We start from the raw sequence: 55,945 nt of genomic DNA, 5'->3' as shown, positions 1-55,945 counted from the left end.
GGCGTCAACGATGTCGACGCGAGCGTGGCCTCGGCCACCGCCGCCGGCGCGCAGCTGCAGGTGCCGGCCTTCGACATCCCCGACGTCGGCCGCATCGCCATGCTGGCCGACCCGCAGGGTGCGCCCTTCTACCTGATGCGTGGCGCCAGCGACGCCGAGAGCACCGCCTGCGCCCCCGACCGCCCCGGCCACGGCGCCTGGCACGAGCTGCACGCCAGCGACGGCCCGGCCGCGACCGCCTTCTACACCAGCCAGTTCGGCTGGGGCCTGGGCACGGCGATGGACATGGGCCCGGACGGCGTGTACCAGCTCATCACGGTGGGCGGCCAGGACCTCGCCGGCGTGATGACCGTCACCGGCGGTGGCCGGCCGGCCTGGCTGATCTACTTCCGCGTCGACGGCATCGACCGCGCCGCCGAACGCATCGTCGCGGCCGGCGGCCAGGTCGTGGTGGGGCCGATGGAGGTGCCCGGCGGCGGCTGGATCGTCAACGGCATCGATCCGGAGGGGGCGATGTTCGGGTTGACGGGGACGCGGTGAAACGAAAAAGGCCGCCCTTGCGGCGGCCCTGTCGTCGGGGGGATGGACGGTTCAGACGTTGAACAGGAAGTTCATCACGTCGCCATCCTTGACGATGTACTCCTTGCCCTCGGCCCGCATCTTCCCGGCGTCCTTCGCGCCCTGCTCGCCCTTGAAGGCGATGAAGTCCTCGTAGGCGATGGTCTGGGCGCGGATGAAGCCGCGTTCGAAGTCGGTGTGGATCACGCCGGCCGCGTTCGGGGCGGTGTCGCCGATGTGGATGGTCCAGGCGCGCACTTCCTTCACGCCGGCGGTGAAGTAGGTCTGCAGGCCCAGCAGCTTGAAGGCGGCGCGGATCAGGCGGTTCAGGCCGGGCTCGTCCTGGCCCATCTCGGCGAGGAACATCGTGCGGTCCTCGTCGTCCATCTCGGACAGCTCGGACTCGGTCTTGGCGCAGATCGCCACCACCGGCGCGTTCTGGGCGGCGGCGTAGGCCTTCAGGCGGTCGAGCAGCGGGTTGTTCTCGAAGCCGGTCTCGGACACGTTGCCGACGAACATCGCCGGCTTGGCGGTGATCAGGCACAGCGGCTTGACGATGGCCTGCTCCTCCTTGCTGAACTCGATCGAGCGCACCGGGCGGGCCTCGTCCAGCGCGGCCTGGCACTTCTCCAGCACCTTCACCAGCGCGGCGGCTTCCTTGTCGTTGCCCGAGCGGGCGGCCTTGTTGTAGCGGTGCAGGCTCTTCTCGACCGTGCCGAGGTCGGCCAGGCACAGCTCGGTCTGGATGACCTCGATGTCAGCGATCGGGTCGACCTTGCCGGCGACGTGGATGACGTTGTCGTCCTCGAAGCAGCGCACCACGTTGACGATCGCGTCGGTCTCGCGGATGTGGCTCAGGAACTGGTTGCCCAGGCCTTCGCCCTTGCTCGCACCGGCCACCAGGCCGGCGATGTCGACGAACTCGACGATGGCCGGGACGATGCGCTCGGGCGAGATGATCTCGGCGAGCTTGCCCAGGCGCGGATCGGGCACCTCGACCACGCCGACGTTGGGCTCGATGGTGCAGAACGGGTAGTTCTCGGCGGCGATGCCGGCCTTGGTCAGCGCATTGAAGAGGGTGGACTTGCCCACGTTGGGCAGGCCCACGATGCCGCACTTGAGGCTCATGTCGGGATCTCGGGGTGTTCGGGTCGGCGTCGCCCGAGCGGGCGACGGAGAAACGCGGATTGTAGGTTTGCGACCTTCCCGGCGAGCGCCCGGACCGACACTGCGGGCCATGAAGTCCCCTGCCCCCCGCACCCTGGCCACCCGCTCGGCCTCCCGCTCGGCCACCCCCTTGGCCACCACCTTGGCCACCGTCCTGTTCATCACCCTGCACCTGCTCGCGCCCTTGCTCGCGCCGTCATCGGCCCGCGCCTGGGGCCATGCCGGCCATGAGCTGATCGCCGACCTGGCGCAGGCCCGCCTGAGCCCGGCCGCCGACGCCGAGGCGCGTCGCCTGCTGGCCCTGGACGACGCGACCCGGCTGGCCGAGGTCGCGAGCTGGGCCGACGCCTTCCGCACGCCGATGACCGCGCGCTGGCACTTCGTCAACCTGCCGCCCGAGACCTGCGAGTACAAGCCCGCCGAGCACTGCCTGAAGGGCCAGTGCGCGATCGAGGCGGTCAACCGCCAGCTCGCGGTGCTGGCGCTTGACCCGGACGACACCGAACGCCTGCAGGCGCTGCGCTACATCGTCCACCTGGTCGCCGACCTGCACCAGCCGCTGCATGCCGGCCGCGCCGACGACCGCGGCGGCAACGGCTACGCGATCAGCTGGCGCCAGGTCGACCACAGCACCAACCTGCACGCGCTGTGGGACAGCGTCCTGATCGAGGCCCGTCCCGGCGGCCTGCCAGCGCTGCGCCGCGACGTGCAGGCCCGCCATGCGGCACCGGCCGCCGGCTCGTCACCGACCGACTGGGCCGAGGCTTCCTGCCGCATCGCCCGCGCCGACGGCTACTACCCCGCCGCGCACAAGATCGACGCCCGCTACGCCCAGCGCTGGGACGCCGCGCTGGTCGGCCAGATCGACCTGGCCGCCTGGCACCTGGCGGAGGTGCTGGACGACGTGCTGACCGACCCGCAGCGGCGCCTGCCGGCCGAGCGCAAGCGGCGCCGGGGCGAACGCGCCGGGCCGGCCGACTGACGCCTCAGAACCGCACCGTGCCGCGCACCGCCTGCCCCACCCGCAGCATGCGGCCGATGCCCTCGACGATCACCGCGTTCATGCCGAAGGTGATGGCGCCGTCCAGGCGCGGGTCGGCGCGGTAGTTGGCGAGGGTCGGGCCGGGCTCGTCGCCGCGCAGGCCGGTGGCGGGGTCGACGTCGGGCATGGGGCAGCGCGGGCAGGGCTTGACCAGGCGCAGCACGACCGGGCCGTCGTCGGTGGGGATGTGCAGCTCGTCGAGGTGGTCCTCGGCATGCGCGTCCAGGCCGTCCAGCACGAGGTTGGGACGGAAGCGCGCCATCGCCACCGCCGGCTTGCCCTGCCCGGCCAGGCGGCGGTTCAGCTCGGCCAGCGAGCCGGTGGAGAGGACGAGGATCGGGTAGCCGTCGGCAAAGCCGTTGAGCGCCTCGATGTCGCCGGTGCGCTGGCGGTTGGACGGCCGGTGCATGGCCGGATGGGTCACGACCAGCCGGGCCGGCTCGCCGAGGAAGTCGCTGCACCAGCGGTCGGCGGCCGGGTCGACCGGCAGGGCGTCGAAGGCGTCGTTCCAGACCCGCACCGGTACGCCGCGCGCCAGCGGCGGATCGACCGGCACCGAGAGCGGCGGCAGGCCGGGCGCGGCCAGGTGCAGACGACCGGCCTCGACCACCGCCCGCAGCAGCGCCATGCGGGGGTGCTCACGCTGGCTGAAGAACTCGCCGGACGGGTCGACCAGCATCCAGCGGCGGTCGTTCTCGAAGCCGGTGGGCGACAGCCGGACCGCGTCGAAGGACAGCGCCGCGCCGGACTTCAGCGGGTGGACGTGCAGGCCGGCGATGCGGGCGGCGCTGCTGCCGTCGTCGGTGGCGCGGGCAAGGTCTGCGTCTGGAAGGTCGTTCTGCATGGGCGGAGAGGTCCGGTGGCGGGAGGCTGATCCACCTCAACGGCGGACCGGGAGGCGATTGTGGCCAGCCGGTCGCCGGGGCGTCCGCGCAGGGGGGGCTCCCTACAATCCGCCGCCATGAACAGCGCTGCTTCCCGCCCCCTCGACGTGTGCATCCGTGGCCAGGGCGCGGTCGGTTCCTGCCTCGCCCTGGCGCTGAGCCGCCAGGGCTGGCAGGTTGGCCTGGCGGGGCTGGACGCGGCGGCCGCGCCGCGACGCGGGCCGGACGTGCGGGCCTATGCGCTGAACGCCGCCTCCGCTGCGCTGCTGCGCGAGCTGCGGGTCTGGGACGCCCTGCCGGCCGATGCCATCACGCCCGTCGACGCGATGGACGTGCGCGGCGACGACGGCGGCCAGCTCGGCTTCAGCGCCTGGACCCAGGCGGTCGACGCGCTGGCCTGGATCGTCGATGCCGCCGCGCTGGACGAGGCGCTGGCCCAGGCGCTGCATTTCGCGCCGCATGTGCAGCGGCTCAAGCCGGATGACCCGCGCATGCAGGCCCGGCCGGCGGGTGCGGCGACGGACCTGGCCCGGCCGCTGCTGGCGGTCTGCGAGGGCCGTGACTCGGCCACCCGCGAGGCGCTCGGCGCCGACTGGCACCGGCACGGCTACGGCCACCAGGCGATCGCCGCGCGGCTGGTCGCGGACAGGCCGCACCAGGGCGTCGCGCGGCAGTGGTTCCGCAGCCCGGACATCCTCGCCTTGCTGCCCTTCGACCGGCCCGCGCCGGGCCACGCCTACGCGCTGGTCTGGTCGCTGCCCGATGCCCAGGTGGCCGAGCTGCAGGCGCTCGATGACGCCGCCTTCGAGGCCGCCCTGAATGCGGCCAGCGGTGGCGCGGCCAGCGGCGGCGCGGCCGGCACGCTGCGGCTGGCCGGCCCGCGCGTCGCCTGGCCGCTGATGCTGGCGCAGGCGCAGCGCTGGTGCGGCCCCGGCTGGGTGCTGCTGGGCGATGCCGCCCACGCGGTCCACCCGCTGGCCGGCCAGGGCCTCAACCTGGGCCTGGGCGACGTGCGCGCACTGGTCGACGTGCTGGTCGCCGCCCGGGCCGACACGCCCTGGCGCGCGGCCGGCGACGAGCGCACGCTGCGCCGCTACGTGCGCCGCCGCCAGACGCCGACCCACGCGATGGGCACGCTGACCGACGGCCTGCTGCACCTGTTCGCGGCCCAGGACGCGCCGCTGCGCAGCCTGCGCAACGTCGGCATGTCGGCGGTCGACCGGCTCGGCCCGGTCAAGCGCTGGCTGACCGCGCGGGCGCTGGACGCCTGAACGAGACCGGCGGACCGCGCCGCCTGTCACATCCCGGAAGGCGCAGGGGTGGAACCTCACCCTTACCATCGGAACCAAACCGATTTCTCACCAGGACATGTCCATGAAGCTGCGCGCACTTGCCGCCCTCGCCCTGTCGTTCTGCGCCCTGCTGGGCGGTGTGGCGCGCGCCGACGAGGCCGTCATCCGCAAGAACCTCGCGGAACGCTACCCGACCCTGCCGACCATCGACGAGGTCCGGCCGGCGCCGGTGCCGGGCCTGTTCGAGATCCGCCTGGGCACCGATGTGGTCTACACCGACGCCAAGGGCGCCTACCTGATCCAGGGCGAGATCATCGAGACCGCGTCCCGCCGCAACCTGACCGAGGAGCGCATCGCCAAGCTGACCGCGATCGACTTCGCCAGCCTGCCGCTGAAGGACGCGATCGTCTGGAAGAACGGCAAGGGCACGCGCAAGATCGTCGTCTTCGCCGACCCGAACTGCGGCTACTGCAAGAAGCTTGAGAAGGACCTCGTCAACGTCAAGGACGTGACGGTCTACACCTTCGTGATCCCCATCCTCGGCGGCGACTCGCCGGACAAGTCCCGCGACCTCTGGTGCGCCAAGGACAACACCGCCGCCTGGCGCGCCTGGATGGTCGACGGCGTGCGCGCCCCGAAGTCCATGGGTGCCGGCTGCGACACCGCCGCGATCGACCGCAACAGCGCGCTGGCGCGCAAGTTCAAGGTCAACGGCACGCCGGCCATCGTCTTCGAGGACGGCACCCGCGCACCGGGCGCGATCCCGGCGGCCGAGGTCGAGCGCCGCATCCAGGTGGCGTCCAAGTCCTGATCGGACCCGGCCCCGAACGACAACGCCCCGCAGTGCGGGGCGTTTTTCATGGCGGCTGCGGCCGTCGTTCAGAAGTGGGTGAACTTCGGCGGGCGCTTTTCAAGGAAGGCGCCCATGCCTTCCTTCTGGTCGGCGCTGGAGAACAGCGCGTGGAACAGCCGGCGCTCGAACAGCAGGCCCTCGGACAGCGGCGATTCGTAGGCCCGGTTGACGCTCTCCTTGACCGCCATCAGCGCCAGCGTCGAGTAGCCCGACAGCGTCTGGCCGATCTTGTCGGCCTCGGCATGCAGCTCGGCGGCGGGCACCACGCGGGCTACCAGGCCGGCGCGCTCGGCCTCGGCCGCGTCCATCATGCGGCCGGTCAGCGCCAGGTCCATCGCCTTGCTCTTGCCGACCGCGCGCGGCAGGCGCTGGGTGCCACCGGCACCGGGGATGACGCCGAGCTTGACCTCGGGCTGGCCGAACCTGGCCGTGTCGGCCGCGATGATCAGGTCGCAGGCCATGGCCACCTCGCAGCCACCGCCCAGCGCGAAGCCGGCCACTGCCGCGATCACCGGCTTGCGGACCTGGCGCAGGGTGTCCCAGTTGCGCGAGATCAGGCCCTTGCGGTAGGCGTTCGGGAAGTCGAAGGGATGCATCAGCGCGATGTCCGCGCCGGCCGCGAAGGCCTTCTCGCTGCCGGTGATGACGATGCAGGCGATGCGATCGTCGGCATCGAAGGCCAGCAGCGCCGCGCCGAGCTCGTCCATCAGCGGATCGTTCAGCGCATTGAGCGCCTTCGGCCGGTTCAGCGTGATCCAGCCATAGCTCATCTCGCCGGCGCCGGGACGGGTCTCGACGAGGATGTTCTCGTAGGTCGGGGTGCTCATGGGGGACGGTTCTCCTGGGGGTCGCAGGTGGGGTCGGACGTGAAGCGAACGACTATAGCGAGCGGGTCCGACACGAGGCTGTCGCCCTGGCGTACCCGCCGGCCGAGGGGCCAGCAGGCCAGCGCCGGGCCGCCCCAAGCGGCCTGCACATCCCCTCGGGGGATCGGACCGCGTACCCGCCGGCCGAGGGGCCAGCAGGCCAGCGCCGGGCCGCCCCAAGCGGCCTGCGCATCCCCGTGGGGGATCGGACGGCGTACCCGCCGGCCGAGGGGCCAACATCAACTGCCTTGCTCGGGCGCCCGTTCGAGGCGAAGGTCGACCCATGTCTGAGCGTCCTGCTCGATGCGGATGCGCACCGGCAGCATCTGCAGCGTCGGGGCGTACCACATCTGGGCGGTCAGGTTGCCGCCCTCGGCGCGGCGGCGCGGCTTGACGTGCAGGGTCTCCAGCGGGCCGACCGGCGTCTGCTCGACGACCTTCTCGGCCACCTCGTAGACCCAGGCGTCAACCCGGTTTGGCAGCGCCAGCGGAAAGGCCATCGCCTGGCCGGTGCGGGCCAGGTCGGGCCGGGTGCGCAGCAGGTAGATGATCTGGATGAACTGGCTGGCGGTGTCCTGCACGTCGCCCTGGTAGGGCACCGAATCACCGCGCGCCAGCCGGATGCCGCCCGGCTCGAAGGCCATCGTGACCTGGCGGTCGCGGCCGATGATCTGCTGGGTCAGCTGCTCGTAGCGCTGCGGCGCGAGGCCCTCGGGCGTGATGCGGCCCTCGCTGCTCATGCGCCGGGTCATCAGCGGCGCGAAGGCCGGACCGATCGAGACCGACAGATGGACCTGGTAGCGCTGCGCATCGAGCCGCAGCCATTCGACCTCGGCATGGCCGTTGACCTCGCCGCGGTACCAGCCGGTCAGGCGGTAGCTCAGGCGGGTCGAGACCGGCCAGACGAACTCGGGCAGGCCGGGGCGGACGGGTGTGGCGGCAGCTTGTGCAGCAGACGCGGCCGCTTGCGCCGCCGACGCCGCATCGGCCGCCGCTTGCGCATCGGCCACGGCCAGCGCGGCACGCTCGGCCTCCTGGCGGGCCTGTTCGGCAGCCTGTTCGGCAGCCTGTTCGGTGGCCCGATCGGCGGCCAGCTCGGCGGCGGGATCGGCGGCGTCGGATGCGGCCGGTTCCGGCGGCCGGGGTGCAGCAGCGGCCTGGGCCAGGCGCGGCGTCGGTGCGGGCTTCGGGCGGACCGCCTGGACCTCGACCGGCGCGGTCGGCGCCAGCACGCGGTCGAAGCGGACCTCGGCGCGCCGGATCTCCGGCACGCGCAGGTCGATGGCCTGCATCGAGTCGCGCACCGCCTCGATCAGCCAGACGTGACCGAGCAGCGCCAGCAGCGCCGCGCCGACCAGCGCTGGCGTGAGACGGGGGACCTTCATCCGCCGCTCGGCGCCGCCCAGGCCGAGCGGCGCCGCAGCGTCACCGGCGTCGCCTTGTCCTGCGGCGCCAGCGTCACCGCGCCGGCCGGGCGCGAGGCCGGCAGGCTCAGCGTCAGCACGCGGCGGTCGCGCGCCACCAGCAGCGTCTGGGGCTGGTCCAGACCGCCGTAGAGCAGCAGGTCGTCTAGCCGGGCCAGGCGCCAGCCATTGAGCGCCAGCAGCTCGTCGCCGGCGGCCAGGCCGGCCCGTTCGGCCGCGCTGCCGCGCTGCACCGCCTGGACCTTCAGGCTGCCGTCGGCCACCCGCGCCCCCAGGCGCTGCGCCACCGTCGGCGGTTCATGCCGCCAGACGTAGCCCAGCACGTCCGACAGCAGGCTGGCCACCGGCAACTCGTCGGTGCTGCGCACCAGCGTCTCCAGCTCACGCGCCCAGGCCTGCGGATCGCGCCGGCGGCCGACCGCCTGCAGCGCCTCGGCGATGTCGTCGTGCGTGACCGGGCCCTCGTGGCCAGCCGCCGCGCCGCTGCGCTGCCAGAGCCGGCGCATGACCTCGTCGAGCGAGCCGCGGCCTTCGCCGCGCAGGCGCAGGTCCAGCGTCAGCGCCACCAGCGCGCCCTTGGTGTAGTAGCTGACGGTCGCGTTGGCGGTGTTCTCGTCGGGACGGTAGTACTTCAGCCAGGCGTCGAAGCTGGCCTGGGCGACGCTCTGCACCTGACGGCCCGGCGTGGCCAGCACCTGGTTGATGGTCTTGGCCAGCAGCTTGAGGTAGCGGCCCTGGTCGATCAGGCCGGCCCGCAGCAGGAACAGGTCGTCGTAGTAGCTGGTGAAGCCCTCGAAGAACCACAGCAGCTCGGTGTGGTTCTCGCGGCCCAGGTCGTAGGGGATGAACTCGGCCGGCTTCAGGCGCTTGACGTTCCAGGTGTGGAAGTACTCGTGGCTGATCAGGCCCAGCAGCGTCGCGTAGCCCTCGGTCAGCTCGCCGGCGGCCTGGCCGCGCCGCGGCAGGTCGCGCCGGCCGGCGATCAGCGCGGTGCTGTTGCGGTGCTCCAGGCCGCCGTAGCCGTCGTCGACCACGGCCAGCTGGAAGACATAGCGCTCGAAGGGCGGCGGCTGGTCGCCATGCCAGAAGCGGATCTGGGCCTCGCAGATGCGCTGCGTGTCGGCCAGCAGCCGGCTGCCGTCGAAGCCTGGCGCGGCCCCGGCGACGACGAACTCGTGCGGCACGCCGCAGGCCTCGAAGCGGCCGAGCCAGAACGGTCCCAGCTCGAAGGGATGGTCGACCAGGGCGTCGTAGCCCGGCGCGACATAGCCCTTCTTCGGCGTGCCGGTCAGCCCGGTCGAGACCTGCCAGCCCTCGGGCAGCGGGCCGAGCGTGACGGCATGCTCGACGTCCTCGCGGCCCTCGGCGCGCAGGAACAGGCTGGTGCCGTTGAAGAAGCCGCGCTGGCTGTCCAGCCAGGCGGTGCGCACCGAGGCGTCGAAGGCGTAGACCTGCCAGCTGACCGTCAGCGCGGCGCGGCCGCTGCAGTCGACCTCCCAGCTGCACTTGTCGATCTGGCGCATCGGCCGGGCCTCGCGGCCCTGGCGGGCTTCCAGGCCGCTGAGATGGCGCGAGAACTCGCGCACCAGGTAGCTGCCCGGAATCCACACCGGCAGGCTCAGGCGCTGGCGCGGCGCGGGCTGCGCCAGCGTCAGCGTGACGCGGTAGTGGTGGGCATGCAGATCGGCCAGTTCGACGTGGTAGCGGACCATGACGGATGCCCGGAGGCGGTTCGAGGAAGGGCGCCTCGCGGCGGGATCAGTAGCTGGCCGCGCCCAGGAAGCAGCTCAGCGCGGCCACCATCGTGAGGCGAAAGCGCAGCGTCATCCAGCCGCCCAGGCCATGCGACGGGTAGGTGCGGCGGTCGACCAGGTAGCAGGCGATCAGCGACAGCCCCGCGATGATCAGCCCGGCATGGGCCGGCAGCAGCATCGCGAACCAGGCCGCCAGCGACGGCGAGACGCCCCAGGCATAGGGCACCGGCGAGGGCACGGTCGAGCGCATGCCCAGGCCCCAGTGGATGCCACCCAGGAAGGAGACGATCACGGCGGCGTAGGCCATCAGGCCGTGGAAGACGAAGTCCAGCACCGCGCCCTCGTGGAGGTCGGCCGGGATCAGCATCGTCAGCAGCGCGCCGAGCACGAAGGGCGCCAGGCCGGCATAGCCCAGCCGCAGCGCGACCGGGTTGGGGGTGGAGGTGAGGCTGGGCGTGAGGACGGAGGAGGAGGTGGACGAGGACACGGTCAGGAAAGCTCAGGAAGGCGCGAGGGTGCGACGTGTCGAATTGTCACCGGCTCGCGCGGTCCTGCCCGTGACGACGGGCTTGCCGGCTGCCCAGCCGGTCACGGCACCAGCCACTGCGGCTCGCGCCCATGCTCGAAACGGGCCCGCCGATGGCCCTGCGCATGCAGCTCCAGCCAGTCGATCGCGCGGACCCTGGCGGTCAGCACCGCGAAGGACTCGCGCACCCGCTCCGGCGCCAGCGGCACGGCCGGCGCCTCCAGCGGCGAGCCGGGCGCGAGCGGCGAGAGGTAGTCGTGCGCAGCCGGCCGGTGGCGGATGCGGGCCCAGCGCGCGGTGACGTCCAGGCCGTCGGTGGCGATCTCGATCGTGCAGGCCAGCCGGACCTGCCAGCCCAGCGGCTCGCTCCAGCACAAGATCTGGCCGCGCGGATCGGCCCGCAGCTGGGCCACCTTGGGCGAGCGCGCATCGGCGTAGAAGACCAGCTCGCGCCGGTCAGCCTGCAGGTCGCGCAGCACGATGCTGCGGACCTCCGGGCCGTCCTCGCCGACCGTGGCGAAGGCCGCCCGGCGCCACGGATGGGCCGGCCGGTCGGCCGACGCGCGGCTGTGAACGGCCAGATCCAGCTCGGTCCAGATCAAGGACTCGAGGGTCGACAGCGTCGTGTGCCGCGGCAGGGTCGCCGCGGGCACGGAAGTCACGGGGTTCGGGGCGTCGTTCATGCGGGCACTCCAGGGTCCGGACCGTAAACCCGGGCGAGTGTCGGCGGACTCGGGATCAACCATCAACCGGCCGGCCGCCGCGGCCCTGGCTTGCGCCGCGTCAAGCGCGTGGCATCGGGCCGGCGGCATCGGGCCGGCGGCATCGCGCCCGGTCGCGTCCCGTCGCGTCAGGGCTTGCTGGCGATCGTGCCGACCACGCCCTCGACGAGGTAGTCCATCTGCGCCAGCATGGCGTCCTTCATCGTGCCGCTGGCCTGGCGGACCTTGCCGGCCTGGTCGACGATGCGGCCCGCGAACGGATGCAGCTTGCCCATCGCGATCGCCCGTTCGCGGTCGCGCACCTGGAAGGCCACGTCGGCCGGCACCTTTTTGTTGAACGGCGCGAGCTTGATGACGCCCTCGCGCAGCCCGCCCAGGTAGGGCTGCGGCTTCCAGCGGCCGGCCTGCACGTCGGCGGCGACCTTGGCATAGCGCTCGCCCCAGACATGCGTGACGCTGGTCAGCTGCACGCTCGGCGCGATGTGGCTCATGTCGCTCTGGTAGCCCAGCAGCATCACGCCCTTTTCCTCGGCCAGCTGCGGGATCGCGGTCGAGCCGCTGTGGTGGGTCAGCGTGTCGGCGCCCTGCGAGACCAGCGCCTGCGCGGCCTCGCGCTCGCGCGCCGGGTCGAACCAGGTGTTGAGCCAGCTGACCCGCACCTGCGCCTTCGGGTTGGCCGCGCGCATGCCCAGCGTGTAGGCGTTGATGCCCTGCACGACCTCCGGGATCGGGAAGCCGGCCACGTAGCCGCTGATGCCGCTGCGGCTCATCTTCCCGGCCAGGTAGCCGGCGAGGTAGCGGCCCTCGTAGAAGCGGGCGTTGTAGGTGTTGACGTTCGCGGCGGTCTTGTAGCCGCCCATGTGCTCGAACTTGACCTGCGGGTACTCCTGCGCGACGCGCAGCGCCGGCTCCAGGTAGCCGAAGCTGGTGGCGAAGATCAGCTGGTAGCCCTGCCCGGCCAGGTCGCGCATGACGCGCTCGGCATCCGGGCCCTCGGCGACGTTCTCGACGAAGGTCGTCTGCACGGCGGCACCGAGGCGGCGCTCCAGGTCCAGCCGGCCCATGTTGTGCTGGTAGGTCCAGCCGGCGTTGCCGACCGGGCTGACGTAGACGAAGGCGACCTTGAGCGGTGGGCCTTCGGCGGCCGCTGCCGGTGTCGGCAGGACCAGGGTGGCCGCGCCGAACAGCGCGAGACAGACGAACGCACGGCGTTCGCCCGGGAGGTTTTTGTACATGGTGTTCCTCGACATGGCCCGGTGATGACGGCCGCCGGCGTGGGCGCGCGGACGGCGGGAAGGACAAAAACGACGAGCCGCCGGGGCACGACGGCACCAGCGGCTCGGGGCCGGCATTGTCGCAGAGGCCGTGTCGCGCACGTGACCCCGACCACGCCGTCCGCGGGATGCCCTGGGTCGGCTGCACCGGGGCCGCCGGTATGCTCGCCGCCATGTCGTCCGACCTGCCCCCGAACCGTCTGCACATCACCGGCCTGGTGCTGGCCGGTGGCCAGGGCCGGCGCATGGGTGGGCTCGACAAGGGCCTGCAGACGCGCGACGGCCGTCCACTGGCCCGCCACGCCGCCGAGCGGCTGGCGCCCCAGGTCGGCGCGCTGGCCGTCAACGCCAACCGCCACCTCGACGCCTACGCCGCCTGGGGCTGGCCGGTCTGGCCCGACGAGCTGCCCGAGGGCGTGCCGCCGCACCCCGGTCCTCTCGCCGGCTGGCTGACCGGCCTGCGCCGCTGCACCACGCCCTGGCTGCTGACGGTGCCCTGCGACACGCCGGCCTTCCCGCTCGACCTGGCCGAACGCCTGGCCGCCGCGCTGCAGGCCGACGACGCCGAGCTGGCCGTCGCCGCCACGCCCGACCCGGCCGCCGCCGACGACGCGCTGTACCACCAGCCGGTCTTCTGCCTGGCCCGCCGCGAGCTGGCCGGACCCCTGGCGCAGGCGCTGGCCGGCGGTGAACGCCGCGTCATGCGCTGGGCCGCCAGCCGCCGCCTGGCCATCGTCCGTTTCGACGACGTGGCCGCCTTCGACAACCTCAACACGCTGGCTGACCTGCATGGTCCCGACTGAACTCGACGACTCCCCCCGATCGCCCCAGGAAGACGCCGCCCGCCAGGTCGCGGCCCAGGCCGTCACGCATGCGGCGACGATGCCCGACCACTGGCCGCGCGCCAGCATCCTGGTGGTCGACGACGAACCCGGCATGCGCCACTTCCTGGAGAAGGCGCTGGCCCCACGGGTGCGCGAGGTCATGGGCGCCGGCTCGGCCGAGGAGGCCGAGGCCCTGCTGCGCAGCCACCGCTACGACCTGGTGCTGCTGGACATCGCGCTGCCCGGCCGCAACGGCATCGACCTGCTCAAGGACATGCGCGCCCAGGGCATCACCGCCGAGGTGGTCCTGATCACCGCCTTCGCCGACCTCGACACCGCCATCGAGGCGCTGCGGGCCGGTGCCGGCGACATGCTGCTCAAGCCCTTCCGCCTGACCCAGGTGCTGGGCGCCGTGCGGCACGGCCTGGAGCGGGCCCAGCTGCGGCGCGAGAACTGGGTGCTGCGCCGCAACCTGAGCCAGCGCACGCCGCCGGCCGACGGGCTGGTCGGCCAGTCCATCGTCATCAAGGGCCTGCAGGCCGCGCTGCGGCGGGTCGCGACGGTCGACTCGACGGTGCTGCTGACCGGCGAGTCCGGCACCGGCAAGGAACTCGCCGCGCTGGCCCTGCACCGGCTGAGCGCGCACGCGGCCGCGCCCTTCGTGCCGGTCAACTGCGCCACCACCGCGCCGGCCCAGCTGGAGGCCGAGCTGTTCGGCCACGGCGGCCAGGGCCCCGGCCGCGAGGGCCTGTTCGTGATGGCGCACGGCGGCACGCTCTTCCTCGACGAGATCGGCGAGCTGCCGGCCTCGCTGCAGGCCACGCTGCTGCGCGTGCTGGAGGACCGCCGCGTGCGCGCGCCCGACAGCGAGCGCAGCGTGCCGGTCGACGTGCGCATCGTCGCGGCCACCAACCGGCCGCTCGGTGACGACGTGCGCGAAGGCCGCTTCCGTGCCGACCTCTACTACCGCCTGCAGGTGGTCGAGCTGCGCCTGCCGCCGCTGCGCGCGCACAAGGAGGACATCCCCGACCTGGTCGCCCATTTCATCGACACGCTCGCGCCGCGCCTGGGCGTCGCGCCGATCGAGGTCACGGCCGACGAGATGCGCTACCTGCAGCAGTACGACTGGCCCGGCAACGTGCGCGAGCTGCGCAACCTGATTGAGCGCTCGCTGATCGTCGGTGCGCTCAACGTGAGCGCGCTCTACCAGAGCCTGCCGCGGCCGGTGATGCGTGCGCCGGCCGCGCCCAGCACGCCCGCGACGTCCACCGGCGCGACCCGCGACGACGCCCCGCTGGACCTGCACACGCTGGAGAAGCGCCACATCCTGGCGGTGCTGGAATCGGTCGGCGGCGACAAGACCGAGGCAGCGCAGCGCCTGGGCATCTCGCGGCGCACGCTGGAGCGACGGGTGGCCGAATGGTCGGCCGACGGCTCGCTGCCGCCAGCCTCCGGCGAGCCGCGCTGACCCGCGCGCGCCGGCGATGCTGACCCGCTGGAAGGTCGCGCTGCGGCGCTCGATCCGCACCAAGCTGCTCGCGCTGGTGCTGCTGCCGCTGGCCGGCGTGCTGCCGCTGCTGGGCGTGCTGCTGCTGGTCTGGGGCGACGTCGCCTTCGACCGGATGCTGATCACCAAGATCCGCGCCGACCTGGCGGTCGCGCAAGGCTACTTCGAGCGTGTGCAGGCCGAGCTGTCGGCCAGCGCCGGCGCGGTCGCCGGCTCGCATGCGCTGCACCTGGCGCTGGCCGATCCGGGCCGCGAGCGGCTGGTCGCGCTGCTGCAGGAGGTGCGCGACGTGCAGGCGCTGGACTTCGTCAACCTGCGCGATGCCGAGGGCCGGCTGCTGCTGACCGACCAGGGCAGCAGCCAGGAGACCGAGCCGGCCGACAGCCGCGCCCGGCCGGGCCGCTCGCCGGCCGATGCGGCGGCGCACAGCCGCATCGAGGTGCTCGACGCGGCCGCCTTCGCGGTGCTGGCGCCGCGCCTGCGCGACCGCGTCGGCGTGGACGTGCTGCCCACCCGCGATGCCGCACCCGGCTCCACCCGCCGGGTCGAGCGCGCGATGGTCATGCTGGCCAGCCACCCGGTGCGCGCGCCGGACGGCCGGCTGCTGGGCCATGTCCAGGCCGGCCGGCTGCTCAACCGCAACCTGGCGCTGATCGACCACATCAACGCCATCGTCTACCCGGAAGGCTCGCTGCCCTTCGGCAGCCGCGGCACCACCACGCTGTTCCTCGACGACGTGCGCGTGGGCACCAACGTGCGGCTGTTCGGACCGGCACAGGACGAACGCGCCATCGGCACGCGGGTCTCGCAGGCGGTTCACGACGCCGTGCTGGTGCGCGGCTCGACCTGGCTGGACCGCGCCTTCGTCGTCAACGACTGGTACGTGTCGGCCTACCAGCCGATCACCGATGGCGCCGGGCGGCGCGTGGGCATGCTCTACGTCGGCTACCTGGAGCGGCCCTTCATCTGGCTCAAGTACGGCATGCTGGCCGGCATCGGCGTGATCTTCTTCGCCGTGATGGTGGTGGCGGCCTTCGTCTCGCTGCGCTGGGCCGGCACGATCTTCCGGCCGGTCGAGCAGATGGAGGCCACGTTGCAGCGCATCGAGTCCGGCGCGGCCGAGGCCCGCGTCGGCGCGCTCGACAGCACCGACGAGCTGGGCCGGCTGGCCCGCCACCTGGACGCGCTGCTGGACCTGATCGCCGACAAGACCCGCGCGCTCGAGGGCCTGAACGCCGAGCTGGACGCCAAGGTGGCCCAGCGCACGGCGGCGCTCGAAGCCAGCAACCGCGAACTCGCGGCGACCCAGACGCAGCTGCTGCGCAGCGAGAAGCTCGCCGCCGTCGGCCAGCTCACCGCCAGCATCGCCCACGAGGTCAACAACCCGATCGCGGTGATCCAGGGCAACCTGGACCTGCTGCGCAGCCAGCTGCCGGCCGAGGTGGCGCGGGCCTCGGACGAGGAGCTGCGCCTGATCGACGCCCAGATCGAGCGCATGCGCCTGATCGTCACCCAGCTGCTGCAGTTCGCCCGGCCGGCCGAATACGCCGGCTACGTCACCCCACTGGACACGGCGGCGGTGGTCGAGGACTGCCTCGTGCTGACCGGCCACCTGGCCGGCCGCACCCGCATCGCCGTCGAACGCGACCTGCGCGCGGCCGGCCGTCCGGCGCTGAACCGCAACGAGCTGCAGCAGGTGCTGATCAACCTGATCGTCAACGCCATCCACGCCATGCCCGAGGGCGGCACGCTGACCCTGTCCAGCCGCGACCTGCGCCAGCCCGACAGCCACGGCACGCCGGTGGACTGGGTCACGCTGTCGGTGGCCGACACCGGCGGCGGCCTGGATGCCGAGCTGATGGACCAGCTCTTCCAGCCCTTCGTGACCCGCAAGAAGGACGGCACCGGCCTGGGCCTGTGGATCAGCCGCAGCCTGGTCGAGCGCTACGGCGGCGACCTGCGCGCCGCCCACCGCGACGACGCCCGCAGCGGCGCGGTGTTCACGGTGTGGTTGAGGGTGGAGGCCTGAACCGGCCGCACCCTGCCGCTCAGTCCGCCAGCGCCAGCACCGCCTGGTCGACCTCGGCACGCCAGGCGGCCTTGCGGGTCGCATCGGCGAAGGCGGCCTCGAAGCTGTTGGCGGCAAGCTGCCAGGCCTCGCGGGCGCCCAGTTGCGGCAAGGCGGCGAAGGTTTCGAGCCAGTTCTGGTTCATGTAGCCGCCGAAGTAGGCCGGGTCGTCGCTGTTGATCGTCGCGCACAGGCCGGCCTCCAGCAGCGCCGGCAGCTTGTGCTCGGCCATCGTGCGGTAGACGCAGAGCTTGACGTTGGACAGCGGGCAGACCGTCAGCGGCATGCGCTCGGCGGCCAGGCGGGCGACCAGCGACGGGTCCTCGACGCAGCGCACGCCATGGTCGATGCGCTCGGTCTGGAGCAGGTCCAGTGCCTCGACGATGTAGGCCGGCGGGCCTTCCTCGCCGGCATGGGCGACGACGTGCAGGCCCAGTTCGCGGCAGCGCGCGAAGACCCGCTCGAACTTGCTCGGCGGGTGGCCGCGCTCGCTGCTGTCCAGGCCGACGCCGATGAAATGCGCCCGGTGCGGCAGCGCGGCTTCCAGGGTCTCGAAGGCGGCTTCCTCGCTCAGGTGGCGCAGGAAACACAGGATCAGGTCGCCGTCGACGCCCAGCTCGGCGCGGGCCTTCGTCAGCGCGCCGCTCAGGCCGGCGATCACGGTGCCGATGGGCACGCCGCGCTCGGTGTGGGTCTGGGGGTCGAAGAAGATCTCGGAGCGCCTGACGCCGTCGGCCGCCGCGCGTTGCAGGTAGGCCCAGGCCATGTCGTGGAAGTCGGCCTCGTGCAGCAGCACGCTGGCACCGGCGTAGTAGATGTCCAGGAAGCTCTGCAGGTCGGTGAAGGCGTAGGCCGCGCGCAGCGCCTCGACGTCCGGATACGGCAGCGTCACGCCGTTGCGTCGGGCCAGCGCAAAGATCAGCTCGGGCTCCAGCGAGCCCTCGATGTGGATGTGCAGCTCGGCCTTGGGGATGCGGCGCAGCAGCTCCGGCAGGCGCTCGCGCGGCAGGCGGTCCAGCGCGGCGGCGACGGCGGCGTCCGGATGCGGTCGGGTGTGGATGTCGGGCATCGGCAAGGCTCCTGCGGGCTTGTTCTGTGGTGGTTCAACGTCGGCAGACCGAGCACGTACTGTGCCCGAAGCCGGCCGCCCGGCGCCGGTGGTGAGCCCGCTGGCGGCGGAGGGTCAGCCGGCCGTCGGTCCACGCACAGCCCCTGTCCGAGACGGGTGACACGGTCGTGACGACGCCACGCTTTCGGGAGCATGGACAATGGCCGACCTTGAACACGAACTGAACGGAACGGAGGACTGCGCCATGGCCCAACTTCAGGATGAAGGTGCCAGGACCGACCTGCTGAACCGCCTGAAGCGGGCCGAAGGCCAGCTGCGCGGCATCCAGCGGATGATCGAGTCGGGTGAGTCCTGCATGGACATCGCCAGCCAGATGGCGGCGGTGCGCAAGGCGCTGGACAGCGCCTATGTCCGCATGACGGTGTGCTTCATGCAGCAGGAGCTGACCCAGCGCCTGGGCATGACCGAGCAGCAGACACCGGTGCTCGAAGGCATGCTCGACGACATGCAGACCCTGCTCGCCAAGGTCCGCTGAGCGCCCTGGCCGCGCGGTCTCAGCGCGGCGCGGCCGGCAGCAGCCGGTCCGACACGGGCAGCTGCACCTGCGGGTCCATCTCGGTGGCGACCTGGTTGCAGACCGCCCGGCACAGCGTGGCGACGCGCTCGCTCTGCAGCCGGTAGTAGATCTGGGTGCTGTCGCGGCGCTTGCCGAGCACGCCGGCGCGGTAGAGCGTCGACAGGTGCTGCGACATGTTGGGCTGGGTGGTGTCGATGTCCTCCAGCAGCTGGGACACGTTCTTCTCGCCGTGGCACAGCGAGCTGATGATCTTCAGCCGGATCGGCGTGGACAGCAGCGAGAACAGCTCGGCCACGGAGTCGAAGACGGCATCGCTTTCGTCGCGGGGGCTGTCAGCCATGAGGAAGGCCTTGGAGTGGGACATCGGTGCATCATTTTATGCATCTGGACTGATGCATCCCCAGCGCCCGGCTCACTTGAAGCGGTAGTGATCGCGCTGCAGCACCGCCGCGATCGCCGTGACCTCCTCGGGGAAGAAACCCAGGTTCAGCTCGGTGTTGCAGTACTCGACCATGCCGCGCAAGGCGCCTGGCGTCGAGATGCGGCCCTTCGGGTTGTACATGTCGCTGCCATCGCCCCCGACCTGCCGGGCATGGCAGGCATCGCACTGGCTCTCGCGGATGAGCTTCTCGCCCAGGGCCAGGTCGGCATCGCGGTAGATGTCGATGCCCTGCGCCAGCAAGGGTTGTGCGCCCGCGAACAGGCCGACCGAGCCGGCCACGAGTGCGGCGGCGGCCAGGCTGCGGGTGATGCGGCACGGGGTGCGGGACGGGGTGCGGGACGGGGTGCGGGACGGGGTGCAGCTCAAGGGCATGGACAGGCTCCGGCAAGGACTGCGGACTTTGCCGCTGCGCCCCCCGGCCGGCAAGCCACGCCCGCCACCGGGCCGACAAAAAAACGGCAGGACGCCGCCTCGGACGTCCTGCCGTGCCAACGAGATGACGCCGGGCCGATCGCTCGGGCCTCAGGCGCCTCTCCGCAGTGCCCTGCGGCCGGCCTGTTCGCACAGGCCGGCCCAGCTCACTGCCCCCGAAAACATCGCGCCGCCCTGCGCCAGGTCGGCACAGCAGGCCCAGGCCCGCGCCCGGCTGTCCGGTGTGGCCGGGAAGAACACGCTCGGCGTCAGCAGCACCGCCAGCCCGGCGGCATCGGCCGCCTGCAGGCCGACCTCGCTGTCCTCCAGCGCCAGCGCCTCGTGCCGCGGGTCGGCACCCAGGCCCAGCTGCGCCAACGCCAGCCGGTGCGCCTGCGGGTCGGGCTTCTTGCGCTCGACGTCCTCGCCGCAGACGCAGGCCGTGAAGGTGTCGCGCCAGTCGGGCCCGAGCATGCGGGCCAGCAGCGCATCGACGTTGGCGCGGCTGGTGGTCGTCACGATCGCCTGGCGCGCGCCGGCCGCGCGGGCCTCGGCGATCAGGCGCAGCACGCCCGGACGCGGCTGGACCAGGCCGGCATCGACCTGTTCGGCATAGCGCAGGTTCTTGATGCGGTGCAGCTCGCGCGCCAGCGCCTCGCGGCCGGCCGGATCGGCCGGGGCGTCGGCTCGGTCGGCCATGTCGCGCAACAGCCGCTCGCGCCCGCCGGTCACACGCAGCAGGCCGGCATAGCGGGCCTCGTCCCAGCGCCAGGGCAGCCCGAGCGCCGCGAAGGCGAGGTTGAAGGCGACGAGGTGGCCGTCACGCTCGGTCTCGGCCAGCGTGCCGTCGACGTCCCACAGCAAGGCGCGCAGCCCGCGCATCGCCGGACGGCCTCAGCGGTAGCGCGCGACCATGCGGTCGAGCGGGACCGGCCGGATGCGCTCGGCCTGGCCTTCGCAGCCGAAGGCCCTGAAGCGGGCCTCGCAGATGCCGCGCGCGGCCTGCGTGGCCGCCTGCAGCGCCTTGCGCGGGTCGAACTCGGCGGGCTGCTGCGCGAAGGTCTGGCGCATCGCGCCGGTCATGGCCAGGCGGATGTCGGTGTCGATGTTGACCTTGCGCACGCCGCTGCGGATGCCGCGCACGATCTCCTCGACCGGAACGCCGTAGGTCTCGCCGATGTCGCCGCCGTACTGGCGGATCAGCGCCAGCCATTCCTGCGGCACGCTCGACGAGCCGTGCATCACGAGGTGGGTGTCGGGCACCGCCGCATGGATGGCCGCGATGCGGTCGATCGCCAGGATGTCGCCGGTCGGCTGGCGGGTGAACTTGTAGGCGCCGTGGCTGGTGCCGATGGCGATGGCCAGCGCGTCGACGCCGGTGCGGGCGACGAAGTCGCGCGCCTCGGTCGGGTCGGTCAGCATCTGGTCGTGGCTGAGCTTGCCCGCGGCGCCGACGCCGTCCTCCTCGCCGGCCGCGCCGGTCTCCAGCGAGCCCAGGCAACCGAGCTCACCCTCGACCGACACGCCCACCGCATGGGCGATGCGGCAGACGTCGGCCGTGACCTGCACGTTGTCGTCGTAGCTCGCCGGCGTCTTGGCGTCCTCGCGCAGCGAGCCGTCCATCATCACGCTGGAGAAGCCCGAGCGGATCGCCTGCACGCACACCGCCGGCGACGCGCCGTGGTCCTGGTGCAGCACGACGGGGATGTCCGGATGGGTCTCGATCGCGGCCAGCACGAGGTGGCGCAGGTAGGCCTCGCCGGCGTACTTCCGCGCCCCTGCCGAGGCCTGCAGGATCACCGGGCTGCGGGTGGCCTGCGCGGCTTGCATGATCGAGTGGATCTGCTCCATGTTGTTGACGTTGAAGGCGGGCACGCCGTAGCCGTGTTCGGCGGCGTGGTCGAGCAGTTGTCGCAGCGAGATCAGGGCCATGTCGGCGCTCCGTGGTTCAGCAGAAGAAGCAGTTCGGGCAGAGGAAGGGACCGCCAGGCTCAGGCCGCCAGCCGGTGGCCGCGCAGCGCCAGCACGTGGGCGGCGACCGCGCCGAGGTCGTCGAACAGCCGGCCCGGCGCGGCCGCCTCGATCGGCTCGCCGCCGTTGTAGCCATGCGGCACGGCCCAGTCGGCCGCACCGGCGTTGCGGGCGGCCTGCAGGTCGGTGCGCGAGTCGCCGACGTGGGCGAGCCGGTGCGGCGCGACGCCCAGCCGCGCCGCCGCGCTGCGCAGCACGCTCGGATGCGGCTTGCGCTGCGGCAGCGTGTCGCCGGCGATGACCAGGTCGAGGTGCTCGATCAGCCCGGTCGCCTCCAGCAGCATGCGGGCATGGCGGCCGTCCTTGTTGGTGACGCAGCCGGTGGGCACGCCGGCCGCGCGCAGCGCCTGCAAGGTGCTGGCCGCACCGGGATAGGCCCGTGCGCTGGCGCCCACGCGCAGCGCGTAGTGGCGCTCCAGGCTGGCCAGCGCGGCATCGGGTTGCAGCCGTTCGGCCAGGCTGGGCCGGGCCAGCAGCAGCTGCGCCATCAGCCGCAGCATCAGCGCGCGCAGGCCGTCGCCGATCAGCGCGGTGATCTCGGCCTGCGGCCGGGCCTCGACGTCGAACTCGGCCAGCGTCGCGTTGACCGCCGCGGCGATCTCGCCGGCGGTGTCGACCAGCGTGCCGTCGAGGTCGAAGGTGACGGCATCGGGCATCCATTCTGGCTGGGACATGGCAAGGACTCCTCGTGTGGATCGGCCATCCGGCGCATTCAGGGCGGTTCCAGGCGGCGTCAGGCGGCTTCAGGCCGCGTCAGGCAGCCGCCGTCAGCCAGGCCTGCACCCGCGTGACCAGCGCCTCGACGGTCAGGCCGAAGTGCGCATAGACGGACGGGCCGGGGCCGGACTCGCCGAAGTGGTCCACGCCGAGCGCGTCGACGCAGCCGTACTGGCGCCAGAAGCGCGAGATGCCGGCCTCGACGCCGAAGCGCGGCAGCCGTTCATCGCCCAGCACGGCCTGCTGCCAGCGCGCGTCCTGGCGGTCGAACACGCTGCTGGACGGCATGGAGACCACCCGCACCGGCAGGCCCAGCGCATCGAGCTGCTGCTGTGCGCTCATCGCCAGGCCCAGCTCGGAGCCGCTGGCGATCAGCACGGCGCGGGCGTCGTCGCGGTCGCTCAGCACGTAGGCACCGCGGTGCGCCTCGGCCACCTGCTCGGGCGTGCGGGCCTGGGCCGGCAGGTTCTGGCGGCTCAGCAGCAGCGCACTCGGGCGGTCGCGCTGGCTCAGCGCGTGAGCCCAGGCGACGGCCGTCTCGGTCGCGTCGCCGGGCCGCCAGACGTCCAGGTGCGGGATCAGCCGCAGCGAGGCCGCATGCTCGACCGGCTGGTGGGTCGGGCCGTCCTCGCCCAGCCCGATCGAGTCGTGCGTGAAGACGTGGATGACCTGCTGCTTCATCAGCGCGGCCATGCGGATGGCATTGCGGCTGTAGTCGCTGAAGGTCAGGAAGGTGCCGCCATAGGGGATGAAGCCACCGTGCAGCGCCAGGCCGTTCATCGCGGCGGCCATGCCGAACTCGCGCACGCCGTAGTGGACGTGGCGACCGTCGAAGCTGCCGCCCTTGACCGCGCCCGAGCCGGGGAAGTCGGTCAGGTTGGAGCCGGTCAGGTCGGCGCTGCCGCCGATCAGCTCGGGCAGGGCCGGGCCCAGCGCGGCCAGCACCTGCTGCGAGGCCTTGCGGCTGGCGACCGTCTCGCCGTGGCGCGCGAAGTGGGTCAGGGTCTTGAAGACGACGTCCTCGAAGTCGATCGGGCGGCGGCCGGACAGGCGGCGCTCGAACTCGTCGGCCAGCGCCGGATGGGCCGTGCGGTAGGCCGCCAGCCGCGCGGTCCAGTCGCGCTGCAGCGCGGCGCCGCGCTCGCGCAGGTCCCAGGCGCGGCGCACGGTCTCGGGGATCTCGAAGGGCGCATGCGGCCAGCCGATCGCCGCGCGGGTGGCGGCGATCTCCTCGGCACCGAGCGGCTCGCCGTGGGCCTTGGCGGTGCCGGCACGCGTGGGCGAACCCTGGCCGATGCGGGTCTTGCAGACGATCAGCGTCGGCCGCTCGGCGCTGCGGCGGGCCTGCGCGATGGCCGCATCCAGCGCCGCCACATCATGACCATCGACCGTGCCGATGACGTTCCAGCCGCAGGCCTTGAAGCGCAGCGCGGTGTCGTCGGCGAACCAGCCCTGCACGGGGCCGTCGATCGAGATGCCGTTGTCGTCGTAGAGCGCGACCAGCTTGTTCAGGCCCCAGACGCCGGCCAGCGAGATGGCCTCCTGGCTGATGCCCTCCATCAGGCAGCCGTCGCCCAGGAAGACGTAGGTGCGGTGGTCGACGATGTCGTGGCCGGGCCGGTTGAAGGCCTGCGCGAGCAGCTTCTCGGCCAGCGCCATGCCGACCGCGTTGGCCAGGCCCTGGCCGAGCGGGCCGGTCGTGGTCTCGACGCCCGGTGTCAGGCCGACCTCCGGATGGCCGGGCGTGCGGCTGTGCAGCTGGCGGAAGGCCTTCAGGTCGTCGATCGTCAGCGCATGGCCGCTCAGGTGCAGCAGCGCGTAGAGCAGCATCGACGCATGGCCGTTGGACAGCACGAAGCGGTCGCGGTCCGGCCAGCCCGGATCGGCCGGGTTGACGCGCAGGTGCCGGCCCCACAGCGCGACGGCCATCTCGGCCATGCCCATCGGCGCACCGGGGTGGCCGGAGTTGGCCTTCTGGACGGCATCCATGGCCAGCGCACGCAGCGCGTTGGCCATGTCGGTGGTGAGGTTCAGTGGGGCGTTCATGCGTGCAGGTTCCAGATCGACGGACGTGATGGAGCCGGCGCACGGGGAGCACCGCGCGCATCGGCAAGACGAGAGGGAAGGATTCGGCGGGGGGGGTGGCTGCGCTACCCCGCAGCCGGGGGCTCTTGCGGACGAGCGCCGGGCCGCCCCAAGCCGTCCGCACCCCCTCGGGGGGTGGCTGCGGTACCCCGCAGCCGGGGGCTTCACTCATTCACTCGATCAAGCGCCGCTTGCGCTCCATCATTCGCCAGATGAAGGGCGTGAAGATCAGCTGCATGGCCAGCTCCATCTTGCCGCCCGGCACCACGACGGTGTTGGCGCGCGACATGAAGCTGTCGTTGATCATGTTGAGCAGGTAGGGGAAGTCGATGCCCTTGGGGTTGGCGAAGCGGATCACGCAGATGCTCTCGTCCGGCGACGGGATGTCGCGGGCGATGAAGGGGTTGCTGGTGTCGACGCAGGGCACGCGCTGGAAGTTCACGTGGGTGTGGGCGAACTGCGGGCAGATGTAGTTCACGTAGTCGGGCATGCGGCGCAGGATGGTGTCGGTCACCGCCTCGGTGCTGTAGCCGCGCTGCTTCTTGTCGCGCCAGAGCTTCTGGATCCACTCCAGGTTGATCACCGGCACCACGCCGATCAGCAGGTCCGGGTGGCGGGCGATGTCGACCTCGGGCGTCACGACCGCGCCGTGCAGGCCCTCGTAGAACAGCAGGTCGGTGCCACGCGGGAGTTCCTCCCAGGGCGTGAAGGTGCCGGGGTTCTGCTGGTAGGGCGCGGCTTCCTCGGCATCGTGCAGGTACTTGCGGCGCATGCCGGTGCCGGTCTCGCCGTAGGCGCGGAACAGCTGCTCCAGCTCGGCGAAGAGGTTGTTCTCCGGCCCGAAGTGGCTGAAGTTGCGGTTGCCATCGCGCTCGGCCTCGGCCTGGCGCTTCTTCATCTCGAGCCGGTCGTAGCGGTGGAAGCTGTCGCCCTCGATGACGGCGGCGGTGACCTTCTCGCGGCGGAAGATGTTCTCGAAGGTCCGTGTCACGGACGTCGTGCCGGCACCGGACGAGCCGGTGATGGCGATGATGGGATGGCGTTCGGACATGCTGGACTCCGTGGATCTGAAACGTGACTTGCCTGGCGGGTCTTCTCAAGCGGCCGCCGCGGGACTGGCTCCGCCAGACCGCCAGCGGCGCCCCCCTGGGGGGGTTCAATTCCTGAAGAGCGAGCGCTCGGCGAACAGCGGCGTGTTGAAGTCGTTCTTGACCGGCTCGTGGTGGTAGCGCTCGATGCGCTCGACCTCGTGGCGCGAGCCGAAGACCAGGCCGATGCGCTGGTGCAGCCCCGTGGGCTTGACGCCCAGCACCGGCTGGCGGCCGGTCGAGGCACGGCCGCCGGCCTGTTCCATGATGAAGCCGATCGGGTTGGCCTCGTAGAGCAGGCGCAGCCGGCCGGGCTTGCTCGGGTCCTTGGTGTCGCGCGGGTACATGAAGACGCCGCCGCGCATCAGGATGCGGTGGGCCTCGGCCACCATGCTGGCGATCCAGCGCATGTTGAAGTCCTTGCCGCGCGGGCCCGTCGCGCCGGCCAGGCATTCGTCGACGTAGCGCTTGACCGGCGGCTCCCAGAAGCGGCTGTTGGACGCGTTGATCGCGAACTCGCGCGTGTCCGGCGGCACCTGGATGTCCGGGTGCGTCAGCACGAACTCGCCGAGGTTGGGGTGCAGCGTGAAGCCGGCCACGCCGTTGCCCACGCTCAGCACCAGCATGGTGGTCGGACCGTAGATCGCGTAGCCGGCGGCGACCTGGGCCGCGCCGGGCTGCAGGAAGTCGGCCTCGACCACGTCGCGGCCGGACTCGATGACGTCCTCCGGCGCGCGCAGGATCGAGAACACGCTGCCGACCGACACGTTGACGTCGATGTTGCTGGAGCCATCCAGCGGGTCGAACACCAGCAGGTACTTGCCACGCGGGTACGGGGCGGGGATCTGCGCGGGCGCCTCCATCTCCTCGGAGGCCATGCCGGCGAGGTGGCCGGCCCACTCGTTCATGCGCACGAAGACGTCGTTGCTGAGCACGTCGAGCTTCTTCTGCACCTCGCCCTGCACGTTGACCGCGCCGCCCTGCACCGCATCCACGCCGGGATCGCCCATCACGCCCCCCAGCTCGCCGAAGGCCACCGCCCGCGCGATCGACTTGCAGGCCAGCGCCACCTCCAGCAGCAGCGCGTTGAGGTCGCCGCTGGCGGACGGGAAGCGGCGGCGCTGCTCGATCAGGTACTGCGTCAGCGTCGAACGGTTGGACAGGCTCATGGCGGGTCTCCTCGGGGTCGTTGTTGTCGTGGGGTCGGGGTGCCGTCGCAGGGGCCGTCGTTCAGGCCGGGGCCTCGAACACGCGGCTGGCGCGGATGTCGCTCACCTCCAGCGTGCACAGGTCGGCCTCGTCGAGCACCCGGTCGCGCTGGGCGAACAGGCGGCTGGCCTGGCGCAGCCGGGCCCGGTCCAGCGCGTTGCGCACGCTGCGGGCATTGGCGAAGTGCGGCTGCGCGGTGCGCCGCTGCAGGTACTGGTCGAAGGCCTCGCGGGCGCCCTCGCCCCAGCGGTAGTGCTGCGCTTCCAGCATGTGGCCGCTGATGCGCAGCAGCTCGTCGACGCTGTAGTCGGGGAAGTCCAGGTGATGCGCGATGCGCGAGCTCAGGCCCGGGTTGGACTGGAAGAAGGTGTCCATGCGGTCCTTGTAGCCGGCGAGGATCACGACCAGGTCGTCGCGCTGGTTCTCCATCACCTGCAGCAGGATCTCGATGGCCTCCTGGCCGTAGTCGCGCTCGTTCTCCGGCCGGTAGAGGTAGTACGCCTCGTCGATGAAGAGCACGCCGCCCATCGCCTTCTTCAGCACTTCCTTGGTCTTCGGTGCCGTGTGGCCGATGTACTGGCCGACCAGGTCGTCGCGCGTCACCGCGACCAGGTGGCCCTTGCGGCAGTGGCCCAGGCGCTGGAGGATCTCCGCCATGCGCATCGCCACGGTCGTCTTGCCCGTGCCCGGGTTGCCGGTGAAGCACATGTGCAGCGAAATGTTGGCCCCCATGCCCCCCGAGGGGGAAGGGCCGCCTTGGGAGCGGCCCTGCGGCGTCCCGGGCGCCTGCGAGGTCAGCCCCAGGTTGCGACGCAGCCGGTCGATCACCAGCAGCGCGGCGATGTCGCGGATGCGCTGCTTGACCGGCGCGAGGCCGACCAGGTCGCGGTCAAGCAGGTCCATGACCTCCTCGACCTGGCTGTGCGCCAGCACCTCGGCAACGCTGCGGGCACAGGCCAGAGGGTCGGCATCCGCCGCGACGACGGGCGTCGGCGCAGGTGCCTCGGCCTGCGGTGCGCGCTGGCCGGGGATCGCGTAGAGGGGCGTGTTCATCGACATCTCCGGGCGAGGCCCGCCTCGTCAGTACCGCTGGGCTTCGGGGCGATCCGTGGCATAGCTGTGCACGGTGTAGCGGATCGAGCGGCCGCCGATCTCCTGGCGCACCAGGCCGAAGCCGGCCTCGGCCGGTGGCCGGTTGACGATGAAGCTCATCGTGATCGACTCGATGCCGCGGGTCGAGTCGAAGGCCATCAGGCGGATGTAGTGCTTCGGGAACGTGGACCGGCACTGCTGCAGTTCGAGCATCACGCCGGCGGCGTCCTGCAGGTCGAACATCGGCATGCCGAACATCTCCCAGTAGGTGTTGCGCGGGTGCGGGTCGTCGGTGTACTCGACGCTCCAGGCATAGCCCTTGTCGAGGCCGTACTGGATCTGCATCGCGATCTCGTCGTCGGTCAGGTCGGGCAGGAAGGAAAACTGGCCCTGCGTGAGCCGGCCGGTCGGATTCGTCATCATGATGAAAGTCCTCGAATGCGGTTGAGCGAACACGGCACGCACGGATCCGGCTTTGCCGGTCCTTGCGTGAGCCCCCTCGGGGGGTGGCGCAGACGCGTGAGCGTCAAGCCTGGGGGCTCGCGGTCACCGCGTAGTCGCTGGTGTCGGTGCTGGCGTAGTTGAAGCTGATCTCGCCCCAGGTATCGAGCGCCTGCTTCAGCGGGGTGCAGAACTGCGCTGCCTTGCGCAGGATCTCGGGGCCTTCGACCTTGATGTCGCGGCCCTCGTTGCGGGCCTTGACCATGCATTCCAGCGCGACGCGGTTGGCGACCGCGCCGGCCTGGATGCCGGCCGGGTGGCCGATCGTGCCGCCGCCGAACTGCAGGATGACGTCGTCGCCGAACAGGTCGATCAGCTGGTGCATCTGGCCGGCGTGGATGCCGCCGGAGGCCACCGGCATGACCTTCTTCATGTCGCACCAGTCCTGGTCGAAGAACAGGCCGCGCGGCAGGTCCTGCCTCGTGTACGAGTCGCGGCAGACGTTGTAGTAGCCCTGCACCGTCATCGGATCGCCTTCGAGCTTGCCGACCGCCGTGCCGGTGTGCAGGTGGTCGACGCCGGCCAGGCGCAGCCACTTGGCCATGACGCGGAAGGACACGCCGTGGTTCTTCTGCCGCGTGTAGGTGCCGTGGCCGGCGCGGTGCATGTGCACGATCATGTCGTGCTTGCGGGCCCAGTTGGCGATCGACTGGATGGCGCTCCAGCCAATGATCAGGTCGACCATGATGACCACCGAGCCCAGCTCCTTGGCGAACTCGGCGCGCTCGTAGATGTCTTCCATCGTCGCGCCGGTCACGTTCAGGTAGCTGCCCTTGACCTCGCCGGTTGCGGCGCTGGCCTTGTTGACGCCGTCCATCACGTAGAGGAAGCGATCACGCCAGTGCATGAAGGGCTGCGAGTTGATGTTCTCGTCGTCCTTCATGAAGTCGAGGCCGCCCTTCAGGCCCTCGTAGATCACGCGGCCGTAGTTGCGGCCGGACAGGCCGAGCTTGGGCTTGGTGGTCGCACCCAGCAGCGGCCGGCCGAACTTGTCGAGCCGCTCGCGCTCGACCACCAGACCGGTCGGTGGGCCCTTGAAGGTCTTGACCAGCGCCACCGGCATGCGGATGTCCTCCAGCCGGGCGGCCTTCAGCGGCTTGAAGCTGAAGACGTTGCCGATCAGGCTGGCGGTGATGTTGGCGATCGAGCCTTCCTCGAACAGGATGATGTCGTAGGCGACCCAGGCGAAGAACTCGCCCGGCCGGCCCGGCACCGGCTCGACCTTGTAGGCCTTGGCGCGGTAGCTGTCGCAGGCGGTCAGGCGGTCGGTCCAGACCACCGTCCAGGTCGCGGTGGACGACTCGCCGGCCACGGCGGCGGCAGCCTCGACCGGGTCGACGCCGTCCTGCGGCGTGATGCGGAACAGGCACAGCGTGTCGGTGTCCTTGGGCACGTAGTCGGCATCCCAGTAGCCCATCTGGCGGTACTTGAGGACGCCGGCGCTGTAGCGCTTCTTGGCATCGGTGATGACGCCGGTGTCGACTGCAGTGTTCACGGTGAAGGTCTCCTGGTCTGGGGTGTCCGGGGCCTTGTGCCGGGCTGTTGGACAGCTGTTCGACAAGGCGTGACCGCAGGTTAGGGATGCGCGACACTTCAGTAAATTCGCGTTTTGTTTGCCGTCAGCTAAGGAAAAGTTTGCTCAATATCTCGATCCGCCAGCTGCGTGCCTTCGTCGCCGTGACCCGGCTGGGCAGCTTCGCCCGCGCCGCCGACGAGTTGCACGTCACCCCGCCCGCCGTCACCCAGCAGATCCGCGAGATGGAGACCATGCTGGGCCTGCCGGTGTTCGACCGCCAGGGCCGCAAGGTCGTGCTGACGACGGCCGGCGAGTACTTCCTGGTCTACGCCCGCCGCCTGCTCGCCGTGCTCAAGGAGGCCGACGACGCCATGGCCCGGCTGCGCCGGCTGGAGGACGGACTGCTGACGGTGGGCATGGTCAGCACCGCCAAGTACTTCGTGCCGCGCCTGCTGGCCGACTTCCGGCTGGAGCATCCCGGCGTCGACCTGCACCTGCAGGTCACGCCCCGGCGCGACATGCTGGTCACGCTGCTGGAGAACGGCGAGTGCGACCTCGCCATCATGGGCCGGCCGCCGCGCGAGCTGGCGACGCGGGCCGAGCCCTTCGCGGCCCATCCGCACGTCTTCGTGGCGCCGCCGGGGCATCCGATCCTGCGCGTGGGCCACCCGCCAGCCTCGGCGCTGGCGAGCCATGCGCTGATCGCGCGCGAGGCCGCCTCGGGCACCCGGGCGCTGATGGACCGCTACTTCACCGCCCAGCGGGTCGAGCCGCGCATCGCCATGGAGATGCCCAGCAACGAGACCATCAAGCAGGCGGTGATGGCCGGCATGGGCCTGAGCTTCCTGTCGCTGCACACGCTGCACCTGGAGTTGCAGGCCGGCCTGCTGGAGATCGTCGCGGCGGTCGACACGCCCATCATCCGGACCTGGAACGTGGTGCACCTGCAGAGCAAGGTGCTGTCACCGGCGGCCGAGGCCTTCCGCTACTTCATGATCGAACACGCCGAGAACCACCTGGCCGAGCACGACCGGCGCTGGCTGGAGGCGCTCAAGTCGCCACCGGCAGCGGCGGCGGCGGCCTGACCGGGGTCGGCGCGTCGACAGCTCAGCGCGTGGGCGCCTCAGCGCCCGAGCTCGCGCACCACCCGCAGGCCGGTGGCCGCTTCGTTGCCGACGTACTCGCCGCCACGGAAGGCCGAGCGCAGGTCGCTGGCGCGGTCGTACCAGCTGCCGCCGCGCAGGACGTGGCGGTCGGGCTCGGCGCAGCCGGTCAGCCAGGCCCGCGTGTCCTTCGGGGCACCGCGGTAGTCCTCGTGCCAGCAGTCGGCGGTCCACTCCAGCACGTTGCCATGCATGTCGTGCAGGCCCCAGGCATTGGCCGGCAGGCTGCCGACCGGCAAGGTGCGCTGGCGGTCGATGCCGGGCTTGCTGCCGTTGTAGGTGAAGCCGCCGGCCATGTTGACGATGGAAGGATCGATGCGCTCGCCCAGCCCGAAGGGCGTGGCCGTGCCGGCGCGGGCGGCGTGCTCCCACTCCGCCTCGCTGGGCAGGCGGTAGCGATGGCCGGTGATGCGCGACAGCCAGGCGACGAAGCGCCCGGCGCGCTCGAAGTCGATGTGGATGACCGGCCGATCGCCGCGGCCCCAGCCCTGGTCCTTCGGTTGCGCCGGACAGCCCCCGGCGGCGACGCAGGCATCCCACTGGGCGAAGGTGACCTCGTGCTGGCCGATCGCGTAGGCGTTGACCTTGACGCGGCGCTGCGGGCCCTCGGCGACCAGGCGGGCGGGCTCGGTCACGGGCGATCCCATCACGAAGCTGCCGGCCGGCAGGCTCACCAGCCAGGGGCAGTGCACGGCCTCGCAGTCGCGCCAGGGGGCGGAGGGTGAGGAGGGCGCGAGAGTTGCGGCGGGCTTCAGGGCATGGACCGGGGCGGTCAGGCAGGCCAGCCACAGGGCCGGAACGAGGGCCGGAACGAGGGCCAGGAGGTGCCGACTCATCGGTGGCCGTTCAGGTCCGGGCCCAGCGGATCAGGCCCATCACGTCGTCCTCGGACATCTCGCCGGGGATGACCTCGCGCAGCACGCCAGCCCGGTCGATGACGCAGGTCAGCGGCACGACCCGGCGTTCGCTGAGCGCGGCGTGCAGCGATGCGGCATCCAGCGTGGCGTCGAGCGACGGGGCCAGCCGGGCCCGGTAGTCGCGCACCGGCTCCACCGCCCGGTCGTGCGCGGCGAGGATGACGCGCAGCGGCGCGTCCGGATGCTGGCGCACCAGCCGGTCCATGCGCGGGTTGTGACGCTTGCAGTAGGCGCATCCGGTGTCGAAGAACACCACCACCGTGGCGACACCCTGCAGGTCGGCCGCCTCGACGCGACGACCGTCGACCAGCGTCACGCCGGGCCAGGTCACCGCCTCGCCACGGGCGACCGGCGCGGCATGCAGCCTGGGCAGCACACCGGCCAGCAGCGCCGCGGCGGCCAGGCGCAGGCTCTCACGGCGGTCGGCAGGGGGTCGGGCGTTGGACAGGATCGACATGGGCGGCCATCGGGATCAGCGGGCCTCCTGCTCCATCAGCAGGTAGGTGTTGTAGGCGTTCATGCGGTTGACCGCAGTGAACAGCGGGAGTTTCTCAAAACGGGCCCAGTTCACCCGTGCATAGGCCTCGTCGAAGGGCTCCATGTTGCGGGCCGCCTCGGCCATGGCCTCCCGCAGGTGGTCGAGGTAGTCGCGCGTCGTGGCGAGGTCGCGGCGCGGTTCGCTGGAGACCGGCCCGTGGCCCGGCACGACGACCTTCGGATCGAAGGCCAGCATGCGGTCGAGCGCGGCGATCCAGGCCCGGCTGTCGGCCACGCCGACGTAGGGCACGCGCTGGCGGAACACCAGGTCACCGCTGAACAGCACGCCGCGCGCGGGCACCGAGACGATCAGGTCCTCCGGCGTGTGGGCCGGACCGGCGTGGCGCACCACGAAGTCGGTGCCGCCGATGCGCAGCGTGACGTCCTCGTCATGGCCGCCCTCGCCCAGCCAGAGGTCGGGCGACTCGACGCGGGTGTGCTCGTCGATCCACGGGAACAGCTCGTCGCGGCTGGCGGCCAGACGTCGCTCGGCCGTGTCCGAGCCGATGTAGTCGCGCGAGCGGGCATGGGCCACCAGCCGGGCGCCGGCCTGCCGGAACACCTGGAGGCCGTAGATGTGGTCGGCGTGGTAGTGGGTCACGATGACGGTGTGGATGGGCAGCGGCGTGACCTCACGGATCCGGTCGATCAGCCGCTGCGCCAGCGCGGGTGAGCCAAGGGCGTCGATCACGACCACGCCCGCATCGGTCAGCACGACGCCCGCGTTGGAGATGAAGTTCTGGTTGGCCGACGAGCCCATCGCCGACTCGCCCTGGACGAACCAGACCCGATCGGCGACGGCTTGCAGCGGCATGTCGGGCGCGGCGGCCCGCACGCCCAGCGACAGGCAGGCACCCGCCAGCGCAAGCCCGGCGGCACGCCCACCACGCGCACACCAGCTTGGCGCGAACCTGACGAGTTGCTTGAGATTCATGGTCTGTTGCTCCGTTGGCATGCCCAGGAAAACCACTAAATCCGTATGTAGTGATATTCGGAACACTACAGCGCGACGGCACCCGGGTCAATCACGGATCGACCAGAGGTTCCGGCTGTCCGTGTTCCGCGTTGCCAAGAAGGAAGCCTGATGCCCCGATCCCCCAACCCGACGCCAGCGGGCGTCCTGGCCGGCCTGCTGCTGGCCCTGTCCACGCTGACGGCGGTGGCCCAGCCGACCGGTCGGCCGGCGCCCGAAGCCCTCAGGCTGCGTGCCCTGGCCGCCACCTGCGCCCATTGCCACGGCACCGACGGCCGCGCGGTCGAAGGCGAGGCCACGATCCGGCTCGCCGGCCTCCCGGCCGACTACCTGCTGACCCAGCTGATGGCCTTCCGCAGCGGCCAGCGACCCGCAACGATCATGCACCAGATCACCAAGGGCTATTCGCAGGAACAGCTCGAATCGCTGGCCACCTATTTCGGAGGCCTGAAGTGAGCAAGCGCCCGGAGAACCCCATGGACACGATGAACCCGACCGATGGACCGCTGCCCCAGGCACACCGGCGGCGCCTGTTGCAGGGCCTGCTCGCCGGTGGTGCGCTGGGCCTGTCGGGCTGTGCCTCGCTGGGCGGCAGCAACGCCGCCTCCAAGGCCCAGGTGGTCGTGATCGGCGGCGGCTACGGCGGTGCCACGGTCGCCAAGTACATCCGGCTGCTGTCGGACCAGCGCATCTCGGTGACCCTGGTCGAGCCGAACCGCCAGTTCGTGTCCTGCCCGATCTCCAACCTGGTGCTGAGCGGCCAGCGCACCCTGGCCGACATCACCAACCCCTACGTCGGCCTGAGCGACCGGCACGGCGTGCGCATCGTGCACGACCTGGCCAGCGCGGTCGATCCGGTGAAGAAGACCGTCACGCTGGCCGGCGGCGGCAGCCTCGCCTACGACAAGCTGGTGATGTCGCCGGGCATCGACTTCATGTGGGACCGCATCGCCGGCCTGCAGGAGGCCCATGCGGCGGGCCAGATCCTGCACGCCTGGAAGGCCGGCCCCGAGACGGTCTCGCTGCGCCGGCAGCTGATGGACATGCGCGACGGCGGTGTCTACGCCATCGTGATCCCCGAGGCACCCTACCGCTGCCCGCCCGGACCCTATGAACGGGCCAGCGTGATCGCGTCCTACTTCAAGCGGCACAAGCCGCGATCGAAGGTGCTGATCCTCGACGCCAACCAGGACGTCACCTCCAAGGGCCCGCTGTTCAAGAAGGCCTGGAAGGAGCTGTACGGCGACCGCGTCGAGTACCGCCCGCAGCACACCGCGACGTCGGTCGACGGTGCCACGCGCACGGTCCGGTTCGACGTGCAGGACGACGTCAGGGCCGACGTGCTGAACGTGCTGCCGGTGATGCGTGCCGGTGCGCTGGCGGTCCAGACCGGCCTGGCCAACGCCAACGGTCGCTGGTGCCACACGCACTTCCTGAACTTCGAGTCGACGGCGGCCAAGGACATCCACGTCATCGGCGACGCGATCCAGGTCGCGCAGGGCATGCCCAAGTCCGGCCACATGGCCAACTCGCATGCCAAGGTGACGGCAGCGGCCATCGTCGCCGAGCTGCAGGGCTACGACCCCAACCCGCACCCGATGCTGACCAACGTCTGCATGAGCTTCGTCGACGACACCCACGTCATCCACGTCGCCAGCGTGCACGAGTACCAGGCACCGAAGAAGAGCTTCTTCACGATCGGCGGCTCGGGCGGCGTGTCCGACGCCCGCAACGAGCTGGAAGCCAGCTTCGCCAACGCCTGGGCCCGCAACATCTGGGCAGACATGCTGACGTGACCCAGGTCAAGGCAGCCCGGTCGGCTGCGGCAGATGATCTGAATATTCGTATTCACTGATTCAATCATGCCGATCGACGCGCTGCTGGCCTGGCTGGGCGAGGAACACGCGATCGCGGCGCTGGGCGCCGTGATCGGCGTGCTGTTCGGCTTCTTCGCCCATCGATCGCGCTTCTGCCTGCGCTCGGCGGTGATCGAGTTCGCCCGCGGCACCCGCGAGGGCAAGCTCACCGTCTGGCTCTACACCTTCTCGACGGCGGTGCTGCTGACGCAGCTGTTCATCGTCGCGGGCTGGCTGGACGTCAGCGGGGCGCGCCAGCTGTCGGCCCGCGGCAGCCTGTCGGGCGCGGCCATCGGCGGGGCGATGTTCGGTGCCGGGATGATCCTCGCCCGGGGCTGTTCGAGCCGGCTGCTGGTGCTGGCCGCGCAGGGCAACCTGCGGGCGCTGTTGTCGGGCCTCGTCTTCGCGGTGAGCGCGCAGGCCGCGCTGACCGGCGTGCTGTCGCCGCTGCGCCTGGCCATCGCCGGCTGGTGGACCGTCGACGGCGGCGCGGCCCGCGACGTCCTGGCCATCAGCGGCCTCGGGCATGGCGGCGGCATCGCCTTCGGCGCCTTGTGGCTGGCCGCCGCGCTGGTCTGGGGCCGGCGCCAGCAGGTCCGCTTCTGGGGCTGGTTCGGCGCGGTCGGCGTGGGCGTGCTGGTGGCGCTGGCCTGGCTCGGCACCGGGTGGATGTCCCGGTCGGCCTTCGACCTGATCGTGCCGGTGCAGAGCCTGTCCTTCACCGGGCCGGCGGCCGACACGCTAATGCTGGTGCTCTCGCCACCCGGCCAGGCGCTGAAGTTCGACCTCGGCCTGGTGCCGGGCGTGGCCATCGGTGCCTTCATCAGCGCACTGCTGTGGCGCGAGCTGAAGCTGGAGGGCTTCCAGGGGGGGCAGGCCATGCGACGCTACATCGCCGGTGCCTTCCTGATGGGCTTCGGCGGCATGCTGGCCGGCGGCTGCGCGGTCGGCGCGGGCGTCTCGGGTGCCTCGGTCTACACGCTGACGTCGTGGCTCACGCTGCTGGCGATGTGGTCCAGCGCCAGCCTGACCGACTGGCTGGTCGACCGCCGCGAGGAGGCCCTGCAGACGCCGACCGCCGCCGAGGTCACGGACCCGGACCTCGGCGCGAGCTACGCCCGCCCGTGAGGCGCGGCCGGCATCCGGCTCATGCCAGGCCGGGATTGCCCTGGACGCCGATCAGGCGCGGCGTGTTGACGCGGCGCGCCTTCACCTGTCCGCCCTGGCGCTTGAGCCAGGTCTCCACGACGTCCCAGACCTGCGGGTTGCCGGCGCTGCGGGCCTCTTCGGCGACCGGCGCCCAGCCGGCGACCTTGTAGGTCTTGCCGGCCTCGACGGGCTTGCCGTTCAGGCGCATGTCGCCAATGCGATGGCCCATCCTCTCGTGCGGGGTGCAGCTGTAGCTCAGGCCGCCCACGCGGACCATGTCACCGCCCTGCTGGTAGTAGGGGTCGGGGTTGAAGAGGTTGTCGCAGACGTCCTCCAGCACCGTCTTGAGCATCTCGCCGGTCATCTGGGTGACGGTGGCATAGGAATACGTCGTCGCGAGCTGGTCCATCAGCAGCTCGCGCGTGATGGCCTGGCCCGGCAGCAGCGTGGTGCCCCAGCGGAAGCCGGGCGAGAAGGCGATCTCGGCGCCCTGCACGTCCATCAGCGCATCGCAGATCAGCTGGTCCCAGCTGCCGTTGAAGTTGCCGCGCCGGTAGAGCAGGCCGTCGGTCACGGCGAGCTTCTCGGCCAGCCGGGCCTCGTGGGGCGCGCGGATCTTCGTGATCAGCGCGGCCATCTCCGGATCGGCCTGGATCTGGTTGGAGAACACCGGCAGCAGGCGGTAGCGGAAGTCGCTGACCTTGCCGCCCTGGACGTCGAAGTCCATCACGCCGAGGAACTTGCCGTTCGAGCCGGCGTTGGTGACCAGCGTCGTCCCGCCGGCGTTCTTCACCGGGATCGCCAGGGGCACGCCGTCGTGGGTGTGGCCGCCGAAGATGGCGTCGATGCCGCGCACCCGGCTGGCCATCTTCAGGTCGACGTCCATGCCGTTGTGGCTGAGCACGACGACGACCTGGGCGCCCTTGCCGCGGGCCTCGTCGACCATGGCCTGCATGTTCTCGTCCTGGATGCCGAAGCTCCAGTCGGCCACCATGTAGCGCGGGTTGGCGATCGGCGTGTAGGGAAAGGCCTGGCCGATGACGGCGCAGGGCACGCCGTTGATCGGACGGATCACGTAGGGCTTGAAGACCGGGTCGCCGAAGTCGTTGGTCTTGACGTTCTGGGCCACGAAGTCGATGCGGCCCTCGAAATCCTTGTCGATGATCTCCTTGACCCGCTCCATGCCATAGGTGAACTCCCAGTGGCCGGTCATGACGTCCACGCCGAGCAGCTTGCAGGCATCGACCATGTCCTGGGCACCCGTCCACAGCGACGTCGCCGAGCCCTGCCAGGTGTCGCCCCCATCGAGCAGCAGCGCACCCGGACGCTGCGACCTCAGCTGCCTGACCAGCGTGCGCAGCTGCGCGAAGCCGCCGACCTTGCCGTAGCGACGGGCCGCGCGCTCGAAGTCGAGGAAGGTGTAGCCGTGGGCCAGCGGCGTGCCCGGACGCACGCCCATGCGCCGCAGCAGGTGCTCGCCGACCAGGTGCGGCGGCTGGCCCTGCATCGCGCCGATGCCGAGGTTGACGCTGGGCTCGCGGAAGTGGATGGGCAGCAGCTGCGCATGGCAGTCGGTCATGTGCAGGAAGCTCACGTTGCCGAAGGGCTTGACGTCGTACAGGCCCTGCTGTGCCGTGGCGGCATCCGCGTCGGCATGCGTGCCCAGTGCCATGCCCGCTGCCGAGGCCGCACCGAGCACCTGGAGGAATTCGCGCTTGGAGAGATTCATGAATCAGCAATCAGTGATGTCTTGAATGGAACGACGCCCGCGTCAGGTGGTGCGCTGCGCGGGCGTCGAGGACGATCAGGGGCGTTCAGGGCCGTGGCTGCCCCGGTCGGTCAGGTCACTGGTTGACCGGCGACTTCGGATCCAGCAGCAGCGCCATCAGGTCCTTGAGCTGCCGCTCGTCGAGCAGGGCCTTGTGTCCGAAGCGCGGCATCTGCGAACAGGCGTTGTAGGCCCGTGCGTTCCACAGCTTGCCCCAGGTGTACTCGACGATCGGGCGGGCATCGGCGCTGGCCGGATCGCTCACCCCACGAAGCTTGCCGTACTGGTAGAGGCTGGGACCGATCGTGCCGTAGGAGATCTCCTCCTTGCTGATCTGGTGGCAGTTGTAGCAATTGCCGCCGTTGTCCTTGGCCTCGGTCGTCGGGTCGGTCCAGGTCATGCCACGACCGCTTTGCGCCAGTCGTTCGCCGGCCTTCCAGTCGCCGAGGAAGCGACCGTCGGACGGCGCCTTGACGGTGGCGAGGTTGCTGGCCTCGATCGCCTTGACCAGCGCCTCCGGCGGCGTGCCGGCACCGGCCTGGGAGCAGGCCTCGTTGGCCGGATCCTGGTCGAGCCGGTCGACCTTGGCGATGCCCTGGTCGCGGAACGAGGCCTTCATCATCGCGGTAGCCTGCCGGTCCAGCTCGGCCGGGCTCGGGCCGGTGGCGCAGCCTGAGAGGCCGACGACGGCCAGCGTCATGGCGGCGAACGGCCGGTTGCTGATCTTCTTCATCTCGGACGCTCCTGCGCTCAGCGCTTGATCGACGGGGCGATCGAGACCGCGCCCTTGGCATTGATGCCCATGTAGGACGACAGCGCGACGGTCACATCCGAGCCAAAGCCCGGATACGGAAAACGCTGCTGGCGGAAGCAGTCGTTCAGGCGCAGCTGCATGCTCCACATCTGGCCGTTGCTGACGCGGTAGGCCGGCCAGGCCGCGTAGCCGACCCCGTCACCGGGGTTCTTGGTCAGGTTGGGCAGGTCCTGCAGGCGGATGCGCTGACCCTCGACGCCATGGCAGGTCGCACAGGCGAAGTCATGCGAACCGCCGCGGTAGAAGAAGGCGCGCTTGCCCAGCTCGTACATGCGCTTCTCCTCCGGATGGCCGGTCGGCAGGTTGAAGCGCTGCTGGCGGGATTCGGACGCGATCCAGGTCGCCAGCGCGGTGACGTTGGCCATCTCGCCGCGGCCGAAGGCGGTCTGGCTGATCTCGTCGGCGCTGAAGCCCTGCAGCGTGGCCATGCAGGTCACCAGCCGGGTCTCGAGGTCCTGCACGCGTCCGGTGTCGGCGAAGAAGCGCGGCAGCTCGACGAAGGCACCCTTGACGACGCCCGGACCCTTGCCGAGGTCACAGGCCTCGAGCGTCGCGTTCTTCGGGCCGCGCTTCTGCTTCCAGAGGTCCTCGCCCTTGGCCTCGAACAGCTCGGCGGGGTTGCCGTCCTCGAGCATCTTGCGGTACTCGGCAATGCCGTCAGCGGCGGATTTCTGCGCCATGGCAGGCATCGTCGCTGCGGCGCCTGCCAGGGCCATCAGGCCCCAGGCAGCCGCGAGGCGGCGGGTCGTGTTCTTCATCGGGGTCTCCTCGGTCACCGGATGCGGCAGCGGGCGTCCGCTCAGGACACCGTGACCTCGTCGGTGCGCTTGTCGCCGCGGTTGTCGACCCAGCTGACGGCGACCTTGTCACCGGCCTTGGCGCCCTTGATGCTGAACTGCAGGAAGGGGTTCTTGGCAACGGCCGGGCCCCACTGCGCGGTCATGACGACCTTGCCGTTGAGTGCCGCGCTGACTTCCTGGATGAACCAGGCGGGAATGACCTTGCCGGCCGCGTCCTTGCGCTGACCGGTTTCCATCTCGTGGCTCATCAGGACACGGACGGTGGCCTTGTCGCCGGCGGCTTGTGCGCGGATGCGCATCGGATCTGCCATGGGAATGCTCCTGGATTGCTGTGCAATGAAGGGTGGTCGTGGGTCAGGTCGGGGATGGAAGCGGGGCCGTTCAGCCGCCGCAGCCACCCAGCGTGACCTTCACTTCCTTGACCGCGTACAGCACCTTGCCGTCGCCCATCAGGGCGACCGCGAAGACGTTGGACGACTGGCCCATCTTCACGCGGGTGTTGACGTTGGCGTCGATCGCGTCGGTGATGTCGAACATCGCGCACAGCATCGACGGGTTCTTCTCGACCAGCAGCAGCAGGCGCTTGACGCCCGGCAGCGCGGTCGAGCAGCCCAGCGGCACGACCGCGCCGTTCTCGGCGATGTCGGGCGCCTGCAGCGCCACGTCCTTGCTCTCGACCGGCGTGCCGGTGCCGAGCGCCTTCATGACGTCGGCCATGGTCTTGGCGTCGAAGGCGGCGCTGGCATAGGCGGCCTGGGCGACCTGGGGCAGCATGCCCAGGCTGCCCAGCATGGCGGCGACAGCGGCACTGCGGCCGAGCATCTCGCGGCGGGTTTGCATCGTGAAAACTCCTTCAAGGATCGGGAACGGTGGACTCGGTGCCGTGCTGGATTCTGCGAGGGTCGGCGCCGCACTGGCTGAGGGCCGACCCGGTTCGGGCCCGCGGGTGCGGCGGCGCCCGAGGGTCCCGTGGTTCACTTCTTCGCGCCGGCCACCAGCCAGGCGGCAATCTGCTGGGCGTCGCCTTCGGGCAGCGTCTGGGCCGGCATCGGGATCGACCCCCAGGTGCCGGCACCTCCCGAACGGATCTTGCCGGTCAGGTAGGACAGGGCATCGGTGCGGGCGGCATGCCGTGCGGCGATCTCCCTGAACGACGGCCCGACGAGTTTGCCATCGACCGCATGGCAGGCGGTGCAGGTGTGCTTCTGCGCCAGCGCCAGCACCGCCGCCGACGGGCTGGTTGAGCCGGTTGAGTTGGAGGAGCCGGTTGCGACGGATGCGCCCGGTTTCGCCGCCGCAGCGACCGGCGCGGCCACGGCGGCCACGGCAACCGCGCCAGCAGGCCGGCTGGTGTCGGCACCATGCTGCGCACCGACGAGGCGGTTCTGCTCGGCCAGGTTGCCGTGGGCATTGCGGGCGAAGTCGGGCAGGAAGGAGGCCACCTTGGGCTCGGTCTCGCAGTTGCTCATGCAGGCGCGTGCCTGGACGTCGGGCTTGCGGGCCGGGACACCCTTGCCGCTGCCGGACATCGGCTGGCCTGGCCACATCGCATGGTCGGTGGTCATGCCGTTCCGATTGGGCAGCCTGGCCTGCACCTCGGCGATGTTGGCGTCGGACATCACGTAGTTGTCCGGCAGCACGCCCCCGAGGTTGAGCAGGAAGGCAGTCACCGCATAGACCTCGTCGGCCTTGAGCGACTTCGGCGCGTTCCAGGGCATCGCCCGGTTGATGTAGTCCCACAGGGTCGAGACGGTGGCGACCTTCATCAGCGTGGTGCGGCCCGGGAAGGCCGGGTCGTTCAGGCGGGCCACGCGGCCGGTCCGGACGTCCTCGGCGGTGGTGCCGCCGACCAGCGGGCTGAAGACCTGGTTGGCCTCGCCGAAGACGCCATGGCAGCTGGCGCACTTCTCCTCCCAGATGTCCTGGCCCTGGGCGACCGAGCCGGAGCCCTTGGGCAGGCCCTTGAAGTCCGGCCGCACGTCGATGTCCCAGGCGGCCAGTTCCTTGGCCGTCGCGGGTCGGCCGATGCCGGCATAGGCGGCATCGGCGGCACCGGCGGCATGCGCCGTGGCGAGCGCGGTTGCCAGGCTCAGGCCCACGAACAGTCCCAAGGACAGGCGCCCGACCCGGCGCTTCATGCGATCAGGACAGCTGGACATTCTTCACCTCGCCGCTTTCCTGCACCAGCCACGACTGGATCGAGTTGTTGTGATAGATCGACCGGGTGCCGCGCACCGCCCGCAGCTGCTTGTAGCTGGGCTGGACGTAGCCGGTCTCGTCGGTCGCGCGGCTCTGGATCAGCGCCGGGCGACCGTCCCAGGACCAGTCGATGTTGAAGCGCGTCAGGCACTTGTTCTGCACCGGCCCTTCGAGCCGGGCCGGACGCCAGCTGCGGCCGCCGTCGACCGAGACATCGACCTTGACGACCTTGCCGCGGCCGGACCAGGCCAGCCCGGTGATGTTGTAGTAGCCCTTGTCGAGCAGCACCTGACCGCCCGACGGGGTCGTGACCACGCTCTTGCATTCCTGGATGCTGCTGTACTGGCGATGCAGGCCGCCGGGCATCAGGTCGATGTAGTGGATCGCCTCGTCCTTGCTGGCCCAGGGCATGTCGCCCACCTCGATGCGGCGCAGGTACTTGACCCAGCTGACGCCCTGCACGCCCGGCACCACCAGGCGCAGCGGGTAGCCGTTCTCCGGTCGGAGCATCTCGCCGTTCTGGCCATAGGCCACCAGCACCTCGCCGGACTCGACCATCTCCATCGGGAGGGTGCGGGTCATCGACGAGCCGTCGGCGCCTTCGGCCAGCACGTAGCGGCCCCGCTTCGTGTCGACGCCGCAGAGGTCCAGCAGCACCTTCAGCGGCACGCCGGTGAACTCGCTGCAGCTGAGCATGCCGTGCGTGTACTGCACCGTCGGCACGGCGACGTTGCCCCATTCCATGCCGCTGTTGGCACCGCACTCGATGAAGTGGAAACGCGAGACCGAGGGCAGACGCATGATCTCGTCCATCGTGAAGACCTTGGGCGTCTTCACCAGCGCGGGGTCACTGCCGTTGACCATCAGCCGATGCTGGCTCGGATCGACGTCCCACCAGCCCTGGTGATGGCGCTCGAAGTGCAGCCCGCTGGGCGTGACGATGCCGAACAGCGACTGCAGCGGCGCGAACGACACCGAGGCCTGTGCGGTCTGCGTCAGGCCCGGGCTCTGGCGACGCTGCAGGTTGGCCTCGAACTTCGACGGCTGGCCGTAGCCCTCGGTCGCGACCGCCTGGCCCAGGCCCGTCGTGTGGGCGGGCAGGTTCAGGATGTTCGGATCGCCGCCTTCGGTCGGCACCGGATTGGACTGGGCCCGCACGAGCGGTGCGGTCACCGCAGCCGCGGCGCCCGCCGCGCCGGCGAAGGCCTGGCGGATGAAGTCGCGACGGCCGTGGCCGGCCTGTCGGAAGACCTCGCGCACGCCCTGTCGGTCCAGGAAGTTCTCGGGCGCCTTGACCAGGCGGCCTGGGGGTTGGGTGGGGGACGTCAAGCGGACTCCAGTCGGGGTGTCGCGGAGATCGACGGCGGGAGCAGGTCCACTTCGTCGAATTCACATATAAGCACTCACCGATATTATGGGTGTCCTCGCCTGGCCCATGTCGGTGAAAACACCGAGCGCAACCGACAGGCCGGCGTCAGTCCCCAGGGGGCAGAGCAGCCCGGCGAGCCGGGTCTTCCCCGGGTCGGCTGATAGCATCGTTTTCGCGCCCTCCCCTGCCCGCGACACCGCCCATGACGACCCGACACGACGCCCTGCAACACCTCGCGCCCGCCTGGTTCACCATCGTGATGGGCCTGTGCGGCCTGGGCCTGGCCTGGCTGCGGGCCGAGCCGCTGATGGGCGAGCTGACCGCGCCACTGGCCGGCCTGATCGGCCTGCTGGCGCTGGCGATCTTTGTGGTGCTGGCCGTCGCCAGCGCGCTGCGGCTGCGGCGTCATCCGCAGGCCTGGGCGGCCGACCGGGCCCATCCGGTCCGGCATGTCTTCATGGCGGCGATGCCGGCCGCGCTGCTGCTGCTGGCGACGCTGGCCTGGGGCCTGTTCCACCCCGCGCGCGACGACGCGCCGCTGCTGCGCGGCCTGATCGACGCGGCCTGGTGGACCGGCAGCATCGGCCTGTGGCTGGCCACGCTGTGGACGCTGACGCGCTGGTGGCGCGGCAACCAGCCGGGCGGCCTGGTCTGGCAGGTCTTCACGCCGGCACTGCTGATCCCGGTGGTCGGCAACGTGCTGCCGCCGCTGGCCGGGCTGGGCCTGGGCCATGGCGACTGGGCGATGGCGCAGTTCGGCATCGGCGTGCTGTTCTGGCCGGTGCTGCTGACGCTGATGCTGGTGCGGCTGGCCACGCAGGGCCCGTGGCCGGACCGGCTGATGCCGGGCAACCTGATCCTGATCACGCCACCGGCGGTGATCGGCCTGGTGCTGCTGCAGGCCGGTGCGCCGCTGGCACTGGGCTGGGGCTGCTGGGGCGTCAGCCTGTTCACGCTGGCCTGGGTGCTGACGCAGGCCCCACGCATCCTGGCCCAGCCCTTCGGCCTGCCGCACTGGGGCATGTCCTTCCCGCTGGCGGCCTTCACCACGCTGACGCTGACGCTGGCCCGGCCGGGCCAGGCGCTGGCGGTGTTCGGCCCCATCCTGCTGGCCGCCACCTCGCTGGTCGTGCTCGGCCTGCTGCTGGCCACCTGGCGCGGCCTGCGCGACGGCACGCTGCTGGCGCCGGAGCCGGTGGCCAGCCTGACGCCGGTCGGGGCCACGCCGGGGACGACATGAGGCGCGGCGTCGTGACGTAGTGCGCCGCCGCAGCCCGCCGGCTGGCGCGCTGACACGTGCAGGTCAGGCATGCCGGCCGACAATGCCCGCTTGCCCGCTTGCCCGCTTGCCCGCTTGCCCGCTTGCCCGCTTGCCCGAGCCCTGGCGCTCGCCGCCGTCCGGATCGTCGCCCTTGAAGTTCCTGCCCCGCCTCCCTTTCCAATCGCCGTTCCAGCCGCCCTGGCGGTCCCCGGCCCCGTGCGTGCTGGCGCTGTTCGCGCTGGCGTCGCCGGCGGTCGTCCGGGCCCAGGCCGGCGCCGTGCCGGTGCAGGACGGCGAGACGGTCTGGCTGGCCCAGGCACAGCCGGCCCGCCTGGCGCCCGAGGTGGCCGCCCGCCCGATCACGCTGCGGCTGCGCGACGTGCCGCTGCGCACCGCTCTGGAGGCGCTGGCGCAGGCCGCCGGGGTGCGCTTCCTGCCCGATCCGGAGGTCCGGCTCGACCTGCGCGCCACGCTGTTCATCGAGGGCAGCGCCTTCGCCGATGCGCTCGACGCGCTGCTGACCTCGCAGCAGCTGGCGCTGCGCCCGCTCGACGCCCGCACCCTGCTGGTCTATCCCGACACGCCGGCGAAACGGCGCGTCCATGCCGAGCTGCAGACGCGCCGCTGGGCGCTCGACCATGTCGATGCGACGGCGATGGCGACGACGCTCAAGACCCTGTTGCGCACCACCGCGAGCGTCACGCTCGACAAGGGCAATGCGCTGGTGCTGCGCGACACGCCCGACGCGCTGGCGCTGGCCGATCGGGTCATTGCCGCGCATGACCGGCCCTACGACGACGTGGTGGTCGACGTGCAGCTGATCGAGGTCAGCCGCCAGCGCCTGAGCCAGCTCGGCATCGCCTGGCCGACGGCGCTGACGCTCGCCCCGCCCAGCGGCGTCGCGACGCTGGGCGACCTGCGCGCCAGCCGCAGCGATGGCTGGCGCTTCACGCCCCTGGGCTGGACCGCCAACCTGCAGTTGCAGGACCTGCCCGGCGAGGTGCTGGCGCAGCCCAGCGTGCGGGCGCGCCACAAGGAAAAGGCGACGCTGCTGGTCGGCGACAAGGTGCCGGTGATCACCAACCAGGTGGCGCAGCAGCCGGGTGCGGTGGCCGGTGGCACGACGGGTGGCGCCACGACGGGCGACACGACCGGTGGCGCCACGGGCGGCGCGGCCGGCGGCAACACCGGCAGCGGCAACAGCAACCTGCTGATCACCGGGTCGGTGCAATACCTGGACGTCGGGCTGAAGCTGGAGGTCGAGCCGCAGCTGCACGGCGACGGCGACATCGGCCTGAAGCTGTCGCTGGAGCTGAGCCGCATCCGCAGCACGCTGACCACCGCCTCGGGCCAGGCCTATCAGCTCGCCACCCGCCAGGCTCAGACCTCGATGCGGCTGCGCGACGGCGAGACCCAGTGGTTCGGCGGCCTGATCGACCAGCAGGACCGCGACACCGTCGCCGGCCTGCCGGTGCTGTCGCAGATGCCGGTGGCCGGCCGGCTGTTCGCCAGCCACGGCAACGACGACAACCAGACCGAGCTGCTGATGGCGGTGACGCCACGGCGCGTGAACGCAGCCGATGCGCCGCGCGCGGCGGTCATGGCGATCGACTCGGGCGAGGACGCGCGGCTGCGCAGCCGCGCCCTGGGCCAGGCGGTGGCCACGCCGGCCGGTGCGCCGATCACGGTCGACACCACCGGGCGCAGCTCGATCGGTGCGGTCGGGCGACTGCCCGATCCGGCCACGATCGCGCCGCTGGTGGGCGACATGCCCGGGCTGCCGGCGCAGATGCCGCGCCCGGAGCCGGGCCGGCGACCGCGCGGGAGCGCGGCACCGGAAGAGACCGCGCCGCGCTGAGCGGCGATCGGTCAGCCGAGGGGCCTCACGCCGGCCGAGCGCGGGGCCGCCCCAAGCCGGCCGGCGTCCCCCTGGGGGACCGGCCGGCATCCCCGCCGGACGAGGGGCCTCACGCCGGCCGAGCGCCGGGCCGCCCCAAGCCGGCTGGCGTCCCCCTGGGGGACCGGCCGGCATCCCCGCCGGACGAGGGGCCTCCTCACGCCGGCCGAGCGCCGGGCCGCCCCAAGCCGGCTGGCGTCCCCCTGGGGGACCGGCCGGCGTACCCGCCGGACGAGGGGCTTCAGTTGACGCAGCCGACCAGCGCCTGCTTGAGGGCCTCGCCCTGCAGGCCGCGGTCGAGCGCTTCTTTGCGGCAGGCCGAGAACTTCGCGCTGCGCTCCTGCATCGCGCGTGCGGTGGCGTGCTGCGGGCGCACACCCGAGGCGGCGGCGACCGGTGCCGAGGCGGCATCGGCGGCCAGCGCCGGCGCGGCCACGAAGGCGGTGGCGGCCAGCAGGCCGAGGGAGATGAGGTGACGGACCGTGGAGTTCATGGTGTGACTTTCTGAGTTGCTCTGAAGGAATGGCGCACGTCGCGCCGGTTGCGACCGGGGGTCGTTCGTGGGTGCGGCCAGAGGCCGGCTTGCTCAGGCCGACTTGCGCAGCTCGGCCACCAGCAGGTCGGGCGAGGCGTAGCCGTCCAGGCGGATCCAGGGTTGACCGGCCGCGCCGCGGATCAGCGTCAGCGGCAGGTGGTTCATCTTGTCGCCGCGCCAGACCGCGAAGGCCCGCTGCACCGCCAGCGATTCGGCCGAGCTGCCCGTGTAGTGCGACCAGGCGCCGAACGCCGCGTAGCGCTTGGCGTAGGCGCTCAGGCGGCGCGGCGTGTCCTGCTCCGGGTCGATCGAGATCGAGATCATGTTGACCTGCTCGCGCTGCGCACCCAGCAGCTCGCGCGCCTGCATGAAGACCTGGCTGGTGACCGGGCAGATGGTGTTGCAGGAGGTGTAGATGAAGTTGAGCATCACCGGACGGCCATCGTCGAGCGCCTGGGCGAGCGTCTGGCGCGCGCCGTCGGCGCGGGTCAGCGTGACGGCCGGCATCGGATAGGGCGCGGTGCTGCGCTTGACGCCCGGGGCGACCTGCACCGCCACGCCGTGGCAGCTGTCGTCGGCGACGGACGCGGCATTCGGGACGACCGGACCGGCCCGGCCGGCACGCGGCAGCGCACAGGCCGCCAGTCCGCCCAGCGCCAGCCCGAGCAGGCTGCGGCGGGTGGGCTGCGGGAACGGGATCGATGGCGCGGTGTGGCGGGTGTTCATGACGGCTCTCCGGAAACGGGGTGGCGGCGTGCGCGGGTGCGGGTGCGGGTGCGGCTCAGGGCACGATCCAGGCGCTGTCGGCCTCGATCGCGGCGTCGGCCGCATGGCGCACCAGGTAGGCGCCCTTGGAGGCATGGCGCTGACCAGCCGCCAGGCTCAGGCGCGGGTAGACGGTGGTGCTCTCGGCCCGCTCGATGGCGGCGACGGTGTCCTGGGTCGGCGCGTCCGCGCGCAGCAGCCGGCCGGGCATCGGGCGGGTGGCGATGCGGCGCTCGGGCACCGGTCGATGGGCGCTGGCGCGCGGACCGCGGTTGACGGTGACGATCGCGGCCTCGCGGGCCTCGTCCTCGGCGCGCGACTTCTCGCGCTGCGTCAGCATGGCCTCGGCGCGGTCGATCAGGTAGTCGCGCTGGACGTTGTCGAGCATGTCGACCAGCGTGTCGTTGAAGGACGTGAAGGCGAAGTAGGTCTCGGACTGCAGCACCTCGTCAACCATCGGCAGGCGGGCGATCTGCAGCCATTGCTGGAAGACGCTCAGGCTGGCCTCGCGGTGCGACGGCAGCTGGTAGGGGTAGACGGTGCGCAGCTGCGCCAGCCAGGGGGCCGGCAGCGCGGGCGCGGCGCCAGCCAGCAGCGTGCCCGAGGCATGCAGCCTCGCACCACCGCCAGGCGTCGTCAGCCGGGTGCCCAGCGTGCGCAGCGCTGCCGGGCGCAGCCACAGCAGGACCGCGTCGCGCGGCCCGCTGCGGCCCAGTCGCTGCGCCAGCGCGTCGAAGCCGGCGGCATCGGCCGGGTCCAGCAGCATGCGTTCGACCGCGATGCCGCGCGCGGCCAGGTCCTCGTCGACCATCGCGGCAACGGGCGTGGCCGCAGCGGCGCTGTCGCGGCCGATCACCTGCAGCACGCGGGTCGGGCGAGCGTCCGGCGGCAGGCCCTGCCAGTGCTGCATCAGCACGTCCGCTTCCAGCCACAGGCCGCGCGAGAAATAGAGCGAGTAGTGGTCGGCCTCGGACTCCGGCGGCGGCGCGCTGACGCTCGGGAACCAGCACGGCATCGCCTGCTGCTCGCAGAAGCGGTGGACCGGCGACCAGTCGCCCTCGCCCAGCCCGGAGACCAGCGCGAAGACCGGCGCGGCGGCCTGGCGTGCGGCCAGCTGCGCGGCCCAGGTCTCGGCCGGGCCCTGGAGTTCCCAGAACTCGTGGTCCCAGGCCCGTTCGGTGCGCAGCAGCATCTCGGCGGCGCTGGCCATCGAGCGACCGCCGTGAACGACGCTGCCGTTCTTCTGCCGCACGGCGGCCAGCGCGGTGTCCTTGAAGACCTGGCGACGCGCCGCATCGACCTCGGGCGTGATCACCGTGGCCAGCCGGACCCGCCGTTCGGAGACGCCCGCGGACCAGCCCGACGACAGCGGCTTGAGGTAGGCCAGCAGCGCACGCAGCGAGTCGTCGTCGAGCGCATAGCGCGGCATCAGCTCGTCGAGCGTGCGACCACTGACGTGACGTCCGGCGCGGATGGCCAGCGCGACGCTGGCCGTGTCATAGGGCGCGTGGCGCTGGTTGAACGCCTTCACGCCCCGGATGTTCTGCTGCACGACGGCACGGCCGTCGAGCTCGAAAAGGTAGCGGCCGGTGATCGGCGGGATGACGTTGACGCCCTCCACGCCGCCCAGGCCGCTGGTGCGGTGGCACTGGATGCAGGCCACGGCCGCGCCCTGCGCGGTCACGCCACCGGCCTTGACCGCCGACAGCGGCTCGCCGTGGGCGCCGATGCCCTCGCGGTAGAGACGCCGGCCGAGCGCGATCCAGTCGGTGTCGTCGGCTGCGGCTGCGGCTGCGGCGGCGGGCACGGCACCGGCCAGCATCAGCAGCGCCGCGACGCCCGCCAGCAGGCGGCGCGACAGGATCTGGATCACGCGCGACATCACCGGCTCCTCAGCGCTTGGCGTCCAGCAGCTCGACGTCGAAGACCAGCGTCTCGTTCGGGCCGATGCTGCCCGGCACGCCGCGTTCGCCATAGGCCAGCGTGTGGGGAATCACGATCTCCCAGTGCGCGCCGACCGGCATCTGCTTGAGCGCCTCGCGCCAGCCGGTGATGCCGTTGACCAGGCGGATGGTGACGGGGCGGTCGTTCTCGGTGGCGTCGAACTCGGTGCCGTCGACCAGCGTGCCGCGGTACTTCACGACCACGTTGTCCATCTCGGCCGGCTTGGCGCCGTTGCCGGCCCGCAGCTCGCGGAAGAGGATGCCGTTGGGCAGGGACTGCACGCCGGGGCGGGCGCGGAATTCGGTCTGGAAGGCGGTGCCGCGCTTGAGGTTGGCTTCGGTCGCTTCCTTGCGGCCGATCTTTTCCTGACGGCGCAGTTCGACCTGCAGCGCGTTCATCGCCGCGCGGATCTCGCGGTCGTTCATCTTGACGGCCTTGCCGCCGGCGAGCGCGTCGCGCATGCCGCGCACCACGGCGTCGACGTCGAGCTCGACCTTGTTCTTCTGGAAGTTGCGCACCGTCGAGACGCCGGTGGCATAGCTGATGTCCTCGCGGGTCAGCGTCGGGTTGGCCGGGTTGGCCGTCGAGCGCATGCCGGTGGAGGCCTCGGACGCGCCGGCCTGCGGGGCGGCGGCGGCCTGGGCGTGGACCTGGGCGCTCCAGCCGAGGCTGGCACCCAGCAGGCCGATGGCGGCCAGCGTGCGCAGCATGCGCGTCGGTCGCGGCGCCCGGTCTTGAAGCTGTTGGTGGCTCATGGGATGGGAAAGTGGGTGTTGAAGGTGGGGTCAGTGTGGAGAGCCTTGCCGAGCCGAAGCTGACAGGCCCTCCACACGGGGCACCGACCGCGCATTCCTGCCGTCGAACCGGTCACGCGGACCGGCTCGACGTGTCATGCGCGGGGCACCGGTCAGGGCAGCACGATGTCCGTCGCCGGCGTCGACCAGCCACCGTTGCCGATGGCGTTCTGCGCACGGATCTGGAACTGCGCCGGCGCACCCGGCAGGGTCTGGCCCGGCTGGACCGTGTGGACGCGCTGGCCGGTGATCACGAACGACGCTCCGGTGCTGTTGGCCGCACTGCCGGCGGTGCCCAGCGCGGCGGTGCGCCACGGACCCCAGGTGAACGGCACGCGGCACTGGGTGGGCTGCGCGTTCGGCACCGCACAGGTGCGGTACTGCACCGAGTAGACGGTGTTGCTGTTGGTCGCTTCCTCGGCCCAGTTCAGGATCACCGTGTCCCGATCGGCGTTGACGCCGGTCGTGGCCTGGCGGATGGCATTGACCGTGCCCAGGGTGAGCGTGGCCGTGCCGAACGCGTTGCCGGTGGCACCGATGGACACCGTCAGCGACGCACTGGAGGCCGAGCTGGCCGTCGGGGCGGTGGTCTTGCGGGCCAGCACGGTGTAGTCGTACGAGGTGCCGAACGCCGGACGCAGGGCGGCCGAGTTCTGGTTGCCGTCGACGAAGGCGTTGACGCGGCCCGTGGTCGTGGTCGATGCGGTGTTGACGCTGCCCACCAGGATGGCCGGCTGGGCCGAACCGGTGACCTTGCGGTACACGTCGAACACGGTCTCGCCGAGCGAGGCATCGACCCAGTTCAGCGTGACACGCGGACGGCCGTTCTGGGTGCCCGTGACACCCAGCGACACCAGGCCGGTCGGGGCGGGCAGCGTGTTGGCCGGCGGCGATGCAACCGTGACCTCCGACGCTGCCGTGCCGTTGGCGCCGACGGCGGTGACGCGGAACTTCATCGTTGTGCCCGCCGCCAGGCTGGTGCCGGCCGGCAGCGTGTAGCTGGTGGCATTCGCCAGCGCCGTGCCCAGGGGCTCCCAGGCGCCGTTGTTGACCGAACGCTCGACCAGGTACTGGTACTCGGTCTGCGCCTGGTCGGCCCAGCGGATCTCGGTGACCGGCGTGTTGGCCGCGACGTTGTTGTTCAGCACCGTGCCGCCGCTGCGCACGCTCAGCGTGGCCGGGGCCAGGGGCGCCGCCTCGTTGGCATGGAACACGATCGGACGCATGAAGTCGTTCTCTTCATGGCCCAGGATGTGGCAGTGCCAGACGTATTCCCAGCCGAAGTTGTAGGTGTCGTTGACGATCGCCTTGGGCACGCCGGAGTTGGGATCGATCTGCGTGAAGCCGAACGGCGAACCCAGCGGCTGCGACGGGTCCATCGGGCGGATGCTGTTGGGCACGCCGAAGCCCGGCAGCGGCGGACGCTTGGCGCGCACGGCCACCACCACGTCCTCCAGCGGGTTCATCTTGATCGTTTCCTTCCAGCCGACTTCGGCCGCGGTCGGCGGCGAGATCCAGCCGTCCCAGCCCACGCGGTTGATCAGCTGCACGTTCAGCAGGTGGAAGTGGACCGGGTGGGTGTCCACGCCGTTGTGCGTGATCTTCCAGATCTGGGTCTCGCCGTCGGAGAACTCCTCCGTCGGCGGGTCGATCATCGCCAGCGGGATGGTGGTCTGCGTCAGCGCGCTGGTGAACGGGATCTCGACGGCCAGGATCGCGTTCATGCGGCCGAAGGTCGGCTCGAACAGCTCGTGGATCGCCTTGGTCTTGACCAGGTTGCTGCCGGTGGGCAGGCCGTTGAGGTAGGTGTCGACCTGGGCGGTCGCGCCAAGGTTGCCGCCCACGGTGACCACGGTGTTGCCGGTGTAGCCGGTGCCGTGGTTGACCATCGTGATGTCGAACAGGCTGCCGGTCGCGGTGGCCGTGGCCGCCGTGCCGCCGGCCGGTGCGACGCCGCCGTTGAAGGTGATCGCCACCTGGCTCAGGTCGGTGTAGCCGCCGCCGCCGGCGCTGCCGAGGTCGGTGATGACACCGGCCGCGTCGCGCACGATCGGGCTCATCGGGTCCGGTGCGATCAGATGGACCGACGAGACATGGCCGGTCGTCGTGGCACGCGCCGTGGTCGTCGCGCCGCCGCCCTGGAAGCTGACCGTCGGCGCGGCTGCGTAGCCGCTGCCCGGTTCGGTGAGGGTCACGCCGATCACGCGGCCGCCGGAGACGACCGCCGTGCCGGTGGCACGCACGCCACCGGCGGTCGGGGCCGAGAACAGCACCGTCGGGGCGCTGGTGTAGCCGGCACCGCCGTTGGTGATGATGACCTGGTCGACCGCCAGGCGGGCATCGGCCATGGCACCGGAGCCACCGCCGGCCTGCGCCACGATCGACACCAGCGGTGCGATCGTGTAGCCCGAACCGCCGTCGGTGATCTGGATGTCGCTGATCTTCAGGGTCGACTGCGCGATCGCGCCGGTCTCGACACCAACGCTGGGGTCCTGGAAGGTGATCGCCGGAGCGGTCACGTAGCCCGCGCCGATCTTGTCCACCTTCACGCTGTTGAAGCCGCCGACGTTGGGCGCGCCCGGCACGTAGTTGAAGACGGGCTGCTTGAGCGAACCGGTGTAGATGTCGGCGTAGTTGGCCGGGCCGGCCGCGGCGGTGGCGGCGACGCCCCACGTCTCACCGAATGCGGTGTTGTAGGCCGCCTGGCCAACGACCGGACGCTCCTGCGACAGCGCGTAGGCCTTGGGCAGCTCGGTCGCGAGCTTGGCGGGGTCGAGGGTGATGTCGCCGTTGATGGCCACGGCGTCAGCCGCCGCACGCACCTTGATCATCATCATCGTGCGGGTGTTCGGGCCGTGGCCGACCTTGGTGTTCTCGGCACCGCCCTCGGTCGACTGGTCACCCACGTCGGTGTAGTAGTCGTTGCGCGGGTCACCGGCAGGCACCGGGGCGCCCGAGTCGTTGTAGACGATCAGGGTCTTGCCGGCGTACTGCGAGAAGTCCACCACCACGTCGGCGCGTTCGGCGTTGCCGAGGTACAGCGCGGTCGTGTCGACGTTCAGGACCGTGATGCGGCCCTTGTCCATGTTGTAGTTGATGGGCACCGGGTCGTACTTGGCGACCGCCGGCAGCAGGCCGCCTTCGCTGGCGATCTGGTACATCGTCGGGCCCTGGGTGGTCGGGTCGGGCACGCCACCGGCACGGTTGTCGGTGGGCCAGAGCTCGGGCACGCAGCCACCGACCGAGCGGGTCTCGCCAGCGGCGCAGACGTTGGCGGCCTGGGCGGCCGGCACCATCTTCAGCTCGGTGTTGCGACCCTCGAACGAGACGTTCTCGTCGGCCACGAACATGTTGACCGTGATGAAGCGGTCGTTCGAGGCGTTCAGGATCTTGAAGCGGTAGGTGGTCGGATCGACGTCCAGCGTCGGGTAGGCCACGCCGTTGATCAGCGGGGTGTCCATCCAGGCTTCGGGCGTCGTGGTCACGTCGCCGTATTCGCCGGTGGGCAGGTCGTACATGGCCGGGAAGACCGGCCAGAACAGCGGACCCCAGTGCCAGCGGCCGACGGCGTTGAAGCCGTTCATCTGGGCCGGGTCCTGGACCGTCTCATAGACGTGCGGGAACCAGGAGTCGCTCTCCGAACCCCAGGCGCTCGCGTTCCACTTGGCATCCTGGAGGGCCACGTCGGCCGGCACGAAGGTGCGGTCCGAGAAGACCAGCGGCAGGGTGCGCTCGGCCGGCGGCAGGACCTTCTGCAGGCTGGTGGCGCCCACCGTGCCGCCGTTGACCAGCGCGTCGTCCACCTCGTCGCCCAGCATGTAGACCGAGGCCATGCCCGAGTACACGTTCAGGCGCGTGATGCCGATGGTGTGGTCGTGGTACCAGAGCATCCGGCCGGACTGGCCGTTCGGGAAGTAGTAGGTCATCGCGCCCGGGCCCGGATCGGGCATGTCGGGCACGTTCTGGGCGCTGGCGCCACGCAGGAAGGCCGGCAGGTACTGCGCGTCGATGCCTTGATCGACCAGCGGCGCGGGCGCGTTCGAACCGGCGGCGCGGGGCAGGGACTCGCCCAGCGGGGTGATCCACTGGTGCGGGGTGCCGTCGCTGATCCACGGCGTGTCGCCGCCGTGCAGGTGGATGTTGGTGCGGTTCTGGGTGAACTCGGTGAAGCCGTCCGGGCCCAGGCCAGCATGCGCGATCGACTTGTCGACCGGCAGGAACAGGTCGCCGTTGCGCTTGAGCACGACGGTCTTGCCGTCCGGACCGACGGTCGTCTCGGCACGGCCGGCCGGCATCAGGTTGACGAACTTGACGCGCGTGGGCGTGCCCTTGCGGGCCTGCAGCACCGGGCCGTACATGTGCGGCTGCTCGACCGCCAGCGCCGGCACCATCTGGCGGCTGCCGTCGGCGTTGAAGACCAGGAAGCCCTTGGCGTCGGTGGCCTGGATCTGGATCGCGCTGCCATCCGGATAGGTCAGCGCGAAGGACTTGCTGCCAGGCAGCGGCGTGCGACCGTTGGTCGCCTCATGGTCGATCTGCACGTAGCCGCGCAGCGTGGTCGGGTTCTTCAGGTCCGAGTGCAGCTTCTGCTTGAACTCGACCACCGCGATCTCGTAGTAGTCGTCCGTGCCGGCCGCGCCGGTCTGCGGATTCACCCACTTGGCGGCCTTGGCCACCGGCAGCGTGCGCGTGGTGACGCCGTCGGCCAGGGTCCGCTCGACGCCGGGCAGCGGCAGCGGGTCGATGAACTTGCGCAGCGCCTTGCCGGTGTCGAGCGCGCTGGTGCCGGTGAACTTGCCGGCGGCGTGCAGCGTGTTCGCCTCGGCCACCGCTTCCGGCGTCTGCGAGTCACGGTCACCGCGCGGGCTGTGGGCGAAATGGGAACGCACGGCCATGTAGTTGCCGTTGACGTCCTGGGATTCGCCGAAACCCACGCCGGCGTAGATCGGCGCGGCCGTCATCGCGGCCATCGCCATCAGCGTGGCACGCACGCTGGTGGCCAGAACAAAAGGTTGGGCGATCGACTTCTTCGCCTGCTTGCTGTGTGCCATGGGACCCCCCGCTCATTGCGGTTGAATGCGCCCGAAGACGCTGATTGACCGTGTACCCCCCGGATCCGACCAAGCCCACCCGTGTGTTCGATCAGGCAAAGCGATGCCCGACCGCCCCGTGGTGCGGTTTGTTCCTGATGCGGCGTGATGCCTTCGTGCTTTGGTTTTGAAGGCGTGACCGGATACTAAGGAAAACTTCCGACGCATGGCACCCCACGCCTGCCACCGTCACAAACGGATGTATCCGGCCGGGTTTCGGTATCGAGTTTTAAGGAATTCAAAAGGCTATGCCGCTATTGAGCCGACCGAGGGGGCCCGGCGAATTCCTGAAGATCGAATTAAAGGAAGCCGCTGCGCGGCCCACTTTTCCAAGAGATCGGGACCGATCGACTTGACACGACCACGAAGTCCTCGGCGCGATTGCCGTGCCGGTCGGAATTCACACCGCTAATCCCCTGTATTGCGGTCGGACTTAATCAATCCATAAGTCCCCGGCGAGGTGTTCATTTGTGAAAAACATCACAAGCACCACCCAGGTCTCGGTTCAGGTTCAGGCGATTCAACTGAAAAACGTGAAGTTCTACTTCCCGAACAAAGCACCCGAATGGGGGGTGCAGGAACCCAGCCCCGGTGGTGGGTCAACACCTCGTGCGG

49 protein-coding genes (1 of these 49 only partly in view) are annotated in these 55,945 nt (G+C 71.1%); 14 read left to right on the top strand and 35 right to left on the bottom strand.

Annotated features, from left to right (window positions below; genetic code table 11):
• Positions 1-540 carry the 3' portion of a VOC family protein gene (locus Q8X39_RS18185; protein WP_305751110.1) on the top strand. The gene continues 234 nt to the left of window position 1, outside the view, so only the last 540 of its 774 coding nucleotides appear in the window; its start codon lies off the left edge, out of view; the stop codon is at positions 538-540.
• A 51-nt stretch (positions 541-591) separates the two neighbouring features.
• Here the strand turns inward: Q8X39_RS18185 and ychF are convergent, their stop codons facing one another.
• Positions 592-1,686, bottom strand: coding sequence for a redox-regulated ATPase YchF (gene ychF, locus Q8X39_RS18180; protein ID WP_305751109.1), 1,095 nt, complete (start codon positions 1,684-1,686; stop codon positions 592-594).
• Positions 1,687-1,795: 109 nt separating this feature from the next.
• Between ychF and Q8X39_RS18175 the strand changes: the two genes are divergently transcribed.
• Positions 1,796-2,707 (top strand): S1/P1 nuclease, encoded by a 912-nt coding sequence (locus tag Q8X39_RS18175; protein WP_305751108.1) that lies wholly within the window; start codon positions 1,796-1,798, stop codon positions 2,705-2,707.
• A 4-nt stretch (positions 2,708-2,711) separates the two neighbouring features.
• On the opposite strand, the gene Q8X39_RS18170 is transcribed toward Q8X39_RS18175, so the two are convergent.
• Positions 2,712-3,611, bottom strand: coding sequence for an MOSC domain-containing protein (locus Q8X39_RS18170; protein WP_305751107.1), 900 nt, complete (start codon positions 3,609-3,611; stop codon positions 2,712-2,714).
• Between the two features lie 117 nt (positions 3,612-3,728).
• Here Q8X39_RS18170 and Q8X39_RS18165 point away from each other — a divergent pair, with 117 nt between their 5' ends.
• Both Q8X39_RS18165 and Q8X39_RS18160 read left to right on the top strand, forming a co-directional pair.
• On the top strand, positions 3,729-4,922 hold the full coding sequence (locus Q8X39_RS18165; RefSeq protein WP_305751106.1) for an FAD-dependent monooxygenase: 1,194 nt from the start codon (positions 3,729-3,731) through the stop codon (positions 4,920-4,922).
• Positions 4,923-5,025: 103 nt separating this feature from the next.
• Positions 5,026-5,754 carry a DsbC family protein gene (locus tag Q8X39_RS18160; RefSeq protein ID WP_305751105.1) on the top strand — a complete coding sequence of 243 codons (729 nt, stop codon included), beginning with the start codon at positions 5,026-5,028 and terminating at the stop codon, positions 5,752-5,754.
• A 68-nt stretch (positions 5,755-5,822) separates the two neighbouring features.
• Here the strand turns inward: Q8X39_RS18160 and Q8X39_RS18155 are convergent, their stop codons facing one another.
• The 6 genes from Q8X39_RS18155 to Q8X39_RS18130 all read right to left on the bottom strand — a co-directional run bounded on the left by Q8X39_RS18155 (position 5,823) and on the right by Q8X39_RS18130 (position 12,323).
• Complete coding sequence (locus Q8X39_RS18155; protein WP_305751104.1) at positions 5,823-6,623, bottom strand: enoyl-CoA hydratase; 801 nt, start codon at positions 6,621-6,623, stop codon at positions 5,823-5,825.
• A 278-nt stretch (positions 6,624-6,901) separates the two neighbouring features.
• Positions 6,902-8,047: a DUF3108 domain-containing protein gene (locus Q8X39_RS18150; RefSeq protein WP_305751103.1), complete on the bottom strand. Its 1,146-nt coding sequence runs from the start codon at positions 8,045-8,047 to the stop codon at positions 6,902-6,904.
• Entirely contained in the window at positions 8,044-9,798 is a 1,755-nt protein-coding gene (locus Q8X39_RS18145; RefSeq protein ID WP_305751102.1) for a M61 family metallopeptidase, read from the bottom strand. The genes Q8X39_RS18150 and Q8X39_RS18145 overlap by 4 nt, the downstream gene beginning before the upstream one ends.
• 46 nt (positions 9,799-9,844) lie before the next feature.
• Positions 9,845-10,327, bottom strand: coding sequence for a DUF3429 domain-containing protein (locus Q8X39_RS18140; protein WP_305751101.1), 483 nt, complete (start codon positions 10,325-10,327; stop codon positions 9,845-9,847).
• 101 nt (positions 10,328-10,428) lie between these two features.
• A complete protein-coding gene (locus Q8X39_RS18135) occupies positions 10,429-11,049 on the bottom strand; it encodes a pyridoxamine 5'-phosphate oxidase family protein (RefSeq protein WP_305751100.1) in 621 nt (206 codons plus the stop codon).
• A 167-nt stretch (positions 11,050-11,216) separates the two neighbouring features.
• Positions 11,217-12,323, bottom strand: coding sequence for a BMP family ABC transporter substrate-binding protein (locus tag Q8X39_RS18130; protein ID WP_305751099.1), 1,107 nt, complete (start codon positions 12,321-12,323; stop codon positions 11,217-11,219).
• A gap of 212 nt (positions 12,324-12,535) precedes the next feature.
• On the opposite strand from Q8X39_RS18130, the gene mobA reads away from it, so the two are divergent.
• Genes mobA through Q8X39_RS18115 form a run of 3 tightly spaced genes read left to right on the top strand, consistent with a single transcriptional unit; the run spans position 12,536 to position 16,722 of the window.
• Entirely contained in the window at positions 12,536-13,165 is a 630-nt protein-coding gene (gene mobA / locus Q8X39_RS18125; protein ID WP_305751098.1) for a molybdenum cofactor guanylyltransferase MobA, read from the top strand.
• Complete coding sequence (locus Q8X39_RS18120) at positions 13,152-14,654, top strand: sigma-54-dependent transcriptional regulator (protein WP_369538124.1); 1,503 nt, start codon at positions 13,152-13,154, stop codon at positions 14,652-14,654. The genes mobA and Q8X39_RS18120 overlap by 14 nt, the downstream gene beginning before the upstream one ends.
• A gap of 16 nt (positions 14,655-14,670) precedes the next feature.
• On the top strand, positions 14,671-16,722 hold the full coding sequence (locus Q8X39_RS18115; protein WP_305751097.1) for a sensor histidine kinase: 2,052 nt from the start codon (positions 14,671-14,673) through the stop codon (positions 16,720-16,722).
• Between the two features lie 19 nt (positions 16,723-16,741).
• On the opposite strand, the gene Q8X39_RS18110 is transcribed toward Q8X39_RS18115, so the two are convergent.
• Positions 16,742-17,830 (bottom strand): adenosine deaminase, encoded by a 1,089-nt coding sequence (locus Q8X39_RS18110; RefSeq protein ID WP_305751096.1) that lies wholly within the window; start codon positions 17,828-17,830, stop codon positions 16,742-16,744.
• 244 nt (positions 17,831-18,074) lie between these two features.
• Here Q8X39_RS18110 and Q8X39_RS18105 point away from each other — a divergent pair, with 244 nt between their 5' ends.
• Positions 18,075-18,365 carry a metal-sensing transcriptional repressor gene (locus tag Q8X39_RS18105; protein ID WP_305751095.1) on the top strand — a complete coding sequence of 97 codons (291 nt, stop codon included), beginning with the start codon at positions 18,075-18,077 and terminating at the stop codon, positions 18,363-18,365.
• A gap of 19 nt (positions 18,366-18,384) precedes the next feature.
• Here the strand turns inward: Q8X39_RS18105 and Q8X39_RS18100 are convergent, their stop codons facing one another.
• The 11 genes from Q8X39_RS18100 to Q8X39_RS18050 all read right to left on the bottom strand — a co-directional run bounded on the left by Q8X39_RS18100 (position 18,385) and on the right by Q8X39_RS18050 (position 29,478).
• Complete coding sequence (locus Q8X39_RS18100) at positions 18,385-18,747, bottom strand: ArsR/SmtB family transcription factor (protein ID WP_305751094.1); 363 nt, start codon at positions 18,745-18,747, stop codon at positions 18,385-18,387.
• Positions 18,748-18,819: 72 nt separating this feature from the next.
• Positions 18,820-19,221, bottom strand: a complete 402-nt coding sequence (locus Q8X39_RS18095) for a hypothetical protein (protein WP_305751093.1) — start codon at positions 19,219-19,221, stop codon at positions 18,820-18,822.
• 150 nt (positions 19,222-19,371) lie between these two features.
• The gene (locus tag Q8X39_RS18090) at positions 19,372-20,142 is read right to left on the bottom strand and encodes an HAD-IA family hydrolase (RefSeq protein WP_305751092.1); all 771 of its coding nucleotides are present in this window, start codon (positions 20,140-20,142) and stop codon (positions 19,372-19,374) included.
• A gap of 12 nt (positions 20,143-20,154) precedes the next feature.
• Positions 20,155-21,192 carry a class II fructose-bisphosphate aldolase gene (gene fba / locus Q8X39_RS18085; RefSeq protein WP_305751091.1) on the bottom strand — a complete coding sequence of 346 codons (1,038 nt, stop codon included), beginning with the start codon at positions 21,190-21,192 and terminating at the stop codon, positions 20,155-20,157.
• A 59-nt stretch (positions 21,193-21,251) separates the two neighbouring features.
• On the bottom strand, positions 21,252-21,965 hold the full coding sequence (gph, locus tag Q8X39_RS18080) for a phosphoglycolate phosphatase (RefSeq protein ID WP_305751090.1): 714 nt from the start codon (positions 21,963-21,965) through the stop codon (positions 21,252-21,254).
• Positions 21,966-22,044: 79 nt separating this feature from the next.
• Positions 22,045-24,054, bottom strand: coding sequence for a transketolase (tkt, locus tag Q8X39_RS18075; RefSeq protein ID WP_305751089.1), 2,010 nt, complete (start codon positions 24,052-24,054; stop codon positions 22,045-22,047).
• Positions 24,055-24,265: 211 nt separating this feature from the next.
• On the bottom strand, positions 24,266-25,144 hold the full coding sequence (locus Q8X39_RS18070) for a phosphoribulokinase (RefSeq protein WP_305751088.1): 879 nt from the start codon (positions 25,142-25,144) through the stop codon (positions 24,266-24,268).
• 105 nt (positions 25,145-25,249) lie between these two features.
• Positions 25,250-26,350, bottom strand: a complete 1,101-nt coding sequence (locus Q8X39_RS18065; protein ID WP_305751087.1) for a class 1 fructose-bisphosphatase — start codon at positions 26,348-26,350, stop codon at positions 25,250-25,252.
• A gap of 61 nt (positions 26,351-26,411) precedes the next feature.
• Entirely contained in the window at positions 26,412-27,443 is a 1,032-nt protein-coding gene (gene cbbX / locus Q8X39_RS18060) for a CbbX protein (RefSeq protein ID WP_305751086.1), read from the bottom strand.
• 27 nt (positions 27,444-27,470) lie between these two features.
• Positions 27,471-27,905, bottom strand: coding sequence for a ribulose bisphosphate carboxylase small subunit (locus Q8X39_RS18055; protein WP_305751085.1), 435 nt, complete (start codon positions 27,903-27,905; stop codon positions 27,471-27,473).
• A gap of 103 nt (positions 27,906-28,008) precedes the next feature.
• Positions 28,009-29,478 carry a form I ribulose bisphosphate carboxylase large subunit gene (locus Q8X39_RS18050; RefSeq protein WP_305751084.1) on the bottom strand — a complete coding sequence of 490 codons (1,470 nt, stop codon included), beginning with the start codon at positions 29,476-29,478 and terminating at the stop codon, positions 28,009-28,011.
• Positions 29,479-29,618: 140 nt separating this feature from the next.
• Here Q8X39_RS18050 and Q8X39_RS18045 point away from each other — a divergent pair, with 140 nt between their 5' ends.
• Positions 29,619-30,584 (top strand): LysR family transcriptional regulator, encoded by a 966-nt coding sequence (locus Q8X39_RS18045; RefSeq protein WP_305751083.1) that lies wholly within the window; start codon positions 29,619-29,621, stop codon positions 30,582-30,584.
• A 38-nt stretch (positions 30,585-30,622) separates the two neighbouring features.
• On the opposite strand, the gene Q8X39_RS18040 is transcribed toward Q8X39_RS18045, so the two are convergent.
• From Q8X39_RS18040 to Q8X39_RS18030, 3 genes are read right to left on the bottom strand one after another with little or no spacing between them, the layout of a single operon-like run.
• The gene (locus Q8X39_RS18040; RefSeq protein ID WP_305751082.1) at positions 30,623-31,498 is read right to left on the bottom strand and encodes a formylglycine-generating enzyme family protein; all 876 of its coding nucleotides are present in this window, start codon (positions 31,496-31,498) and stop codon (positions 30,623-30,625) included.
• 10 nt (positions 31,499-31,508) lie between these two features.
• Positions 31,509-32,036 carry a TlpA disulfide reductase family protein gene (locus Q8X39_RS18035; RefSeq protein WP_305751081.1) on the bottom strand — a complete coding sequence of 176 codons (528 nt, stop codon included), beginning with the start codon at positions 32,034-32,036 and terminating at the stop codon, positions 31,509-31,511.
• A gap of 15 nt (positions 32,037-32,051) precedes the next feature.
• The gene (locus Q8X39_RS18030; RefSeq protein ID WP_407068030.1) at positions 32,052-33,050 is read right to left on the bottom strand and encodes an MBL fold metallo-hydrolase; all 999 of its coding nucleotides are present in this window, start codon (positions 33,048-33,050) and stop codon (positions 32,052-32,054) included.
• 150 nt (positions 33,051-33,200) lie between these two features.
• On the opposite strand from Q8X39_RS18030, the gene Q8X39_RS18025 reads away from it, so the two are divergent.
• The 3 genes from Q8X39_RS18025 to Q8X39_RS18015 all read left to right on the top strand — a co-directional run bounded on the left by Q8X39_RS18025 (position 33,201) and on the right by Q8X39_RS18015 (position 36,073).
• Positions 33,201-33,545, top strand: a complete 345-nt coding sequence (locus tag Q8X39_RS18025; RefSeq protein ID WP_305751080.1) for a c-type cytochrome — start codon at positions 33,201-33,203, stop codon at positions 33,543-33,545.
• A 29-nt stretch (positions 33,546-33,574) separates the two neighbouring features.
• Positions 33,575-34,885, top strand: coding sequence for an FCSD flavin-binding domain-containing protein (locus Q8X39_RS18020; RefSeq protein WP_407068031.1), 1,311 nt, complete (start codon positions 33,575-33,577; stop codon positions 34,883-34,885).
• 66 nt (positions 34,886-34,951) lie between these two features.
• On the top strand, positions 34,952-36,073 hold the full coding sequence (locus Q8X39_RS18015; protein ID WP_305751078.1) for a YeeE/YedE family protein: 1,122 nt from the start codon (positions 34,952-34,954) through the stop codon (positions 36,071-36,073).
• A 19-nt stretch (positions 36,074-36,092) separates the two neighbouring features.
• Here Q8X39_RS18015 and soxB read toward each other — a convergent pair whose 3' ends face one another.
• The 7 genes from soxB to soxC form a co-directional block, all read right to left on the bottom strand.
• The gene (gene soxB, locus Q8X39_RS18010; RefSeq protein ID WP_305751077.1) at positions 36,093-37,823 is read right to left on the bottom strand and encodes a thiosulfohydrolase SoxB; all 1,731 of its coding nucleotides are present in this window, start codon (positions 37,821-37,823) and stop codon (positions 36,093-36,095) included.
• 115 nt (positions 37,824-37,938) lie between these two features.
• Entirely contained in the window at positions 37,939-38,595 is a 657-nt protein-coding gene (gene soxX, locus Q8X39_RS18005) for a sulfur oxidation c-type cytochrome SoxX (protein ID WP_305751076.1), read from the bottom strand.
• A 17-nt stretch (positions 38,596-38,612) separates the two neighbouring features.
• Positions 38,613-39,434, bottom strand: coding sequence for a sulfur oxidation c-type cytochrome SoxA (gene soxA / locus Q8X39_RS18000; RefSeq protein ID WP_305751075.1), 822 nt, complete (start codon positions 39,432-39,434; stop codon positions 38,613-38,615).
• Positions 39,435-39,475: 41 nt separating this feature from the next.
• Positions 39,476-39,787 carry a thiosulfate oxidation carrier complex protein SoxZ gene (gene soxZ, locus Q8X39_RS17995; protein ID WP_305751074.1) on the bottom strand — a complete coding sequence of 104 codons (312 nt, stop codon included), beginning with the start codon at positions 39,785-39,787 and terminating at the stop codon, positions 39,476-39,478.
• A gap of 70 nt (positions 39,788-39,857) precedes the next feature.
• Positions 39,858-40,316 (bottom strand): thiosulfate oxidation carrier protein SoxY, encoded by a 459-nt coding sequence (gene soxY / locus Q8X39_RS17990; protein ID WP_305751073.1) that lies wholly within the window; start codon positions 40,314-40,316, stop codon positions 39,858-39,860.
• A 134-nt stretch (positions 40,317-40,450) separates the two neighbouring features.
• Positions 40,451-41,614: a c-type cytochrome gene (locus Q8X39_RS17985; RefSeq protein WP_305751072.1), complete on the bottom strand. Its 1,164-nt coding sequence runs from the start codon at positions 41,612-41,614 to the stop codon at positions 40,451-40,453.
• A 4-nt stretch (positions 41,615-41,618) separates the two neighbouring features.
• Positions 41,619-43,004: a sulfite dehydrogenase gene (soxC, locus tag Q8X39_RS17980; RefSeq protein WP_305751071.1), complete on the bottom strand. Its 1,386-nt coding sequence runs from the start codon at positions 43,002-43,004 to the stop codon at positions 41,619-41,621.
• 242 nt (positions 43,005-43,246) lie between these two features.
• Between soxC and Q8X39_RS17975 the strand changes: the two genes are divergently transcribed.
• Positions 43,247-44,284, top strand: a complete 1,038-nt coding sequence (locus Q8X39_RS17975; protein WP_305751070.1) for an SLAC1 anion channel family protein — start codon at positions 43,247-43,249, stop codon at positions 44,282-44,284.
• A 241-nt stretch (positions 44,285-44,525) separates the two neighbouring features.
• A complete protein-coding gene (locus Q8X39_RS17970; RefSeq protein WP_305751069.1) occupies positions 44,526-46,163 on the top strand; it encodes a type II secretion system protein GspD in 1,638 nt (545 codons plus the stop codon).
• 280 nt (positions 46,164-46,443) lie between these two features.
• Here the strand turns inward: Q8X39_RS17970 and Q8X39_RS17965 are convergent, their stop codons facing one another.
• The 5 genes from Q8X39_RS17965 to Q8X39_RS17945 all read right to left on the bottom strand — a co-directional run bounded on the left by Q8X39_RS17965 (position 46,444) and on the right by Q8X39_RS17945 (position 55,291).
• A complete protein-coding gene (locus Q8X39_RS17965; protein WP_305751068.1) occupies positions 46,444-46,695 on the bottom strand; it encodes a hypothetical protein in 252 nt (83 codons plus the stop codon).
• Positions 46,696-46,788: 93 nt separating this feature from the next.
• Positions 46,789-47,463, bottom strand: coding sequence for an SCO family protein (locus Q8X39_RS17960; protein WP_305751067.1), 675 nt, complete (start codon positions 47,461-47,463; stop codon positions 46,789-46,791).
• A 55-nt stretch (positions 47,464-47,518) separates the two neighbouring features.
• On the bottom strand, positions 47,519-49,384 hold the full coding sequence (locus Q8X39_RS17955; protein ID WP_305751066.1) for a hypothetical protein: 1,866 nt from the start codon (positions 49,382-49,384) through the stop codon (positions 47,519-47,521).
• 10 nt (positions 49,385-49,394) lie between these two features.
• Positions 49,395-50,201, bottom strand: coding sequence for an FKBP-type peptidyl-prolyl cis-trans isomerase (locus tag Q8X39_RS17950; RefSeq protein WP_305751065.1), 807 nt, complete (start codon positions 50,199-50,201; stop codon positions 49,395-49,397).
• Positions 50,202-50,353: 152 nt separating this feature from the next.
• Positions 50,354-55,291, bottom strand: a complete 4,938-nt coding sequence (locus tag Q8X39_RS17945; protein ID WP_305751064.1) for a cupredoxin domain-containing protein — start codon at positions 55,289-55,291, stop codon at positions 50,354-50,356.
• Between the last annotated feature and the right edge of the window lie 654 nt (positions 55,292-55,945).

The organism is Leptothrix discophora (assembly GCF_030705305.1).
In the GTDB taxonomy this organism is placed as follows: domain Bacteria; phylum Pseudomonadota; class Gammaproteobacteria; order Burkholderiales; family Burkholderiaceae_C; genus Sphaerotilus; species Sphaerotilus discophorus.
Note: the sequence above shows the minus strand (reverse complement) of the source record. Positions and strands in the feature narration are given on the sequence as shown.

What these genes read in the sequence shown, in the direction of transcription:
- ychF (WP_305751109.1), bottom strand. Translation starts at nt 1,686, where the DNA reads ATGAGCCTCAAGTGCGGCATCGTGGGCCTGCCCAACGTGGGCAAGTCC.
- Q8X39_RS18175 (WP_305751108.1), top strand. Translation starts at nt 1,796, where the DNA reads ATGAAGTCCCCTGCCCCCCGCACCCTGGCCACCCGCTCGGCCTCCCGC.
- Q8X39_RS18170 (WP_305751107.1), bottom strand. Translation starts at nt 3,611, where the DNA reads ATGCAGAACGACCTTCCAGACGCAGACCTTGCCCGCGCCACCGACGAC.
- Q8X39_RS18165 (WP_305751106.1), top strand. Translation starts at nt 3,729, where the DNA reads ATGAACAGCGCTGCTTCCCGCCCCCTCGACGTGTGCATCCGTGGCCAG.
- Q8X39_RS18160 (WP_305751105.1), top strand. Translation starts at nt 5,026, where the DNA reads ATGAAGCTGCGCGCACTTGCCGCCCTCGCCCTGTCGTTCTGCGCCCTG.
- Q8X39_RS18155 (WP_305751104.1), bottom strand. Translation starts at nt 6,623, where the DNA reads ATGAGCACCCCGACCTACGAGAACATCCTCGTCGAGACCCGTCCCGGC.
- Q8X39_RS18150 (WP_305751103.1), bottom strand. Translation starts at nt 8,047, where the DNA reads ATGAAGGTCCCCCGTCTCACGCCAGCGCTGGTCGGCGCGGCGCTGCTG.
- Q8X39_RS18145 (WP_305751102.1), bottom strand. Translation starts at nt 9,798, where the DNA reads ATGGTCCGCTACCACGTCGAACTGGCCGATCTGCATGCCCACCACTAC.
- Q8X39_RS18135 (WP_305751100.1), bottom strand. Translation starts at nt 11,049, where the DNA reads ATGAACGACGCCCCGAACCCCGTGACTTCCGTGCCCGCGGCGACCCTG.
- Q8X39_RS18130 (WP_305751099.1), bottom strand. Translation starts at nt 12,323, where the DNA reads ATGTACAAAAACCTCCCGGGCGAACGCCGTGCGTTCGTCTGTCTCGCG.
- mobA (WP_305751098.1), top strand. Translation starts at nt 12,536, where the DNA reads ATGTCGTCCGACCTGCCCCCGAACCGTCTGCACATCACCGGCCTGGTG.
- Q8X39_RS18120 (WP_369538124.1), top strand. Translation starts at nt 13,152, where the DNA reads ATGGTCCCGACTGAACTCGACGACTCCCCCCGATCGCCCCAGGAAGAC.
- Q8X39_RS18115 (WP_305751097.1), top strand. Translation starts at nt 14,671, where the DNA reads ATGCTGACCCGCTGGAAGGTCGCGCTGCGGCGCTCGATCCGCACCAAG.
- Q8X39_RS18110 (WP_305751096.1), bottom strand. Translation starts at nt 17,830, where the DNA reads ATGCCCGACATCCACACCCGACCGCATCCGGACGCCGCCGTCGCCGCC.
- Q8X39_RS18105 (WP_305751095.1), top strand. Translation starts at nt 18,075, where the DNA reads ATGGCCCAACTTCAGGATGAAGGTGCCAGGACCGACCTGCTGAACCGC.
- Q8X39_RS18100 (WP_305751094.1), bottom strand. Translation starts at nt 18,747, where the DNA reads ATGGCTGACAGCCCCCGCGACGAAAGCGATGCCGTCTTCGACTCCGTG.
- Q8X39_RS18095 (WP_305751093.1), bottom strand. Translation starts at nt 19,221, where the DNA reads ATGCCCTTGAGCTGCACCCCGTCCCGCACCCCGTCCCGCACCCCGTCC.
- Q8X39_RS18090 (WP_305751092.1), bottom strand. Translation starts at nt 20,142, where the DNA reads ATGCGCGGGCTGCGCGCCTTGCTGTGGGACGTCGACGGCACGCTGGCC.
- fba (WP_305751091.1), bottom strand. Translation starts at nt 21,192, where the DNA reads ATGGCCCTGATCTCGCTGCGACAACTGCTCGACCACGCCGCCGAACAC.
- gph (WP_305751090.1), bottom strand. Translation starts at nt 21,965, where the DNA reads ATGTCCCAGCCAGAATGGATGCCCGATGCCGTCACCTTCGACCTCGAC.
- tkt (WP_305751089.1), bottom strand. Translation starts at nt 24,054, where the DNA reads ATGAACGCCCCACTGAACCTCACCACCGACATGGCCAACGCGCTGCGT.
- Q8X39_RS18070 (WP_305751088.1), bottom strand. Translation starts at nt 25,144, where the DNA reads ATGTCCGAACGCCATCCCATCATCGCCATCACCGGCTCGTCCGGTGCC.
- Q8X39_RS18065 (WP_305751087.1), bottom strand. Translation starts at nt 26,350, where the DNA reads ATGAGCCTGTCCAACCGTTCGACGCTGACGCAGTACCTGATCGAGCAG.
- cbbX (WP_305751086.1), bottom strand. Translation starts at nt 27,443, where the DNA reads ATGAACACGCCCCTCTACGCGATCCCCGGCCAGCGCGCACCGCAGGCC.
- Q8X39_RS18055 (WP_305751085.1), bottom strand. Translation starts at nt 27,905, where the DNA reads ATGATGACGAATCCGACCGGCCGGCTCACGCAGGGCCAGTTTTCCTTC.
- Q8X39_RS18040 (WP_305751082.1), bottom strand. Translation starts at nt 31,498, where the DNA reads ATGAGTCGGCACCTCCTGGCCCTCGTTCCGGCCCTCGTTCCGGCCCTG.
- Q8X39_RS18035 (WP_305751081.1), bottom strand. Translation starts at nt 32,036, where the DNA reads ATGTCGATCCTGTCCAACGCCCGACCCCCTGCCGACCGCCGTGAGAGC.
- Q8X39_RS18030 (WP_407068030.1), bottom strand. Translation starts at nt 33,050, where the DNA reads ATGAATCTCAAGCAACTCGTCAGGTTCGCGCCAAGCTGGTGTGCGCGT.
- Q8X39_RS18025 (WP_305751080.1), top strand. Translation starts at nt 33,201, where the DNA reads ATGCCCCGATCCCCCAACCCGACGCCAGCGGGCGTCCTGGCCGGCCTG.
- Q8X39_RS18020 (WP_407068031.1), top strand. Translation starts at nt 33,575, where the DNA reads ATGAACCCGACCGATGGACCGCTGCCCCAGGCACACCGGCGGCGCCTG.
- Q8X39_RS18015 (WP_305751078.1), top strand. Translation starts at nt 34,952, where the DNA reads ATGCCGATCGACGCGCTGCTGGCCTGGCTGGGCGAGGAACACGCGATC.
- soxB (WP_305751077.1), bottom strand. Translation starts at nt 37,823, where the DNA reads ATGAATCTCTCCAAGCGCGAATTCCTCCAGGTGCTCGGTGCGGCCTCG.
- soxX (WP_305751076.1), bottom strand. Translation starts at nt 38,595, where the DNA reads ATGAAGAAGATCAGCAACCGGCCGTTCGCCGCCATGACGCTGGCCGTC.
- soxA (WP_305751075.1), bottom strand. Translation starts at nt 39,434, where the DNA reads ATGAAGAACACGACCCGCCGCCTCGCGGCTGCCTGGGGCCTGATGGCC.
- soxZ (WP_305751074.1), bottom strand. Translation starts at nt 39,787, where the DNA reads ATGGCAGATCCGATGCGCATCCGCGCACAAGCCGCCGGCGACAAGGCC.
- soxY (WP_305751073.1), bottom strand. Translation starts at nt 40,316, where the DNA reads ATGCAAACCCGCCGCGAGATGCTCGGCCGCAGTGCCGCTGTCGCCGCC.
- Q8X39_RS17985 (WP_305751072.1), bottom strand. Translation starts at nt 41,614, where the DNA reads ATGAAGCGCCGGGTCGGGCGCCTGTCCTTGGGACTGTTCGTGGGCCTG.
- Q8X39_RS17975 (WP_305751070.1), top strand. Translation starts at nt 43,247, where the DNA reads ATGACGACCCGACACGACGCCCTGCAACACCTCGCGCCCGCCTGGTTC.
- Q8X39_RS17965 (WP_305751068.1), bottom strand. Translation starts at nt 46,695, where the DNA reads ATGAACTCCACGGTCCGTCACCTCATCTCCCTCGGCCTGCTGGCCGCC.
- Q8X39_RS17960 (WP_305751067.1), bottom strand. Translation starts at nt 47,463, where the DNA reads ATGAACACCCGCCACACCGCGCCATCGATCCCGTTCCCGCAGCCCACC.
- Q8X39_RS17955 (WP_305751066.1), bottom strand. Translation starts at nt 49,384, where the DNA reads ATGTCGCGCGTGATCCAGATCCTGTCGCGCCGCCTGCTGGCGGGCGTC.
- Q8X39_RS17950 (WP_305751065.1), bottom strand. Translation starts at nt 50,201, where the DNA reads ATGAGCCACCAACAGCTTCAAGACCGGGCGCCGCGACCGACGCGCATG.
- Q8X39_RS17945 (WP_305751064.1), bottom strand. Translation starts at nt 55,291, where the DNA reads ATGGCACACAGCAAGCAGGCGAAGAAGTCGATCGCCCAACCTTTTGTT.